At 70.9% G+C, this 55,914-nt stretch carries 52 protein-coding genes, 1 pseudogene and 1 riboswitch (1 of these 54 running past the window's edge); of the genes and pseudogenes, 36 read left to right on the top strand and 17 right to left on the bottom strand.

Going from position 1 to position 55,914, the window contains the following annotated elements:
• Both cobT and ACFV9O_RS19485 read right to left on the bottom strand, forming a co-directional pair.
• Positions 1-279, bottom strand: the 5' portion of a protein-coding gene (gene cobT / locus ACFV9O_RS19490) for a nicotinate-nucleotide--dimethylbenzimidazole phosphoribosyltransferase (protein WP_385419416.1). Its footprint begins 840 nt before the window's first position; only the first 279 of its 1,119 coding nucleotides appear in the window; the start codon lies at positions 277-279; its stop codon lies off the left edge, out of view.
• A 97-nt stretch (positions 280-376) separates the two neighbouring features.
• Positions 377-1,579: a bifunctional adenosylcobinamide kinase/adenosylcobinamide-phosphate guanylyltransferase gene (locus tag ACFV9O_RS19485; protein WP_385419413.1), complete on the bottom strand. Its 1,203-nt coding sequence runs from the start codon at positions 1,577-1,579 to the stop codon at positions 377-379.
• Positions 1,580-1,677: 98 nt separating this feature from the next.
• Here ACFV9O_RS19485 and ACFV9O_RS19480 point away from each other — a divergent pair, with 98 nt between their 5' ends.
• On the top strand, positions 1,678-1,887 hold the full coding sequence (locus ACFV9O_RS19480; protein ID WP_385419411.1) for a hypothetical protein: 210 nt from the start codon (positions 1,678-1,680) through the stop codon (positions 1,885-1,887).
• A gap of 149 nt (positions 1,888-2,036) precedes the next feature.
• On the opposite strand, the gene ACFV9O_RS19475 is transcribed toward ACFV9O_RS19480, so the two are convergent.
• Positions 2,037-2,780, bottom strand: coding sequence for a class I SAM-dependent methyltransferase (locus ACFV9O_RS19475; RefSeq protein ID WP_385419452.1), 744 nt, complete (start codon positions 2,778-2,780; stop codon positions 2,037-2,039).
• 50 nt (positions 2,781-2,830) lie between these two features.
• Entirely contained in the window at positions 2,831-3,427 is a 597-nt protein-coding gene (locus ACFV9O_RS19470) for a DUF3043 domain-containing protein (protein WP_385419408.1), read from the bottom strand.
• 402 nt (positions 3,428-3,829) lie between these two features.
• On the opposite strand from ACFV9O_RS19470, the gene ACFV9O_RS19465 reads away from it, so the two are divergent.
• The 5 genes from ACFV9O_RS19465 to ACFV9O_RS19445 all read left to right on the top strand — a co-directional run bounded on the left by ACFV9O_RS19465 (position 3,830) and on the right by ACFV9O_RS19445 (position 10,382).
• On the top strand, positions 3,830-4,615 hold the full coding sequence (locus tag ACFV9O_RS19465; RefSeq protein ID WP_385419405.1) for a PspA/IM30 family protein: 786 nt from the start codon (positions 3,830-3,832) through the stop codon (positions 4,613-4,615).
• Between the two features lie 12 nt (positions 4,616-4,627).
• Complete coding sequence (locus ACFV9O_RS19460) at positions 4,628-4,906, top strand: hypothetical protein (protein WP_385419403.1); 279 nt, start codon at positions 4,628-4,630, stop codon at positions 4,904-4,906.
• A 232-nt stretch (positions 4,907-5,138) separates the two neighbouring features.
• Complete coding sequence (locus tag ACFV9O_RS19455) at positions 5,139-6,392, top strand: sensor histidine kinase (RefSeq protein WP_385419400.1); 1,254 nt, start codon at positions 5,139-5,141, stop codon at positions 6,390-6,392.
• A complete protein-coding gene (locus ACFV9O_RS19450) occupies positions 6,389-7,075 on the top strand; it encodes a response regulator (protein WP_385419398.1) in 687 nt (228 codons plus the stop codon). The genes ACFV9O_RS19455 and ACFV9O_RS19450 overlap by 4 nt, the downstream gene beginning before the upstream one ends.
• A 148-nt stretch (positions 7,076-7,223) precedes the next feature.
• Positions 7,224-10,382 carry an efflux RND transporter permease subunit gene (locus ACFV9O_RS19445; RefSeq protein WP_385419395.1) on the top strand — a complete coding sequence of 1,053 codons (3,159 nt, stop codon included), beginning with the start codon at positions 7,224-7,226 and terminating at the stop codon, positions 10,380-10,382.
• 205 nt (positions 10,383-10,587) lie between these two features.
• Here ACFV9O_RS19445 and nadA read toward each other — a convergent pair whose 3' ends face one another.
• Positions 10,588-11,766, bottom strand: a complete 1,179-nt coding sequence (gene nadA / locus ACFV9O_RS19440; RefSeq protein ID WP_385419392.1) for a quinolinate synthase NadA — start codon at positions 11,764-11,766, stop codon at positions 10,588-10,590.
• Between the two features lie 320 nt (positions 11,767-12,086).
• Here nadA and ACFV9O_RS19435 point away from each other — a divergent pair, with 320 nt between their 5' ends.
• Positions 12,087-12,443 carry an iron-sulfur cluster assembly accessory protein gene (locus ACFV9O_RS19435; protein WP_005318559.1) on the top strand — a complete coding sequence of 119 codons (357 nt, stop codon included), beginning with the start codon at positions 12,087-12,089 and terminating at the stop codon, positions 12,441-12,443.
• Between the two features lie 69 nt (positions 12,444-12,512).
• On the opposite strand, the gene ACFV9O_RS19430 is transcribed toward ACFV9O_RS19435, so the two are convergent.
• Both ACFV9O_RS19430 and ACFV9O_RS19425 read right to left on the bottom strand, forming a co-directional pair.
• Positions 12,513-14,009 carry a hypothetical protein gene (locus tag ACFV9O_RS19430; RefSeq protein WP_385419389.1) on the bottom strand — a complete coding sequence of 499 codons (1,497 nt, stop codon included), beginning with the start codon at positions 14,007-14,009 and terminating at the stop codon, positions 12,513-12,515.
• Between the two features lie 77 nt (positions 14,010-14,086).
• A complete protein-coding gene (locus ACFV9O_RS19425) occupies positions 14,087-14,293 on the bottom strand; it encodes a hypothetical protein (RefSeq protein ID WP_385419388.1) in 207 nt (68 codons plus the stop codon).
• Between the two features lie 129 nt (positions 14,294-14,422).
• Here ACFV9O_RS19425 and ACFV9O_RS19420 point away from each other — a divergent pair, with 129 nt between their 5' ends.
• A complete protein-coding gene (locus ACFV9O_RS19420) occupies positions 14,423-15,397 on the top strand; it encodes a carbohydrate kinase family protein (protein WP_385419386.1) in 975 nt (324 codons plus the stop codon).
• A 198-nt stretch (positions 15,398-15,595) separates the two neighbouring features.
• On the opposite strand, the gene ACFV9O_RS19415 is transcribed toward ACFV9O_RS19420, so the two are convergent.
• Positions 15,596-16,960 (bottom strand): cysteine desulfurase/sulfurtransferase TusA family protein, encoded by a 1,365-nt coding sequence (locus ACFV9O_RS19415; protein WP_385419384.1) that lies wholly within the window; start codon positions 16,958-16,960, stop codon positions 15,596-15,598.
• 271 nt (positions 16,961-17,231) lie between these two features.
• Between ACFV9O_RS19415 and coxB the strand changes: the two genes are divergently transcribed.
• The 4 genes from coxB (at position 17,232) to ACFV9O_RS19395 (ending at position 21,696) form a co-directional block, all read left to right on the top strand.
• Positions 17,232-18,200 (top strand): cytochrome c oxidase subunit II, encoded by a 969-nt coding sequence (gene coxB / locus ACFV9O_RS19410; RefSeq protein WP_385419382.1) that lies wholly within the window; start codon positions 17,232-17,234, stop codon positions 18,198-18,200.
• Positions 18,197-19,930, top strand: coding sequence for a cytochrome c oxidase subunit I (ctaD, locus tag ACFV9O_RS19405; RefSeq protein ID WP_385419380.1), 1,734 nt, complete (start codon positions 18,197-18,199; stop codon positions 19,928-19,930). Before coxB ends, ctaD begins: the two co-directional genes overlap by 4 nt.
• Positions 19,927-20,325, top strand: a complete 399-nt coding sequence (locus tag ACFV9O_RS19400) for a cytochrome c oxidase subunit 4 (protein ID WP_385419378.1) — start codon at positions 19,927-19,929, stop codon at positions 20,323-20,325. The genes ctaD and ACFV9O_RS19400 overlap by 4 nt, the downstream gene beginning before the upstream one ends.
• A gap of 120 nt (positions 20,326-20,445) precedes the next feature.
• Entirely contained in the window at positions 20,446-21,696 is a 1,251-nt protein-coding gene (locus ACFV9O_RS19395) for an Ig-like domain-containing protein (RefSeq protein WP_385419375.1), read from the top strand.
• A 55-nt stretch (positions 21,697-21,751) separates the two neighbouring features.
• On the opposite strand, the gene ACFV9O_RS19390 is transcribed toward ACFV9O_RS19395, so the two are convergent.
• The gene (locus tag ACFV9O_RS19390; protein ID WP_385419372.1) at positions 21,752-22,153 is read right to left on the bottom strand and encodes a hypothetical protein; all 402 of its coding nucleotides are present in this window, start codon (positions 22,151-22,153) and stop codon (positions 21,752-21,754) included.
• 191 nt (positions 22,154-22,344) lie between these two features.
• Between ACFV9O_RS19390 and ACFV9O_RS19385 the strand changes: the two genes are divergently transcribed.
• The 6 genes from ACFV9O_RS19385 to ACFV9O_RS19360 all read left to right on the top strand — a co-directional run bounded on the left by ACFV9O_RS19385 (position 22,345) and on the right by ACFV9O_RS19360 (position 29,633).
• A complete protein-coding gene (locus tag ACFV9O_RS19385) occupies positions 22,345-22,965 on the top strand; it encodes a heme-copper oxidase subunit III (protein ID WP_385419370.1) in 621 nt (206 codons plus the stop codon).
• 65 nt (positions 22,966-23,030) lie between these two features.
• A complete protein-coding gene (locus ACFV9O_RS19380; RefSeq protein ID WP_385419368.1) occupies positions 23,031-23,840 on the top strand; it encodes a c-type cytochrome in 810 nt (269 codons plus the stop codon).
• On the top strand, positions 23,837-24,889 hold the full coding sequence (locus tag ACFV9O_RS19375; RefSeq protein WP_385419366.1) for a Rieske 2Fe-2S domain-containing protein: 1,053 nt from the start codon (positions 23,837-23,839) through the stop codon (positions 24,887-24,889). The genes ACFV9O_RS19380 and ACFV9O_RS19375 overlap by 4 nt, the downstream gene beginning before the upstream one ends.
• Positions 24,886-26,514 carry a cytochrome bc complex cytochrome b subunit gene (locus tag ACFV9O_RS19370; RefSeq protein ID WP_385419363.1) on the top strand — a complete coding sequence of 543 codons (1,629 nt, stop codon included), beginning with the start codon at positions 24,886-24,888 and terminating at the stop codon, positions 26,512-26,514. The genes ACFV9O_RS19375 and ACFV9O_RS19370 overlap by 4 nt, the downstream gene beginning before the upstream one ends.
• Before the next feature lie 127 nt (positions 26,515-26,641).
• Positions 26,642-27,733, top strand: a complete 1,092-nt coding sequence (trpD, locus tag ACFV9O_RS19365) for an anthranilate phosphoribosyltransferase (RefSeq protein WP_385419360.1) — start codon at positions 26,642-26,644, stop codon at positions 27,731-27,733.
• 97 nt (positions 27,734-27,830) lie between these two features.
• Positions 27,831-27,948, top strand: a riboswitch (SAM riboswitch).
• 221 nt (positions 27,949-28,169) lie between these two features.
• Positions 28,170-29,633, top strand: a complete 1,464-nt coding sequence (locus ACFV9O_RS19360) for an aminotransferase class V-fold PLP-dependent enzyme (protein WP_385419358.1) — start codon at positions 28,170-28,172, stop codon at positions 29,631-29,633.
• A gap of 115 nt (positions 29,634-29,748) precedes the next feature.
• Here ACFV9O_RS19360 and ACFV9O_RS19355 read toward each other — a convergent pair.
• From ACFV9O_RS19355 to ACFV9O_RS19345, 3 genes and pseudogenes are all read right to left on the bottom strand, one after another.
• Positions 29,749-29,805 (bottom strand): annotated as a pseudogene (locus ACFV9O_RS19355) (hypothetical protein); the annotation flags it as partial.
• Positions 29,806-29,885: 80 nt separating this feature from the next.
• A complete protein-coding gene (locus ACFV9O_RS19350; protein ID WP_351228275.1) occupies positions 29,886-30,167 on the bottom strand; it encodes an Lrp/AsnC ligand binding domain-containing protein in 282 nt (93 codons plus the stop codon).
• Positions 30,164-30,907 (bottom strand): rhomboid family intramembrane serine protease, encoded by a 744-nt coding sequence (locus tag ACFV9O_RS19345; protein WP_385419356.1) that lies wholly within the window; start codon positions 30,905-30,907, stop codon positions 30,164-30,166. The genes ACFV9O_RS19350 and ACFV9O_RS19345 overlap by 4 nt, the downstream gene beginning before the upstream one ends.
• Positions 30,908-31,021: 114 nt before the next feature.
• On the opposite strand from ACFV9O_RS19345, the gene ACFV9O_RS19340 reads away from it, so the two are divergent.
• The 5 genes from ACFV9O_RS19340 (at position 31,022) to ACFV9O_RS19320 (ending at position 36,544) form a co-directional block, all read left to right on the top strand.
• Complete coding sequence (locus ACFV9O_RS19340; RefSeq protein WP_351228480.1) at positions 31,022-31,264, top strand: hypothetical protein; 243 nt, start codon at positions 31,022-31,024, stop codon at positions 31,262-31,264.
• A gap of 43 nt (positions 31,265-31,307) precedes the next feature.
• Positions 31,308-32,669 carry an NYN domain-containing protein gene (locus ACFV9O_RS19335; RefSeq protein WP_385419353.1) on the top strand — a complete coding sequence of 454 codons (1,362 nt, stop codon included), beginning with the start codon at positions 31,308-31,310 and terminating at the stop codon, positions 32,667-32,669.
• Between the two features lie 338 nt (positions 32,670-33,007).
• Complete coding sequence (locus tag ACFV9O_RS19330; protein WP_385419350.1) at positions 33,008-34,036, top strand: NlpC/P60 family protein; 1,029 nt, start codon at positions 33,008-33,010, stop codon at positions 34,034-34,036.
• Positions 34,037-34,222: 186 nt separating this feature from the next.
• Positions 34,223-35,284, top strand: a complete 1,062-nt coding sequence (locus ACFV9O_RS19325) for an NlpC/P60 family protein (RefSeq protein WP_385419347.1) — start codon at positions 34,223-34,225, stop codon at positions 35,282-35,284.
• Positions 35,285-35,398: 114 nt separating this feature from the next.
• Entirely contained in the window at positions 35,399-36,544 is a 1,146-nt protein-coding gene (locus ACFV9O_RS19320; protein WP_385419346.1) for a hypothetical protein, read from the top strand.
• A gap of 88 nt (positions 36,545-36,632) precedes the next feature.
• Here the strand turns inward: ACFV9O_RS19320 and ACFV9O_RS19315 are convergent, their stop codons facing one another.
• Positions 36,633-37,163 carry a PadR family transcriptional regulator gene (locus ACFV9O_RS19315; RefSeq protein WP_385419343.1) on the bottom strand — a complete coding sequence of 177 codons (531 nt, stop codon included), beginning with the start codon at positions 37,161-37,163 and terminating at the stop codon, positions 36,633-36,635.
• 93 nt (positions 37,164-37,256) lie between these two features.
• On the opposite strand from ACFV9O_RS19315, the gene ACFV9O_RS19310 reads away from it, so the two are divergent.
• Positions 37,257-38,594, top strand: coding sequence for an MATE family efflux transporter (locus ACFV9O_RS19310; RefSeq protein WP_385419341.1), 1,338 nt, complete (start codon positions 37,257-37,259; stop codon positions 38,592-38,594).
• Here ACFV9O_RS19310 and ACFV9O_RS19305 read toward each other — a convergent pair.
• Entirely contained in the window at positions 38,558-39,802 is a 1,245-nt protein-coding gene (locus ACFV9O_RS19305; protein ID WP_385419338.1) for a glycosyltransferase 87 family protein, read from the bottom strand. The genes ACFV9O_RS19310 and ACFV9O_RS19305 overlap by 37 nt on opposite strands.
• Before the next feature lie 102 nt (positions 39,803-39,904).
• Between ACFV9O_RS19305 and ACFV9O_RS19300 the strand changes: the two genes are divergently transcribed.
• Positions 39,905-41,047: a glycosyltransferase family 4 protein gene (locus ACFV9O_RS19300; RefSeq protein WP_385419335.1), complete on the top strand. Its 1,143-nt coding sequence runs from the start codon at positions 39,905-39,907 to the stop codon at positions 41,045-41,047.
• 203 nt (positions 41,048-41,250) lie between these two features.
• Entirely contained in the window at positions 41,251-42,885 is a 1,635-nt protein-coding gene (locus ACFV9O_RS19295; RefSeq protein WP_385419332.1) for a GMC oxidoreductase, read from the top strand.
• On the opposite strand, the gene ACFV9O_RS19290 is transcribed toward ACFV9O_RS19295, so the two are convergent.
• Positions 42,873-44,669: an AMP-dependent synthetase/ligase gene (locus tag ACFV9O_RS19290; RefSeq protein ID WP_385419330.1), complete on the bottom strand. Its 1,797-nt coding sequence runs from the start codon at positions 44,667-44,669 to the stop codon at positions 42,873-42,875. The genes ACFV9O_RS19295 and ACFV9O_RS19290 overlap by 13 nt on opposite strands.
• Before the next feature lie 237 nt (positions 44,670-44,906).
• On the opposite strand from ACFV9O_RS19290, the gene ACFV9O_RS19285 reads away from it, so the two are divergent.
• From ACFV9O_RS19285 to ACFV9O_RS19260, 6 genes are all read left to right on the top strand, one after another.
• Positions 44,907-45,668, top strand: a complete 762-nt coding sequence (locus ACFV9O_RS19285; RefSeq protein WP_385419328.1) for a metallophosphoesterase — start codon at positions 44,907-44,909, stop codon at positions 45,666-45,668.
• Between the two features lie 63 nt (positions 45,669-45,731).
• Positions 45,732-46,187, top strand: a complete 456-nt coding sequence (locus ACFV9O_RS19280; protein ID WP_385419325.1) for an SRPBCC family protein — start codon at positions 45,732-45,734, stop codon at positions 46,185-46,187.
• 41 nt (positions 46,188-46,228) lie between these two features.
• Positions 46,229-47,407, top strand: a complete 1,179-nt coding sequence (locus ACFV9O_RS19275) for an ArsA family ATPase (protein WP_385419450.1) — start codon at positions 46,229-46,231, stop codon at positions 47,405-47,407.
• Between the two features lie 61 nt (positions 47,408-47,468).
• Positions 47,469-47,903: a DUF5304 domain-containing protein gene (locus tag ACFV9O_RS19270; RefSeq protein WP_385419322.1), complete on the top strand. Its 435-nt coding sequence runs from the start codon at positions 47,469-47,471 to the stop codon at positions 47,901-47,903.
• Positions 47,904-47,964: 61 nt separating this feature from the next.
• Positions 47,965-48,906, top strand: coding sequence for an ROK family glucokinase (locus ACFV9O_RS19265; protein ID WP_385419320.1), 942 nt, complete (start codon positions 47,965-47,967; stop codon positions 48,904-48,906).
• 374 nt (positions 48,907-49,280) lie between these two features.
• On the top strand, positions 49,281-50,054 hold the full coding sequence (locus ACFV9O_RS19260) for an endonuclease/exonuclease/phosphatase family protein (protein WP_385419317.1): 774 nt from the start codon (positions 49,281-49,283) through the stop codon (positions 50,052-50,054).
• Here ACFV9O_RS19260 and ACFV9O_RS19255 read toward each other — a convergent pair.
• Positions 50,051-50,704, bottom strand: a complete 654-nt coding sequence (locus ACFV9O_RS19255) for a hypothetical protein (protein ID WP_385419315.1) — start codon at positions 50,702-50,704, stop codon at positions 50,051-50,053. The two genes, ACFV9O_RS19260 and ACFV9O_RS19255, sit on opposite strands and share 4 nt — an antisense overlap.
• Complete coding sequence (locus ACFV9O_RS19250) at positions 50,697-51,476, bottom strand: alpha/beta hydrolase (RefSeq protein WP_385419312.1); 780 nt, start codon at positions 51,474-51,476, stop codon at positions 50,697-50,699. The genes ACFV9O_RS19255 and ACFV9O_RS19250 overlap by 8 nt, the downstream gene beginning before the upstream one ends.
• Before the next feature lie 197 nt (positions 51,477-51,673).
• On the opposite strand from ACFV9O_RS19250, the gene ACFV9O_RS19245 reads away from it, so the two are divergent.
• From ACFV9O_RS19245 to ACFV9O_RS19230, 4 genes are all read left to right on the top strand, one after another.
• Positions 51,674-52,441, top strand: a complete 768-nt coding sequence (locus ACFV9O_RS19245; RefSeq protein ID WP_385419310.1) for a lysophospholipid acyltransferase family protein — start codon at positions 51,674-51,676, stop codon at positions 52,439-52,441.
• Between the two features lie 78 nt (positions 52,442-52,519).
• Positions 52,520-53,737 (top strand): MacS family sensor histidine kinase, encoded by a 1,218-nt coding sequence (macS, locus tag ACFV9O_RS19240; protein ID WP_385419307.1) that lies wholly within the window; start codon positions 52,520-52,522, stop codon positions 53,735-53,737.
• Positions 53,738-54,409 carry a response regulator gene (locus ACFV9O_RS19235; RefSeq protein ID WP_385419304.1) on the top strand — a complete coding sequence of 224 codons (672 nt, stop codon included), beginning with the start codon at positions 53,738-53,740 and terminating at the stop codon, positions 54,407-54,409. It abuts the gene before it with no gap.
• A gap of 137 nt (positions 54,410-54,546) precedes the next feature.
• Positions 54,547-55,575: a 6-phosphofructokinase gene (locus ACFV9O_RS19230; protein ID WP_385419302.1), complete on the top strand. Its 1,029-nt coding sequence runs from the start codon at positions 54,547-54,549 to the stop codon at positions 55,573-55,575.
• Positions 55,576-55,914: the final 339 nt, after the last annotated feature.

Genomic DNA, 55,914 nt, shown 5'->3' with positions numbered 1-55,914 from the left:
GGCGCGCACCAGCTCGTACGCGCTGCCGGCCGGACGCCGCGACACACCGAGCTCCGCGACCCCGTGGTCACCGGCGAACAGCACCACCCGCGGCCGCTCCACCGGCCTCACCGGCACGGCTCCCTGCGCGGCCGACAGCCACTCCCCGAGCTCGTCCAGCCGCCCCAGCGATCCGGGCGGCACGACCAGCCGCTCCCGGCGTTCCTCGGCATCGCGCCGCATACCGCTGTCGGGGCGCTCGATCAGATCGGAGAAGTCGTCGAGAATCAGCGAGCTCATTCGCCGAACAGTACCGGCAGCTCCCGCCGCTGCGGGTCCCGGGCCGCCCTGCTGCGCGGGTGCCGGGCCGCCGTGCTGCGCGGGTGCCGGCGCACCGTCAGCCGCGCAGCGGCAGCGCCTGGCCCGAGACGACCAGGAGCAGATGCTCGCACTCGGTCCCGAACGCCGCGTTCAGACGACCCAGTTCGTCGCGGAAGCGGCGCCCGGACGCGGTCGCCGGCACGACCCCGGAGCCGACCTCGTTCGTGACGGCGACGACCGTGCGCCGCGTCGTCCGCAGGGCCGCGACGAGCTCCGCGGTGCGGCGGTGGAGGGCCTCGCGGCCCGTCGCCTCCCACAACTCGTCGTCCCACGCGCCCACCCGGTCCATCGCGTCCGTCAGCCACAGGGACAGACAGTCGATCAGCAGCGGTGGGCCGTCCTCCGCCAGGAGCGGTACGAGGTCGCAGGTCTCGACCGTCCGCCAGGAGCCCGGCCGGCGGTCACGGTGGGCCGCGACCCGGGCCGCCCAGTCGGGGTCGTCGGCGCGGGTGCCGCTCGTCGCCACGTACACCACGTCGGGGAAGGACTCCAGGCGCCTCTCCGCCTCCAGCGACTTCCCGGACCGCGCCCCGCCCGTGACCAGCGTGCGCCGCGGCACGTCCGGTACGGCGTGGTACTCGCCCACGTACAGCGTCGTGCCGTCCGGCACCGCCCGTGCACCCGCCGCCGCGAGACGCCGCTCCAGCTCAGCGCCCGGCGGCACCTCGTGGTCGATGTGGACGGCGACGACGTCCGTCGTCGGGCCGACCGCCCCCGTCGCGCGCAGCCGCGCCAGCCCGTCGGGACGCCCGACGACATCGGCGACGACCATGCCGTACGCCAGCGGCTCGTGCTGCGTCACCCCCGCCACGGCCCCGCCCGGCGGCAGATACAGCAGCCGTTCCCCGTCCGGCGAGGTCACCTCGTACCCCGTACCCGGCGAGTCCATCGCCACCGCCCGCACCCGGTGACCGCTGATCAGCGTCAACTCCTGGCCGTCCGGCACCCGGCCCGCCGTCGGCAGCCCGGCGGGCAGTTCCATCGCCGGCCCGTCGTGCGGATGCGTCAGCAGCACCTGCCGTACACCGACGAGCGAATGCCCGGCACGGGCGGCTGCCAGCGCGGCCCCGGGGGTCAGGTCGAGCAGCAGTGCCCCGTCCACCAGGAGTGCGGTCGCGGCGCGTGCCTCGGCACCGCGGGCGGCGGCGCAGACGGCGCAGGGGCAGTCGGGGCGGGGGAGCCCGCTGGGGGCACCCGTGCCGAGCAGAGTCAGTTCCACAGGAACGATCATCCCGCGTCGCCTCGGCCGGTGCGCGCCCGGCTACGCTGCGGGCAGCAACTGATCAGCTGGTGGGACCCGACATCCGGGAGGCGCACATGGCGTGGACGTGGCGGTTCGAGAAGTCCGACGGGACGGAGGTCCAGCCGGCCGTGGAGCCGGAGGAGTTCAGCACGCAGGGGGACGCCGAGTCCTGGATCGGTGAGGTCTGGAAGGACCTGCTCGAGGGCGGCGCCGACCAGGTCTTCCTCTTCGAGGACGGCAGTAAGATCTACGGACCCATGAGCCTGCACGCCGAAGAGGCCTGAGCAGCGGCCTGAGCACAGGCCCGGCAGTCCGAGGACGGGAGACCGTCGGGGACGGGTCCGTCGGACGGATCCGTCCCCGCACCGGCACCGGACCGGCCCCCCGATGCGGCGCCGGCCCGTACGCCCGTACACCAGGTCCGGACGCCGGATCAGCCCCGCACACCGCACAGATGCAGCAGTGCCGCCACCCCGCGGTACGGATCCGTCCGCCCGGCCCGGTCCTCCGCGGCGAGCAGGCGCTCGAGCTCGTCCGCGGTCGGCAGCTCCGCCTCGTTCGGGACGCCGTCCGTGAAGACCCGCACCCCGTACCAGGCGTGCAGCGGCGCCGCGATCCCCGCGAGGGTCGCCCTCAGCGAGGCCAGCCGGTCGGCGCGGACCTGCAGGCCGAGCCGGTTCGTGTACGTGTCCGTGTCGAAGGCGGTCAGCGCCGCTGACCAGTCACCGGCCAGCCCCGGCCGCATGGCCAGCGCGTCCCCGTTCCGTACGAGCAGGGACAGCAGACCACCGGGCGCCAGCATCCGGGCCAGGCCCGCGAGCATCGCGTCCCGGTCCTCGACGTACATCAGCACGCCGTGGCACAGCACCACGTCGAAGGATCCGGGCAGGAAGTGCACCCCGGTGTCCCGGCCGTCGCCCTCGAGCATCCGGAACCGCTCACGGATGCCCGCGGGCTCGGTCTCCAGCGCCTCGCGGGCGACCTTCAGCATCTCGGGGTCGGACTCCAGGCCCGTCACGGTGTGCCCGGCGCGTGCCAGGCGCAGCGCCTGGGTGCCCTGGCCCATGCCGACGTCGAGGATCCGCAGGCGCCGCCCCACCGGGAAACGCCCGGCTATCTGCTCGTCGAGCTGGCGTGCGACGAGCTCCTGCCGAACGGTGTTGCGCAGTCCGCCCAGGCCCTTCAGCCAGGCCGCCGCACCGCCACCGAAACCGCAGACCTCGGTGCTCAGGGCCGCTCCCCGCGCTTGACCTGGGGCTTCGGCAGCCGCAGTCGGCGCATCTGGAGCGTGCGCATCAGGCCGTACGCAAGGGCCCCGCGCTTCGGCTCGTTCGGGAAGCGCTCGTTCAGCTGCTTCCGCAGACGGAACCAGAGGCCGATCGAGTCGATCACGATCAAGACGATGACGCCGAGCCACAGCAGCAGCGCGATGTTCTGCAGCTGCGGCACGCGGATCATGGAGAGCACCAGGATCACCACGGCGAGCGGCAGGAAGAACTCCGCGATGCAGAAGCGCGAGTCGACGTAGTCCCGTACGAAACGGCGCACCGGACCCTTGTCACGCGCGGGCAGATAGCGCTCGTCGCCACCGGCCAGCGCCTCGCGCTGCTTGGCCAGGTCGGCGCGGCGGGCCTCGCGCTGACGGCGCATGGCCTCCTTGCGGTCGGCGGGTGCCGTCTGCGCACGGCGGCGCTGGGTCTGGGCCTCACTCCGCTTCGGGGTCGGGCGGCCCTTGGGGGCCTCGGGGTCGCGGGGCTGCTTGGAGAGGTCCGCCGTCACCTTGTCGGTGGGGGCCTTCTCTTCCTTGGAACGGCTACGGAACACAAAACCCAAGGGTACGGGGTGCCGCGCATGGACCCCAGCCCCCGGGGGAACGATCCGGCAACGGCGAGCGTCTGTACGAGTCAGAAGCAGGCAGCAACAGGCACCGAACCCCCGCGGAACGGACGCAGGCGAGATGCGGAAGGGAAGCGGACGAGGGGGCGGACGAGAGCGGGCGAGAAGGAGAAGGGGAGCCGACGGGCGACCGAGGGGGAGCCACCCCCGGTTGCCCCGACGATCACCTACTCCTTGCGCCGGATCGAAGCCGGCGGCACCTCGTTCTTGGGGAGGAGCGCATCCGCGCTCGAACAGTGCGGTAATGGATGCAGGGCCCGTACTGTGGGTTCTGGAGTAGCTGGAGCCACGTCCGTCAGAAGGGGGCGCGCGAAGCCCATGAGCGGTGTCATGAAGCGTATGGGGATGATCTTCCGCGCGAAGGCAAACAAGGCCCTTGACCGGGCCGAGGATCCGCGCGAGACCCTTGATTACTCGTACCAGAAGCAGCTGGAGCTGCTGCAGAAGGTGCGTCGCGGCGTCGCCGACGTCGCGACCTCCCGCAAGCGCCTCGAGCTGCAGCTGAACCAGCTCCAGGGCCAGTCAACGAAGCTGGAGGACCAGGGCCGCAAGGCGCTGGCGCTCGGCCGCGAGGACCTGGCGCGCGAGGCGCTGTCCCGCCGTGCCGCCCTCCAGCAGCAGGTCACGGACCTGGAGACGCAGCACCAGACACTGCAGGGCGAGGAGGAGAAGCTGACGCTCGCCGCCCAGCGGCTGCAGGCCAAGGTCGACGCCTTCCGTACGAAGAAGGAGACCATCAAGGCCACGTACACGGCGGCCCAGGCGCAGACCCGCATCGGCGAGGCCTTCTCCGGCATCTCGGAGGAGATGGGCGACGTCGGCCTGGCGATCCAGCGCGCCGAGGACAAGACCGCCCAGCTGCAGGCCCGCGCGGGCGCGATCGACGAGCTCCTGGCCTCCGGTGCCCTGGACGACCCGACCGGCATGGCGAAGGACGACATCGCGGCCGAGCTGGACCGGATCTCCGGCGGCACGGACGTCGAACTGGAGCTGCAGCGCATGAAGGCCGAGCTGGCGGGCGGCAGCAGCTCCCAGCAGCAGGCGATCGAGGGCGGCAGCGGCTCGGCACAGGGTCAGGCACAGGACCAGACCCCGCACAAGTTCGACAAGCAGTAGGGACGGCGCGTCATGATCGTACGGATCATGGGGGAGGGTCAGTGGAGGGTCGACGACTGCCACTTCGTCGAGCTGAACAAGCTGGACGACGAGCTGCTCGCCGAGATGGAGTCGGGTGACGGGACCGCCTTCCGGGGCACCCTCTGCGCCCTGCTCGACGCGGTCCGCCGCTTCGGCGCACCGCTTCCCGACGACTCGCTGGAACCGTCGGAGCTGATCCTGCCGTCACCGGATGCGACGCTCGAAGAGGTCCGGGACATGCTCAGCGACGACGGCCTCATCCCGGGCTGACGCCCTCCCCCCGCGGCCCGCGCCGGATCCTCCGGCCGCGGGCCGTTTCGCGTGCGCGACGCGGCCGGCACCGGCGGATGGGCGGGCCGGGGCGCCCTCAATCGCCGGACGGGCTTGGTGTGCCCGGTACCGGCGGGTGGGCCCGGGAATGGCGCCCCCGCCCCCGCCCCCGGTCCGGGGCCGGGGCCGGGGTGGAGTTGGGGGCGGGCGGGACCCCGTACCGTTGCTTGTCGTGACCGCACCTCTGACCGGCAGCACCAGGCTCGCGCAGATCCGCGCCTGGCTGCGCGCGCACCCGCTCGCGCTGGACGCAGCCCTCGCGTTCGCCGTGCTCGTCTGCATGGTCATCGGGTCGTTCGCCGATCCGAACGGACCGCACGGGCGGCCGACGTTCGGCACCCGTACCCCCGAGGCCCGCAGCGTGCTGCTGATGCTGCTCGCGGCGGGCGCCCTGGTGTTCCGCCGGCGCCGGCCGCTGGCCGTGATGGGTCTGACCGGCGCTTTCTCCGTCGTGGAGTTCGTCGCGGGCGATCCCCCCGCGCCCGTCGTGATGTCCGCGGTGATCGCCGTCTACACGGTCGCCTCCTGCACCGACCGCCCCACCACCTGGCGGGTCGGTCTGCTGACGATGACCGTGCTCACCGGCTCGGCGATGCTGTTCGGCTCGGCGCCCTGGTACATCCAGGAGAACGTCGGGGTGTTCGCCTGGACCGGGATGGCGGCCGCCGCCGGCGATGCCGTACGCAGCCGCCGTGCCTTCATCGACGCCATACGGGAGCGCGCCGAGCGCGCCGAGCGCACCCGGGAGGAGGAGGCCCGCCGGCGGGTCGCCGAGGAGCGGCTCCGGATCGCCCGCGATCTGCACGACGTCGTCGCCCATCACATCGCCCTGGTCAACGTGCAGGCCGGAGTCGCCGCGCACGTCATGGACAAGCGCCCCGACCAGGCCAAGGAGGCCCTCTCGCACGTACGGGAGGCGAGCCGCTCGGCACTGAACGAGCTGCGCGCCACCGTCGGCCTGCTCCGCCAGTCCGGCGACCCGGAGGCCCCGACCGAGCCCGCGCCCGGCCTCGGCGTCGTCGACGAGCTGCTGGACACCTTCCGCAACGCCGGGCTGCCGGTCGAGCTGGCCCGCACCGACCACGGCACGGACCTCCCGGCGGCCGTCGACCTCGCGGCGTACCGGATCATCCAGGAGTCGCTGACCAATGTGCAGAAGCACGCCGGCGCCGACGCCAAGGCCGAGGTGAGCGTCGTACGGGTGGGACGGACCGTCGAGGTCACGGTCCTCGACAACGGGGCACCCGACGGCACCCCGACCACAGCCGATGGCGCCGGAAGCGGCGGCGGCCACGGTCTCATCGGCATGCGCGAACGGGTCACCGCGCTCGGCGGCACCATCACCGCGGGCCCCCGCTACGGCGGCGGCTTCCGCGTGCAGGCGATACTGCCGATCAAGGCCCACGCGGAGGGGGACGACGCATGACGATCAGGGTGCTGCTCGCCGACGACCAGGCGCTGCTGCGCAGCGCGTTCAAGGTGCTCGTGGACTCCGAGCCCGACATGGAGGTCGTGGGGGAGGCCGCGGACGGTGCGGAGGCCGTCGCGCTGGCCCGCTCGGAGCAGGCCGACGTCGTCCTCATGGACATCCGTATGCCCGGTACGGACGGGCTCGCCGCCACCCGCATGATCAGCGCCGACCCGGCGCTCGCCGCGGTGCGCGTGGTGATGCTGACGACCTTCGAGGTGGACGAGTACGTCGTGCAGTCGCTGCGCGCCGGGGCCTCCGGCTTCCTGGGCAAGGGCGCGGAACCGGACGAGCTGCTCAACGCCATCCGGATCGCCGCGGCCGGCGAGGCGCTCCTGTCGCCCGCCGCGACCAAGGGACTCATCGCCAAGTTCCTCGCACAGGGGGGCAGTTGGGACGGTGGCCAGGACCCGGGGGCGTACTCGGACCGGCTCGACGCCCTGACCGGCCGCGAACGCGAGGTGCTCGTCCTCGTCGCGGGCGGGCACTCCAACGACGAGATCGCCGAGCGGCTGGAGGTCAGCCCGCTCACCGTCAAGACGCACGTCAACCGCGCGATGGCCAAGCTCGGCGCCCGCGACCGGGCCCAATTGGTGGTTATCGCGTATGAATCGGGCCTGGTACGTCCAAGGACGGAGTAGGCCACGCCATCGGCGTACTCCAGGCGCGGTATGCCCGGGATAAATATTCGGACCTGGGGCCTACGGATCGGCCCTCCCCCGTGGCCGATCGTATAAGCGGGCACCTGACCCTGCCCGCCTCCTGCGTAAGCCACAGAAGAGAGACCCCATGTCCTGGCTGTCCAGATTCAGCCTCGCGCAACGGGCCCTGATCGGGCTGATGTCGATCATCGCGATTCTCTTCGGAGCGATCGCCATCCCGCAGCTCAAGCAGCAGCTGCTGCCCTCCATCGAACTGCCGATGGTGTCGGTGCTGGCCCCCTACCAGGGCGCGTCCCCCGATGTGGTCGAGAAGCAGGTCGTCGAGCCGCTCGAGAACACCATCAAGGCCGTCGACGGCATCAAGGGCATCACCTCCACGGCGAGCGAGGGCAACGCCGTGATCATGGCCACGTTCGACTACGGGGACGAGGGCACCAAGCAGCTCGTCGCCGACGTCCAGCAGGCCGTCAACCGCGCCCGCGTCCAGCTCCCCGACGACGTCGACCCGCAGGTCGTCGCCGGCTCCACCGACGACATCCCCACCGTCGTCCTCGCCGTCAGCTCCGACAAGGACCAGCAGGCGCTCGCCGACCAGCTGGAGCGGACCGTCGTCCCGGCCCTGGAGGACATCGACGGGGTCGGCCAGGTCACCATCGACGGAGTCCAGGACCTCCAGGTCTCCGTCACCCCGGACGACAAGAAGCTGGCCGCGGCCGGGCTGAACACCATGGCCCTCGCCGAGGCGCTCAAGGCGGGCGGCGCGACGGTCCCGGCCGGTTCGTTCTCCGAGGCGGGCAACAGCCGTACGGTCCAGGTCGGCGGCGGTTTCACCTCGCTGAAGCAGATCGAGGACCTGCGGATCGCGCCCGCGTCCGCGAAGGGCGGCAAGCCCGGCAAGCCGGTCCGGCTGGGCGACATCGCCACGGTGAAGCAGGAGGAGTCGCAGCGCGTCTCCATCACCCGTACGAACGGCGAGCCGAGCCTCGCCGTCATGGCCACGATGGACAAGGACGGCAGCGCCGTCGCCATCTCGGACGCGGTCAAGGACAAGCTGCCCGAGCTCCGCAAGGACCTCGGCTCCGGCGCCGAGCTGTCCGTCGTCTCCGACCAGGGCCCGGCCGTCTCCAAGTCGATCTCCGGCCTGACGACCGAGGGCGCGCTCGGTCTGCTCTTCGCCGTCGTCATCATCCTGGTCTTCCTGGCCTCGATCCGCTCGACGCTCGTCACCGCGGTCTCCATCCCGCTGTCCGTCGTCCTCGCGCTGATCGTGCTGTGGACCCGCGACCTGTCGCTCAACATGCTGACGCTCGGCGCGCTGACCATCGCCATCGGACGGGTCGTCGACGACTCGATCGTGGTTCTGGAGAACATCAAGCGTCACCTCGGCTACGGCGAGGAGCGCGAGACCGCGATCCTCACCGCCGTACGTGAGGTGGCGGGCGCCGTCACCTCCTCGACCCTGACCACGGTCGCCGTCTTCCTGCCGATCGGCCTGGTCGGCGGCATGGTGGGCGAGCTGTTCGGCTCCTTCTCGCTGACGGTCACCGCGGCGCTGCTCGCCTCGCTGCTCGTCTCGCTGACGGTCGTCCCGGTCCTGTCGTACTGGTTCCTGCGCGCCCCCAAGGCCGTCCGGGGCATCGACCCGGACGAGGCGCGCCGCAAGGCCGAGGAGAAGGAGGCCCGCAGCCCGCTGCAGCGGATGTACGTCCCCGTGCTGCGGTTCGCGACGCGTCGCCGCATCACCAGCGTCGTCCTCGCGCTCCTCGTGCTCGTCGGCACCTTCGGCATGGCCCCGTTCCTGAAGACGAACTTCTTCGACCAGGGCGAGCAGGAGGTCATGTCGCTCAAGCAGGAGCTGAAGCCCGGCACCAGCCTGGAGGCCGCCGACGCCTCGGCGAAGAAGATCGAGCAGGTCCTGGACGGGATCGACGAGATCAAGGACTACCAGGTCACCGTCGGCTCGTCCGGTTTCATGGCGGCCTTCGGCGGCGGCACCGGCGCCAACCAGGCGTCGTACCAGATGACCCTCAAGGACTCGGCGTCCTACGAGAAGACCCGCGACCGCATCGACGAGGAGCTGGGCAAGCTCGACGGCATCGGCGACACGACGATCGCGGCGGGCGACGGCTTCGGCAACCAGGACCTCGGCGTCGTGGTGAAGGCGGCGGACGCGGACACCCTGCGTAAGGCGTCCGAGCAGGTACGGGACGAGGTCGCGAAGCTCGACGACGTCACCGACGTCCAGAGCGACCTGTCCCAGTCCGTGCCGCGGATCTCGGTCAAGGCCAACGAGAAGGCGGCCGCGGCCGGCTTCAACGACGCGACCCTCGGTGGCGCCGTCGCCCAGGCGGTGCGCGGCACTCCGGCGGCCAAGGCGATCCTCGACGACTCCGAGCGTGATGTCGTCATCACCTCGGCCAAGCCGGCGACGACGATGGCCGAGCTGAAGAAGCTGCCGCTGGGCCCGGTGAAGCTCGGCGACATCGCCGACGTGAAGCTGGTTCCCGGCCCGGTCTCGATGACCCGGATCGACGGCGCGCGCGCCGCGACGATCTCGGCGAAGCCGACCAGTGACAACACCGGCGCGGTGAGCGCGGAGCTCCAGACGAAGATCAACGCGCTGGACCTGCCCGAGGGCGCGACCGCGTCGATCGGCGGCGTCGGACAGGACCAGGAGGAGGCCTTCGGCTCGCTGGCCCTGGCGATGCTGGCGGCGATCGCGATCGTCTTCCTGCTGCTGGTGGCGACGTTCCGCTCGCTCGTGCAGCCGCTGATCCTGCTCGTCTCCATCCCGTTCGCGGCGACGGGGGCGATCGGTCTGCTGGTGGCGACCGGCACGCCGATGGGCGTCCCGGCGATGATCGGCATGCTGATGCTGATCGGCATCGTGGTCACCAACGCGATCGTGCTGATCGACCTCATCAACCAGTACCGGGCCCAGGGCCTGGGCGTGGTCGAGGCGGTCGTCGAGGGCGGCCGCCACCGCCTCCGCCCGATCCTGATGACGGCCCTCGCGACGATCTTCGCGCTGCTGCCGATGGCGCTGGGCGTCACGGGCGAGGGCGGTTTCATCGCCCAGCCGCTCGCGGTGGTCGTGATCGGCGGTCTGGTGACGTCGACGCTGCTGACGCTGCTGCTGGTGCCGACGCTGTACGCGATGGTCGAGCTCCGCAAGGAGCGGCGTCGCGCGAAGCGCGAGGCGAAGCGGGCGAGGAAGTCGGGGACTGCGGCTCCGAGTTCCCCGGCGCCGTCGGACGACCCCGACCCGCAGCCGGTCAACGTGTAACGCCTCCGGCGCACCTCCGCCGCCGCCCCCGGTCCCGGCTCACCCGGCACCGGGGGCGGCGCGTTTTCCGGGTGGGCTCGCCCGGTGCGCCCGGGCACACCGAACGCCCACCGGCACCACGCGCAGCGTCAAACGCACGTCGCCCCCGGCGCGCGGTCACAGCCGCGCGCCGGGGGCGACGGGGGTCGACGGGGCAGCGCCCCGGTTACGGAAGCGCCAGCATGCGCTCGAGGGCGAGCTTCGCGAAGCTCTCCGTCTCGCGGTCGACCTGGATCTGGTTGACCAGCTTCCCCTCTGCCAGCGACTCCAGCGCCCACACCAGGTGCGGCAGGTCGATCCGGTTCATCGTGGAGCAGAAGCAGACCGTCTTGTCGAGGAAGGCGATCTCCTTGCCCTCGTCCGCGAAACGATTCGCCAGTCGTCGCACCAGGTTCAGCTCGGTACCGATCGCCCACTTGGACCCGGCCGGCGCCGCCTCGAGCGTCTTGATGATGTGCTCCGTCGAGCCGACGTAGTCCGCCGCGGCCACGACCTCGTGCTTGCACTCGGGGTGGACGAGCACGTTCACGCCCGGGATGCGCTCACGCACGTCGTTCACGGAGTCCAGCGAGAAGCGGCCGTGCACGGAGCAGTGGCCCCGCCACAGGATCATCTTCGCGCCGCGCAGCTCCTCGGCGGTGAGTCCGCCGTTCGGCTTGTGCGGGTTGTAGACGACGCAGTCGTCCAGGGACATCCCCATGTCACGGACCGCGGTGTTGCGCCCGAGGTGCTGGTCCGGCAGGAAAAGGACCTTCTCGCCCTGCTCGAAGGCCCAGTCCAGCGCGCGCTTCGCGTTCGAGGACGTACAGATCGTGCCGCCGTGCTTGCCGGTGAAGGCCTTGATGTCGGCGGAGGAGTTCATGTAGGAGACCGGGACCGTCACATCGGCGATCCCGGCTTCGGTGAGCACGTCCCAGCATTCGGCGACCTGTTCCGCCGTCGCCATGTCGGCCATCGAGCAGCCGGCGGCGAGGTCGGGGAGGACGACCTTCTGGTCGTCGCTGGTCAGGATGTCCGCCGACTCGGCCATGAAGTGCACGCCGCAGAAGACGATGTACTCGGCGTCCGGACGGGCCGCCGCGTCCTTGGCGAGCTTGAAGGAGTCGCCGGTGACGTCCGCGAACTGGATGACCTCGTCGCGCTGGTAGTGGTGACCGAGTACGAAGACCTTGTTCCCGAGCTTCTCCTTGGCCGCGCGGGCGCGCTGCACCAGGTCCGGGTCGGACGGGGAGGGGAGATCACCGGGGCATTCGACGCCGCGCTCGCTCTTGGGGTCGGCCTCGCGGCCGAGCAGCAGCAGGGCGAGGGGCGTTGGCTGGACATCCAGGGGTTGGGCGGTGGTCACGTCACGCACCCTTTCTCTTCTCTGACCATGAGCGCGGCGTCAGCCGCTCCAGTGGAGCCGGTGCTTGCACCGGAGGCTTTTCGTCTATTTGACGCTATCTATCATAACTGCTTCACGTCACTTTGACGATGTCCATAGCGTCGATGTGACGCAATTCCCGGGTGCCGTGACGTACACCTGTAGTCCACAGGTCGGTGCCTCGACGGGAGCGCGTGTGCGAGCATGAAGAGGAAAGACTAGGGCTCGCCCGGAATGAATCCCGGGCCCCGCCGGTTGCAACCGTCGGCAAGCAGTCTCCGTACAACCCGGGAGAGAAGCAGATGTCCGTATCGGACGAGACCACCACCGTGAGCGACGGCATCCTCCTGTCCGACGCCGCCGCGGCCAAGGTCAAGGCCCTGCTGGACCAGGAAGGCCGGGACGACCTGGCGCTGCGCGTCGCGGTTCAGCCGGGCGGCTGCTCCGGCCTGCGGTACCAGCTCTTCTTCGACGAGCGCTCGCTCGACGGCGATGTCGTCAAGGACTTCGACGGCGTGAAGGTCGTCACGGACCGCATGAGCGCTCCGTACCTGGGCGGCGCATCGATCGACTTCGTGGACACGATCGAGAAGCAGGGCTTCACGATCGACAACCCGAACGCGACGGGCTCCTGCGCCTGCGGCGACTCCTTCAGCTAAGTCGCTTCCCCGCCGAGGGCGGCGGCCCCGACCATGTCGGGCCGCCGCCCTCGGCGTATCCGTGACCGCTCACGTACGGGGCACGCGGTCCCCGCTCTGCGCGTCGACGACCGGGCGGCCACCGAGCGGCGTGTCCAACGTCACTTTCTCCGTCAACTCCTTGGCGATCATGATGCAGACCCGCTCCGGATCGGGCCGTGACTCGATGATCCGGACCTTCACCTGGCTGGCGCTCTCCTCCGCCTCGGCCGAGTAGTCGCTGCACACCCCGCCCCAGAAGTGCAGGGCCAGCGTCCGCCCGCCGTCCTCGACGGTGTAGGACTCGACGCTCCGCACGGACGTCTCCGGCAGCTGGGTCGGGTCCGGTGACGGCAGCCGCTTCGCCGGCGGCATCGAAGGCGCCGGCGACAGATGCTCGGGAGCCACCGCGGGGTGCGTGACGGTGAACGGCAGGGCGTCGCCCTCCGGGTCCACCTCGAACAGCCAGGACGGTACGAGCGCGGGCCGGCCCTCCACGGAGTGCACCGCGAGTCCGAAGACCGCCTTGCTGATCGTCACCGGCTTCGCCGCGCCGGAGTGCGGCGTCCCGGGCTGCGGTTCGCATGGCGCGGCCGGCTGGTCCGCCGGCCGGTCGGCCGGTACGGGAGTCGCACAGCCGCCGATCCCGATCGGACCGCTGTCCCGCGCGGTCTCGTTCAGCTGCTTCAGCGCCTCGCCCGCGCCGATCACCGGATACTCGGCGCCCTTCACCGGCTTCGCCAACTGCCCGCTGCCGCCGACCACCTGCCCGTCGCTGCCGACCTGGATCCCGGTCGGCCAGCCGTACGTCGGCAGCCCGCCGACCACCGGATCGGCGTTCACCACCCGGACCGCGCCCATCGTCTGGGTCGCGTCCAGCCGGGCGTCGCTCTGGCCCACCGCCGCCAGCACGGGAGCGGCCGCCTTCTTGGCGGTCTCCTCGCTCACCGCCGGGAAGGCCGAGTCGCCGCCCGTGCCGGTGTTCGGATCGCCCCCGCCCGGACAGGGCTTGACCTGGGTGCAGTCGTCGCCCTTCGGTGACGGGCCGAACCTGGCGAACGACCAGGTGCCCGGAGCCTGCCGGTTCACCTGGAGCATCGGCCCGCCGGAGTCCTTCTCCGCGCCGATCTTCCATACGTCGCCGACGGCGCGCGGACTGCCCGCCACCCCGAGGGCCGCGGCCAGCCGGGTGACCTCGGCCGCGCCGACCGTCCCGCTCGCGCGGTACACAGGGGCGGAGTCGGGGCCGTCGGGGAGCTCGCCGTCGAACCGGTACTCCGGGCCGCCCGGGTCGGGCTCACCAGGGGCGATTCCGACGGGCGGGCCATGCTCCGTATAGCCGTCCAGGGCGAGCGGGGGAGGCGGCGTGGTCCGCCCGGCGCCCGGCGCCGCGGCACGGCCTGCGCCGCCGTCGGACGCCGTGGTGGCCCAGTACGCACCGCCACCGCCGGCGAGCAGAACCGCCGTGGCCACCGACGCGACGGCCAGCGGGAAACGCCGCCGGCGCGGGCCGTCGGCGGTCGTGGGGGGCCGCTCCGTGCTGTTCACCGCATCGCTCCTTCGGACCCGTAACGGGGGACACCCCTGTGACGGGGCGGGGGAGCGTGCGGTTCCCGCCTACGTCGTCAGCCGCCGTACGGGGACATGGCACCGACCAGCCGGGCGGATGCGGGGGACACGACCACGCCATGGATCAGCGACGGCGGCACGGGCACGGCTGCCGCGACGGGCGGGACCGTCCAGTGCGGGGCCATCCGTGCGCTCTCACCGCGCAACTCGGCGAGGCTGATCTCGGTCTCCCGCAGGTCACGCGGGGCGATGTGCTTCGGCATAGGGGCACCGTACGCAGGGTTGCACGGCGGAAAAAGACCTACTATCGGGTAGTTTCCGCACTTCAGCGGAGCTCGTGGAAACCGGTAGCGTTAACTGTCCTTCCCGCCTCCCTCCAGGAGCACCCCGCCGTGCGAATCGCAGTCACCGGCTCCATCGCAACCGACCACCTCATGACCTTCCCCGGCCGCTTCGCCGACCAGCTGGTCGCGGACCAGCTGCACACGGTCTCCCTCTCCTTCCTGGTCGACAACCTCGATGTACGCCGGGGAGGGGTCGGCGCAAACATCTGCTTCGGCATGGGTCAGCTCGGCACCCGCCCGATCCTGGTGGGAGCGGCCGGTGCCGACTTCGACGAGTACCGCGCGTGGCTGGACCGGCACGGCGTCGACACGTCGTCCGTACGGATCTCCGAGGTGCTGCACACCGCGCGCTTCGTCTGCACGACGGACGCGGACCACAACCAGATCGGCTCCTTCTACACCGGCGCGATGAGCGAGGCCCGGCAGATCGAGCTGAAGTCGGTCGCGGACCGTGTCGGCGGGCTCGACCTGGTGCTGATCGGCGCCGACGACCCCGAGGCGATGCTGCGGCACACCGAGGAGTGCCGCTCGCGCGGCATCCGGTTCGCGGCGGACTTCTCGCAGCAGATCGCGCGGATGAACGGTGACGAGATCCGGATACTGCTGGACGGGGCGACGTACCTCTTCTCCAACGAGTACGAGAAGGGCCTCATCGAGTCCAAGACGGGCTGGACGGACGAGGAGATCCTGGCCCGCGTCGGCCACCGGGTCACCACGCTCGGCTCGCGCGGTGTCCGCATCGAGCAGGCGGGCCAGGAGAGCATCGAGGTCGGCTGCCCGGAGGAGGACTCCAAGGTCGACCCGACGGGTGTCGGCGACGCCTTCCGCGCGGGCTTCCTCTCGGGTCTGTCGTGGGGTGTGAGCCTCGAGCGCGCCGCGCAGGTGGGCTGCATGCTCGCGACCCTGGTCATCGAGACGCTGGGCACCCAGGAGTACACGCTCCGCCGCGCCCACTTCATGGACCGCTTCACCAAGGCCTACGGCCACGACGCCGCCGCCGAGGTCCGGGCGCACCTGGCCTGACCCGGGGGCTCTACGCCTCCAGACCCTGCTCGCCTGCGCGCGACCGCACGGGCCGGCCCGGCACCGTCCGGCCGGCCCGCGTGTCCGTCCTCGAACGCCGGACGGGCTTGGATGCCCTCCCACCGCGGGTGCTCCGGTATGCAGGTCCCGAAGCGCCGGACGGGATTGACGGAGCCGGTACCGCGGGGCGCCCCCGGTTCAGGAGCGCCGCCGCACCACGTACGCCGTGCCCCGGTCCGCCGGGTGTTCGCCCTCGTAGTCCTGGCCCCGCATCTCGCACCACGCGGGGATGTCGAGCCGCGCCGCCTCGTCGTCGGAGAGAACGGTGACCGTGCCGCCCACCGGTACGTCCCCGATGACCTTGGCCAGCTCGATGACGGGGATGGGGCAGCGCTTGCCCAGCGCGTCCACGACGAGCGAGGTCTCCCCGGCGGACGGCGGGGGCGAGACCGGGGCGTCGAGCCGGCGGCGGACGTCGCCGACGACCCCCGGCAGGACCTCCAGGAAGCGGTCCACGTCCTGCTCCGCCGTGCCCACCGGCAGGGACACCCGCACATTGCCCTCGGTCAGGACCCCCATGGCGCGCAGGACATGGCTCGGCGTCAGCGTCGAGCTCGTGCACGACGAGCCCGACGAGACGGAGAACCCGGCCCGGTCCAGCTCGTGCAGCACGGTCTCTCCGTCGACATAGAGACAGGAGAAGGTGACCAGATGGGGCAGTCGGCGCACCGGATCGCCGACCACCTCGACGTCCGGGACCAGCTCCGGCACCCGCGCGCGGATCCGGTCGACCAGGGGCCGGAGCCGTGCCGACTCGGTCGCCGCCTCCTCCCGTACCGCCCGGAGGGACGCCGCGGCCGCCACGATGGCCGGGATGTTCTCGAAGCCGGGCGCGCGCCCCGACTCCCGTTCGTCCGCGGGGTCTTGGGAGGCGAACCGGACGCCCTTGCGCACCGCGAGGAGCCCGACGCCGGCCGGGCCGCCCCACTTGTGCGCGCTCGCGGTCAGCAGTGACCAGTCCCCGGCGACCGGTCCCCACGCCAGCGACTGTGCCGCGTCGACGAGCAGTGGCACACCCGCGGCCCGGCACACCGAGGCCACATCGGCGACGGGCTGCTCCGTACCCACCTCGTGGTTCGCGGACTGGAGGCAGGCCAGCGCCGTGTCCTCCCGCAGCGCGGCGGCGTACGCCTCCGGCGTCACCGCGCCCGTGCGCTCCACCGGCACCTCGGTGACGTCGAAGCCCTCCGCCGCATGCAGTACCGCCGAGTGCTCCACCGCCGACACCACGACATGGCTCCCGACACGCCGGCGTCCCGCCATCGCCCCCGCCATGCCCGAATGAATGGCGCGGGTCCCCGAAGAGGTGAAAACCAGCTCGTCCGGGCGGCACCCCACGGCCTCCGCCGCGGCCTCGCGCGCCGCGTCCAGGAGCAGCCGCGCCCGCCGCCCCTCGCGGTAGAGCCGGGCGGGATCCGCCCACCCCTCGTCGAGGGCGGCCTGCAGGGCCTGCCGGGCGACCGGGTGCAGCGGAGCGGATGAAGCGGCATCGAAGTAGGGCACACAGCCACGCTAGCGCGCACCACCGAAGAGGGCGTCAGAAGGCCGTCGAAGGCCGGTCGTCGGGGGCCCGGCGCAGGGCGCGGAACGGGACAGTCCACCCCTTCGGGTCGTCGGACGGCGCGTTGGGCACCCTCCCCGCGCGACCCCAAATAGCGTCCAGTAGGGTTTGGTCCGCATAAACATCCAAACCCCTGCCCGCGTCAGGGCCGGCGACCGACCAGCGAGACGGCCGCAGCCGGCCGCGCGGGCGAGACTCTCGGGAAGGCGCTACGTGAGTCCCAACGGCTCCGACCGCTCGTCGCGGCGCCCGATGCGGCGGAAGCTGCCGCAGGTGCTGACTGCGGGCTTGATCGTGGCAACCGCCACGGGTTGCTCCCCCACTTGGGAGGACTTCCCCCGCCTTGGAATGCCTACTCCGGTCACGGAGGAGGCTCCGCGGATCCTCTCCCTCTGGCAGGGATCCTGGGCGACCGCCCTCGCCGTGGGCGTCCTGGTGTGGGGTCTGATCCTGTGGAGCGTGATCTTCCACCGGCGCAGCCGCACCAAGATCGAGGTTCCCCCGCAGACCCGGTACAACATGCCCATCGAGGCGCTGTACACCGTGGTCCCGCTCATCATCGTTTCGGTGCTCTTCTACTTCACGGCCCGGGACGAGTCGAAGCTCCTCGCCCTCTCCAAGCCGGCCCACACCATCAACGTGGTCGGCTACCAGTGGAGCTGGGGCTTCAACTACGTCGAGGACGTGGACGGCAACGCCGCCACGGGCGACGCGAAGGCCGACAAGAACCTGAAGGCCGTTCCGGACCAGTACACGCAGGACTTCCCCAAGGGTGCCGACGGCGTCTACCAGGCCGGTATCCCCGGCGACCGGAACCCGCAGACCGGCAACCCGGGCCCCACGCTGGTGCTGCCGAAGGGGGAGAAGGTCCGCTTCATCCTGACCTCCCGTGACGTGATCCACTCCTTCTGGGTGGTCCCCTTCCTGTTCAAGCAGGACGTCATCCCCGGCCACACCAATGTCTTCGAGGTGACGCCGAACCGGGAGGGCACCTTCTTGGGCAAGTGCGCCGAGCTCTGCGGTGTCGACCACTCCCGGATGCTCTTCAACGTCAAGGTCGTCTCCCCGGAGCGCTACCAGGAGTACCTGAAGGAGCTGGCCGAGAAGGGTCAGACCGGCTTCATCCCGTCGGGCATTGAGCAGTCGGACCCGGCCCGGAATGCGGAGAAGAACCAACTGTGAGCATCCTCAACGAATCCCAGGGTGCCGTCGCGGCTGACGACTCGTACGAGAACGAGCTCCCGGTCCGGCGCAGGCAGCCCGGCAGTGTGGTGGTGAAGTGGCTGACCACCACCGACCACAAGACCATCGGTACGCTCTACCTGGTCACGTCGTTCGTCTTCTTCTGCATCGGCGGTGTCCTGGCGCTCTTCATGCGCGCCGAGCTGGCCCGTCCGGGTACGCAGCTCATGTCGAACGAGCAGTTCAACCAGGCGTTCACGATGCACGGCACGATCATGCTGCTGATGTTCGCGACGCCGCTGTTCGCCGGATTCGCGAACTGGATCATGCCGCTGCAGATCGGCGCGCCCGACGTGGCGTTCCCGCGGCTGAACATGTTCGCGTACTGGCTGTACCTCTTCGGCTCGATCATCGCGGTGGCCGGCTTCCTCACCCCCCAGGGTGCGGCCGACTTCGGCTGGTTCGCCTACTCCCCGCTGTCGGACGCGGTCCGCTCGCCGGGTGTCGGCGCCGACATGTGGATCATGGGTCTGGCCTTCTCCGGCTTCGGCACGATCCTCGGTTCGGTCAACTTCATCACCACGATCATCTGCATGCGCGCACCCGGCATGACGATGTTCCGGATGCCGATCTTCACCTGGAACGTGCTGCTGACCGGTGTGCTGGTCCTGCTCGCCTTCCCGGTGCTGGCCGCGGCCCTGTTCGCCCTGGAGGCGGACCGTAAGTTCGGCGCCCATGTCTTCGACTCCGCCAACGGCGGCGCGTTGCTGTGGCAGCACCTCTTCTGGTTCTTCGGGCACCCAGAGGTGTACATCATCGCCCTGCCGTTCTTCGGCATCGTCTCGGAGGTCATCCCGGTCTTCAGCCGCAAGCCGATGTTCGGTTACATCGGCCTGGTTGCCGCGACCATCGCGATCGCCGGTCTGTCCGTGACCGTGTGGGCCCACCACATGTACGTCACCGGCGGAGTGTTGCTGCCGTTCTTCTCCTTCATGACCTTCCTGATCGCGGTACCGACCGGTGTGAAGTTCTTCAACTGGATCGGCACCATGTGGAAGGGCTCGCTGTCCTTCGAGACCCCGATGCTCTGGACGATCGGCTTCCTGATCACCTTCACCTTCGGTGGTCTGACCGGCGTCATCCTGGCCTCGCCCCCGATGGACTTCCACGTCTCCGACTCGTACTTCGTCGTCGCGCACTTCCACTACGTCGTCTTCGGCACCGTGGTCTTCGCGATGTTCGCCGGATTCCACTTCTGGTGGCCGAAGATGACGGGCAAGATGCTGGACGAGCGGCTCGGCAAGATCACCTTCTGGACGCTGTTCATCGGCTTCCACGGCACGTTCCTCGTCCAGCACTGGCTGGGTGCCGAGGGCATGCCGCGCCGTTACGCGGACTACCTCGCCGCCGACGGCTTCACCATGCTGAACACGATCTCGACCATCAGCTCGTTCCTGCTGGGCCTGTCGATGCTGCCGTTCCTCTACAACGTCTGGAAGACGGCCAAGTACGGCAAGAAGGTCGAGGTCGACGACCCGTGGGGCTACGGCCGTTCGCTCGAATGGGCGACGTCCTGCCCGCCGCCGCGGCACAACTTCCTCACCCTGCCGCGGATCCGTTCCGAATCCCCGGCGTTCGACCTGCACCACCCGGAGATCGCTGCACTCGAGCTCGAGCACGCCGGTCACGGCACCAGCGCCATCGCCGCTGACAAGGAGGCCGGCAAGTGAAGATCCAAGGCAGGATGTTCATCTGGCTGAGCGTCTTCGTCCTGGCCATGGCCATCCTCTACGGCGTGTGGTCGAAGGAGCCGGCCGGTACGACGGCCCTGTTCCTGGCGTTCGGTCTCTGCATCATGGTCGGCTACTACCTGGCCTTCACGGCCCGGCGCGTCGACGCGATGGCCCAGGACAACAAGGAGGCCGATGTCGCGGACGAGGCCGGTGAGGTCGGCTTCTTCTCGCCGCACAGCTGGCAGCCGCTGTCGCTGGCGATCGGCGGTGCCCTCGCCTTCCTCGCGATCGCGATCGGCTGGTGGCTGCTCTACTTCTCGGCTCCGCTGGTCCTGATCGGCGTCTGGGGCTGGGTCTTCGAGTACTACCACGGCGAGAACCAGAACCAGTAGCTCCCGAGCTGCTCCGCACTGCGCAGGGGCCCGGACACTCACCCGTTGGGGTGGTGTCCGGGCCCCTCGTTTGCAGTCCTCCGGCGCGCCGCCGCCGGGTGTTCTTCATAGCGTGTGCTCATGAACGTCATACCGCGCAAGCGCGCCATAGCCGGCTGCACCGTGCTGGTCATGTCACTCGCGGCGGCAGCCGCGTGCGGTGGTCACGAGCGCCACCCGCTGTCGGCGAGGCCGTACGACGCCGCCAAGCAGGTCACCCTCAACGCCCCTACCGGAAGCCGCAAGGCCGACCCCGAGAAGGCCCTGGAGGTCAGGGCGAAGGGGAAGGACGGCCGAATAACGGACGTGACGGCCGTCGACGCCGCAGGCCGCTACCTCGCGGGTGAACTCGCCGCAGACGGCAGCAGATGGCGCTCCACGGGCCCCCTGGCCGCCGGTACGCGCTACACCGTCAAGGTCGCCACGGAGGACAAGGGCGGCGCCCCCGGTGCCCGTGTCCAGACCTTCGAGACGGCTCCCGCCAAGCACACGCTGAAGATAGAGCTGGGTCCGAAGGCGGGCACGTACGGCGTCGGCCAGCCCATCACCGCCGAGTTCAGCGAGCCGGTGAGGACCAAGGAGGCCAGGGCCGCCGTCGAGCGTGCGCTGACCGTCCGCTCCAGCCCCGCGATGGCCGGGGCCTGGCACTGGGTGGACGACAAGAAGGCGCACTACCGCCCCAAGGAGTACTGGCCCGCGGGCGCCACCGTCCAGGTGCACAGCAACCTCCAGGGCGTCAGGCTCGGCGACAAGCTCTACGGCGGTGCCGTCGAACCCCTCAGGCTGTCCATAGGCGACCGCATAGAGGCGATAACGGACGCCGGCGCGCACCAGATGACGGTCCTGCGCAACGGGGAAGTGATCAACACCATTCCCGTGACCACCGGCAAGCCGGGCTTCTCCACCCGTAACGGCGTCAAGGTCGTGCTCGGCAAGGAGTACTTCGTCCGCATGCGCGGTACCAGCATCGGCATACCCGACGGCAGCTCCGAGTCCTACGACCTGCCCGTCTACTACGCGACCAGGGTCACCTGGAGCGGTGAATACGTCCACGCCGCGCCCTGGTCCGTCGGCTCCCAGGGATGGGCCAACGTCAGCCACGGCTGCACCGGGATGTCCACGGGCAACGCGGCCTGGTTCTTCAACACCGTCCGCGAGGGAGACATCGTCAAGGTCGTCAACAGCCTCGGCAGCACGATGGATCCGTTCGGGAACGGCTTCGGCGACTGGAACCTGTCATGGGACAAGTGGCAGGGCGGCAGCGCCCTGCTGGAAGGCGCCAGGGAGGGCAGCAGCCCCGCGGACGTGGCACGGCTCCAGCCCCAGGTGTGAGCGCGCCAGGGCCCGGAGTCCCCGGAATTCCGGGCCGCGCGGGGGGCGGACCGCCTCAGTGGTTCGCGCCCAGCCTCGTACGCAACAGGGCGGCCAGCGCCTCCGCGAACTCCACCGGCTCGACCGGAAGCGTCACGGCCGCGTCCGCACGGCTCCAGGTGGCCAGCCAGGCGTCCTGCGGGCGTCCCATGAGCACCAGCACCGGAGGGCAGCGGAAGATCTCGTCCTTGATCTGCCGGCACACGCCCATACCGCCCGCGGGGACGGCCTCGCCGTCCAGGACACAGGCGTCGATACCGCCCTTGTCCAGTTCCGAGAGGACCGCGGGCAGCGTGGCGCACTCGATGAACTCGACCGGGGGAACATCGGCGGCCGGGCGGCGGCCCGTGGCGAGCCGTACCTGTTCGCGGGTGCCGGCGTTGTCGCTGTACACCAGCACGGTGGCGGTCGACTGCATTGTTCCTCCGGTTCGTCAGCAAGAACTGCGGGGTGCACCGATGCGCGGGATGCTACCCCTCCCGACGCGCTGTCAGCACCGGTTCGACAGGGCAAAGGACGGCCTTTCGATGGGCCGTTCGGGCTGGACACGGGGTACGGACACACCGAACGGCACCCCCCGGAGTGAGGGCTGGATAAGCGACCGACATAATGTCGGTCGTGGCGACAGCAACGACAGTAGAAACCGGGCACGCGCACCCGTCGGTCAATCGGCCGAACCTCACCAGCGTCGGAACCATCATCTGGCTGAGTTCCGAGCTGATGTTCTTCGCGGCCCTCTTCGCGATGTACTTCACCCTGCGATCGGTGATGGGTGCCGAGTACTGGACAGAACAGGCTTCGTTCCTGAACTTCCCGTTCTCGGCGACCAACACCACGATCCTGGTGCTCTCCTCCCTCACCTGCCAGCTCGGCGTCTTCGCCGCCGAGCGCGGTGACGTGAAGAAGCTGCGCACCTGGTTCGTGATCACGTTCGTGATGGGTGCGATCTTCATCGGCGGCCAGGTGTTCGAGTACACCGAGCTGGTCAAGCACGAGGGCCTGTCGCTCTCGTCCGGCCCGTACGGCTCGGTCTTCTACCTGACCACCGGCTTCCATGGTCTGCACGTGACGGGCGGTCTCATCGCCTTCCTGCTGGTTCTCGGCAGGACGTACGCGGCCAAGAGGTTCACCCACGAGCAGGCAACCGCCGCCATCGTCGTGTCCTACTACTGGCACTTCGTCGATGTCGTCTGGATCGGCCTCTTCGCCACGATCTACATGATCAAGTAGCCGGGCTCGCTCCCGCACCCATTCCAGAAGCATCGACGCAGAAGATCCTGACACCGGGGTAATCCGTGAAAAAGCTCTCCGCACGACGACGCCATCCGCTGGCGGCGGTCGTCGTCCTACTCCTCGCGCTGGCGGCCACTGGGGGGCTGTACGCCGCGTTCGCACCCGCGGACAAGGCGCAGGCCGATGAAACCGCCCAGTCCCTCGCCATCGAGGAGGGCAAGAAGCTCTACTCCGTCGGCTGCGCCAGCTGCCACGGAACCGGCGGTCAGGGCACCTCAGACGGCCCGTCCCTGGTAGGCGTCGGCTCCGCCGCAGTGGACTTCCAGGTCGGCACCGGCCGTATGCCCGCGCAGCAGCCGGGCGCTCAGGTGCCGAAGAAGAAGGTCATCTACAAGCAGGCCGAGATCGACCTGCTCTCGGCGTACATCGCCTCCCTCGGAGCCGGCCCGGTCACGCCGACCGAGAAGCAGTACAGCCCGGAAGGGGCCAACATCGCCAACGGCGGTGACCTGTTCCGCACCAACTGCGCCCAGTGCCACAACTTCACCGGTGAGGGCGGCGCCCTGACCCACGGCAAGTACGCGCCGAACCTCGCGGGCTCGAGCCCGAAGCACATCTACGAGGCCATGCAGACCGGCCCGCAGAACATGCCCTCCTTCCCCGACACCACCATGCCGGAGCAGGAGAAGAGGGACATCATCGCGTACCTCCAGACCGTGAACAGTGGTGAGTCCGAGAACCCCGGTGGCCTGAAGCTGGGTGGACTCGGCCCGGTCACCGAGGGTCTGTTCGCCTGGATCTTCGGTCTGGGTGCCTTGATCGCAGTCGCCATCTGGGTCGCGGCCCACACCGCTAAGGCCAAGAAGTCATGAGTAGCCAAGACATTCCAGAAGAGACCCTGCCCTCGGAGCAGGAGCACGCGCGCGGAGCGGTGGCCGTCAAGGAGGATCCGTTCGCGGATCCCGGCCTGCCGCCGCACAAGCCGCGCATCCAGGACATCGACGAGCGGGCCGCCAAGCGGTCCGAGCGCACGGTCGCCCTCCTGTTCACGCTGTCGATGCTCGCCACGATCGGCTTCATCGCGTCGTACGTGATCTTCCCGGTCGACGAGATCGTCTACATCTGGCCGATCGGTCACATCAGCGCGCTGAACTTCGCGCTCGGTATGACGCTCGGCATCGCGCTGTTCTGCATCGGCGCGGGCGCCGTCCACTGGGCGCGCACCCTGATGTCCGACGTGGAGATCACGGACGAGCGGCACCCGATCGCCGCCGAGCCGGAGGTCCGGGCCAAGGTCCACGCCGACTTCGCGGCCGGTGCCGAGGAGTCCGGCTTCGGCCGGCGCAAGCTGATCCGCAACACGATGTTCGGTGCGCTGGCCATGGTGCCGCTCTCCGGCGTGATGCTGCTGCGCGACCTGGGTCCGCTGCCCGAGGAGAAGCTGTTCCACACGCTGTGGGCCAAGGGCAAGCAGCTCATCAACATGAACACGCACGAGCCGCTGCGCCCGGAGGACATCCCGGTCGGTTCGCTGACCTTCGCGATGCCCGAGGGCCTGAGCGAGCACGACCACAACTTCCAGACGCAGATCGCCAAGGCCGCCCTGATGATCGTCCGGATCCAGCCGGACGAGATCAAGGACAAGCGCGAGCTCGAGTGGTCGCACGACGGCATCGTGGCGTACTCGAAGATCTGCACCCACGTCGGCTGCCCGATCTCCCTGTACGAGCAGCAGACGCACCACGTGCTCTGCCCGTGCCACCAGTCCACCTTCGACCTCTCCGACGGCGCCCGCGTCATCTTCGGCCCGGCCGGTCACGCCCTTCCGCAGCTGCGGATCGGTGTGAATGACGAAGGCTTCCTCGAGGCGCTCGGCGACTTCGAAGAGCCCGTCGGTCCTGCCTTCTGGGAGCGCGGATGAGTACTACGGCAACTGACGCGAAGCGCAAGGCACCCGCCGGCGAGCGGGTGGCCGACTGGGCCGACGGCCGCCTGGGGATCTACTCCCTGGCCAAGGCCAACATGCGCAAGATCTTCCCGGACCACTGGTCCTTCATGCTGGGTGAGGTCGCGCTCTACAGCTTCATCATCATCATCCTCACGGGTGTGTACCTGACGCTGTTCTTCCACCCGTCGATGAACGAGGTGGAGTACCACGGCTCGTACGTGCCGATGCAGGGTGTCCTGATGTCGGAGGCGTACGCCTCGACGCTGGACATCAGCTTCGACGTGCGTGGCGGTCTGCTCATCCGGCAGATCCACCACTGGGCCGCCCTGATCTTCCTCGCGGCGATGTTCGTGCACATGATGCGCGTCTTCTTCACGGGCGCCTTCCGCAAGCCGCGTGAGGTCAACTGGCTGTTCGGCTTCCTGCTGTTCGTCCTGGGTATGTTCACCGGTTTCACCGGCTACTCGCTCCCGGACGACCTGCTCTCCGGCACCGGTGTCCGCTTCACGCAGGGCGCGATCCTGTCCATGCCGGTCGTCGGCACGTACATCTCGATGTTCATGTTCGGCGGAGAGTTCCCCGGCGGCGACTTCGTCGCCCGGTTCTACTCGATCCACATCCTGCTGCTGCCGGGCATCATGCTCGGCCTGCTGGCGGCGCACCTGATCCTGGTCTTCTACCACAAGCACACGCAGTTCGCGGGCCCGGGCCGGACGAACAAGAACGTCGTGGGCATGCCGCTGCTGCCGATCTACACGGCCAAGGCCGGAGGCTTCTTCTTCCTGGTCTTCGGTGTGATCGCGGTGATCGCGGCGGTCGCCCAGATCAACCCGATCTGGGTCATCGGCCCCTACCGTCCGGACCAGGTGTCCACCGGCGCCCAGCCCGACTGGTACATGGGCTTCGCCGAGGGTCTGATCCGCTTCATGCCGGGCTGGGAGATCAACCTCTGGGGCCACACGCTGGTCCTGGGCGTGTTCATCCCGCTGATGCTCTTCGGAGTCGCGCTTGCGGCGATCGCGGTGTACCCGTTCTTCGAGTCCTGGCTCACCGGGGACAAGCGCGAGCACCACATCGCGGACCGGCCGCGCAACGCGCCGACCCGTACCGGGTTCGGTGTGGCCTGGGTCACCATGTACATGATCATGCTGGTCGGTGGTGGAAACGACCTCTGGGCGACCCACTTCAACCTGTCGATCAACGCGATCACCTGGTTCGTCCGGATCTTCTTCATCGTCGGCCCGGTCATCGCGTTCATCGTGACCAAGCGGATCTGCCTGGGTCTGCAGCGGCGCGACCACGACAAGGTGCTGCACGGACGTGAGTCCGGCATCATCAAGCGGCTGCCGCACGGTGAGTTCGTCGAGATCCACGAGCCGCTCAGCCAGGGCGACCGCTACAAGCTCACCGCGCACGAGCAGTACGAGCCGGTCGAGATCGGCCCGACGGTCGACAAGAACGGCGTCGAGCGCAAGGTCAAGAGCGGCGAGAAGCTCCGGGCGAAGCTCAGCAAGGGCTATTTCGGCGAGGGGAACCAGATCTCCAAGCCGACCGCCGAGGAGTACCAGGAGATCACGAGCGGCCACGGCCACCACTGATTCCCACCCACTGATCCGAGCGATCGCCACGGCAGGAGCCCCGTCCATTCACCGGACGGGGCTCTTTGCCGTCCCCCGGGATGGATAGGGTGGTGGCATTCCTGTACGAACGGACCCAGGAGCGACCATGAGCGCTGTGACCCCCGCTGGTGGGGGTACCCCCAGCGGAGCGAGGGGGAGCACTACCGCGGCGGGCCTCTCCTGGCCCTCCGTCCTGGACTCGCTGCTGTACGGGCGCGACCAGAGCGCCGACGCCACCGCATGGGCCATGGACCGGATCCTGCGGGGCGAGGCCACCGACGCGCAGATCGCCGGGTTCGCCGTCGCGCTCCGGGCCAAGGGCGAGACCGTCGAGGAGATCACCGGGCTCGTGCGGACGATGTACGACCACGCCCGGACCATCGACGTCCCCGGGCCGAGCGTCGACATCGTGGGCACGGGCGGCGACGGCGCCAAGACCGTCAACATCTCGACCATGTCCGCGATCGTGGTCGCCGGCACCGGAGCGAAGGTCGTCAAGCACGGTAACCGGGCCGCGTCCAGCGCGAGCGGTGCGTCCGACGTGCTCGAGAAGCTCGGCGTCAATCTGGAGCTGACGCCGGAGCGGGTCGCCGAGGTCGCGGAGGAAGCGGGCATCACCTTCTGCTTCGCCGTGAAGTTCCATCCCGCGCTGCGGCACGTGGCGGCGGCGCGCAAGGAACTCGGTATTCGTACGACGTTCAATTTCCTGGGGCCGCTGACCAACCCCGCCCGGGTGATGGCCCAGGCAACGGGCGTCGCCGACGCACGGATGGCGCCGATCATGGCCGGGGTGCTGGCCGAGCGCGGCTCCAGTGCGCTGGTCTTCCGCGGCGACGACGGCCTGGACGAGCTCACGACGACCGCGACCTCCCGGGTGTGGGTGGTCCGGGACGGCGCAGTGCGCGAAGAGGCCTTCGACCCCCGGGACGCCGGCATCGAACTGGTGCCGGTCGAGGCGCTGCGGGGCGCGGACGCCTCGTACAACGCGGATGTCGCGCGCCGGCTGCTGGCCGGCGAGACCGGTCCGGTGCGGGACGCGGTCCTGCTGAACTCGGCGGCCGCGCTCGCCGCCCTGGAGCCCGGCGAGGGCACTCTGGTGGACCAACTGCGGGCCGGGATCGCGAAGGCCGCGGAGTCCATCGACTCGGGCGAGGCACGCCGGGCGCTGGACCGGTGGGTGACGGCCAGCAACCGCTGAACCCGCCGCGCACGCCGACGGGATGTGGCGCAAGGCGCAGTCCACAGTGCGGACTGCGCCTTGCGCGTCCCCCGGCGTGTGGCAGGATGCTTTCCAAGGTCATGAGTGACAGCGATTACGGCCCCGGCCCGCTGTCCGGCAACCCTCCGTCCGTGGCGGGGTGCCCCGGGTGAAGACCAGGCCGTGGGCAACGAGGTCCACGGCAAGCGCGGACCCCTTGGACATCGGTGAATGTCACAGCCCTGGGGTCCTGGTCCTCAAGGGAGCAGTCTCGTGAGCAAGCGAATGCGCTAGGGCCCGCCGGCCCCCTTTTTCCACACCTCCGTACGAGCCGTTTCGCCGTACGTCGAGGCAACACCCGTATGCGGAGCGGCAGTTCCGCCGCTGTGCGGGTTCTTCACAGCCATTTCGCCTTTTCCTGCCGGGAGATACCGCCATGTCCGTGCGCCCTGACACCGTCGAAACCGTCGCCGCCGACGCGGCCGCCGACTCCGCTGCCGACCCCTGCTGTGCCGCTCCGCTGCCGGTGCTCGGCCGGGACGTCACCGTCCCGCTCGTCACCGGTGGCGAGGTCACCTACGCCGCCCTCGACTACGCGGCGAGCGCACCCGCCCTGCAGCGGGTCTGGGACGACGTGGCCGCGTACGCCCCGTACTACGGCAGCGTGCACCGCGGCGCCGGGTACCTGTCGCAGCTGTCCACGGACCTGTTCGAGAACAGCCGGGCAACGGTCCACGAGTTCCTCGACTGCCGCGAAGGCGACCAGGTCGTCTTCACCCGCTCGACGACGGACTCGCTGAACCTGCTGGCCCAGGCGCTCCCCGCCGACTGCCAGGTCTTCGTCTTCGAGACCGAGCACCACGCCTCCCTGCTGCCGTGGCGGGACGCGCGGGTGACCTACCTGAACGCGCCCCGCACACCCGGACAGGCCGTGCGGACCCTGGAACTGGCGCTCGCTGCCCGTGACCCGTACGGCCCCGCGCTGGTGTGCGTGACCGGCGCGTCGAACGTCACCGGTGAGCTGTGGCCCGTACGTGAACTCGCCGCCGCCGCACACGCCCACGGCGCCCGTATCGTCCTCGACGCCGCGCAACTCGCGCCGCACCACCCCGTCTCCGTACGGGACCTGGACGTCGACTGGGTCGCCTTCTCCGGGCACAAGCTGTACGCGCCCTTCGGCTCCGGTGTGCTCGCCGGGCGGGCGGACTGGCTGCAGGAGGCGGAGCCGTACCTCGCGGGCGGTGGCGCCTCGCGCAAGGTCGCGCGGCGCACGGACGGCGGTGTGGACGTCGACTGGCACACCACCGCCGCTCGCCACGAGGCCGGTTCGCCGAACGTCATCGGCGTCTACGCCATCGCGTCGGCGTGCAAGGCCCTGACTGCAGCCGGGTTCGAGTCGCTGGTCGCGCGCGAGCAGCACCTCGTCGCCACCGTCCGCGCGGGCCTCGCGGAGGTGCCCGAGGTCAAGGTCCTGTCGCTGTTCGGCGACGACACTTCCCCCGGCTCCGCCGGGGGGACCCCCAGGGTCGGCGTCATCTCCTTCGTGGTGGAGGGCTGGAACAGTTCGCACTTCGCCGCCGCGCTGTCCGCCGAGTACGGCATCGGCGTCCGTGACGGACTCTTCTGCGCCCACCCCCTGGTCCGCACCCTGCTGGGCAGCGACCCGCAGGAGGTCGGCGAGTGCGGGGCGCCGGAGGCCGAGCCGGGCGAGCGAAGCGAGGTGGGGGTCCTCCCGGCCGAAGGCTCGGGGAGGTCGCTGAACGCGATCCGGGTGAGCTTCGGGGCCGGTACGCCGGACGAGCACGTCGAGCGGTTCGTCCGGGCCGTGAAGGAGCTCGTCCGCGACGGCGCCAAGTGGGACTACCGCACCGAGGACGGGCGCTGCGTGCCCGCGGTCTGAGACACGGGCGAGCGCTCGGCCGCGCCGGCGAGGAATTCGCCTGCGCGGCCGAGCACTTCGCGCAGCGGGACGGGGCGGGGACGATCCAGGTGTACGCGTCCACGCCGACGGCACGCACTGTGCCCGCGAGCGCCGGCACCGGCCGCCCCGAACGCTGTGCGCGGTGGGCCACTTCGGCCGGGATCTTCCCGTGCGGGATCTGCCCGTCCAGGGTGCCTCAGAGGCCGGACGGGCCGGAAGGCGCCGCCGGCCCTACGCGTCGAGGCCGATCGCGAACGCCGCCTCCAGGTCGTGCTGCGAGTACGTACGGAACGCCACGTGCGTGTCCGTCGCCTCGACGCCCGGGATCTTGCTGATGCGGCCGGGGATGATGTCCGCCAGGTCCTCGTGCCGGGTGACCCGCACCATCGCGATCAGGTCGTACGTACCGGTGACGGAGTAGACCTCGCTGACGTTCTCCACCGACTTGATCGACTCGGCGATCTCGGGGATGCGGTCCACGCTGGTCTTGATGAGCACGATCGCGGTGATCACGGCTTGCTGTCTCCCTCGGTGGCCCTGGCTCGGGCTTCAAGCCTACTGCCGGGGGTTCGGGGGTCGTCCCCCGAGCGACGCAGCGTCCCCTGCCGGAAGCGCCCCCACGCGTAGAGGAAGCCGATCCCGAAGCCCACCAGATGTGCCAGATAGGCCACCCCCGGCCCCGACGACGTGCTCTGCGCCTCCGCGAGCCACTGCAGGGCGAACCAGAAGACCAGCACGATCCACGCGGGGAACCGCAGCGGCAGGAAGAACAGGAAGGGGAAGAGGCTCGTCACCCGCGCCCTCGGGAAGAGGCACAGGAACGCGCCCAGCACCCCCGAGATCGCCCCCGAAGCTCCCACCAGCGTATGCGTGGACTCCGCGTTCGCCGCGGCGTAGGCGAGGAGTGCCAGATACCCGCAACCGACGTAGAAGAGCGCGAACTGGACGTGGCCCATGCGCTCCTCGGCCATGGCGCCGAAGACGAAGAGGAAGAGCATGTTGCCCAGCAGGTGCAGCCAGCTGCCGTGCACGAACAGCGCGGTCAGCGGGGTGAGGAGGGCCCGTGGGGAGCTGCGCATCAGCTCGCTCGGGATGACGCCCCACCGTTCGAAGTAGGACATCGTCGCGGCGAGCAGCGTGTCCCCGGTGCCGTATGCCGGGTTGAGCCCGGAAGCCGGACCGATGAGGAACAGCAGACAGCACAGACCGATCACTCCGTAGGTCACCACGGGTCCCGTCCGCCAGTCGATCATGCCCAGAGCATGGCGTACCGGGACCGAAGGGGACGGACCGCCTCGCCGTGTTCCGGCGTACGCCGGAGGTCGTAGGGTTACGGGCAGTAGGCACGACGAGACGAGGACGGCATGATGACGACGGTTCCCACACCGACCGCCACCACCCGGTGGCGGTGCACGCTCTGTGGCAATCTCACCCGCTTCGATGTGACCCGCTCGTCCAAGGTCGTCGAGTACGTCCATCTGGACCTGGCAGGAGAGCCCACGGTGGAGGAGCGCGAGGTGGTCAGTGAGACCATCGAGTCGGTCCGCTGCCGCTGGTGCAACGCGGTGGATCAGATCGAACTGGTGGACAGGCCGGGTACCGGTTCCTGACGGGAGCCGTGGGGTACGGCGGAGACAGTAGGGGTGACGGATTGTGGAGCAGCCTGACAGCGGCGCAGGACCGGCCGGTGCGGCCGGTGGCGCCGCCGAGGCGCTCGACCGCCCGCTGCCCGAAGGCGTACGGCGACGGGTCGTCGCCCTGGTGTCGGAGGCGTTCGGCGGGCTGACCGTCAGCGACCTTCCCGCCCAGTTGCGACAGTACGCCCGGTTCACCCCTTCCAGGCGGGCGAAGTTCGCGGGCAACGCCATGGCCGCGGCCCTGGAGTCCGACCCGGTGTTCCGGCAGCGCATCGGCGAGCGGCTGCGCGAGTCGCAGCCGGAGCTGGCCGGGGCGCTGGAGTCCGGGGCGCCGCCCGCGGCCGCCGATCCCCTCGACGTGGCCGCGGCGGCCTATGTGCTGCGCCCGGCCGGCTGGGTGAAGCTGGTGGCCGCGGCGGGCGAGGAGGCCCAGCGCGCGGACGCCGAGCGCGTCGACGAGGAGACCCGGCGCGAGCTGGAGCGGCTCCGCGAGGAGGTCGACCGGCTCAGGGTGCAGACCAGGTCCGAGACCGAGCGGCTGCGCGCGGAACTGGACGCCGCCCGCAAGGAAGCCGAATCGCTTCAGCGCAAGCTGCGCAGCGCCCAGAGCGATGTGAAGCGCGGCGAGGCGGCGCTGCGTCGCACGACGGCCGAGAGCGAGGCGGCCAGGGCCGACGCGCAGGCCCAGCTGTCCGCGGCCGTGAGCGAGTCCCGGCGGCTGAAGGCCCGGCTCGGTGAGGCGGAGTCGGCGCTCGAGGCGAGCCGCAGGGCGGCCCGTGAGGGCCGCTCGATCGAGGACATGCGGGTACGCCTGCTGCTGGACACCGTGCTCGACGCGGCCCAGGGTCTGCGCCGCGAACTGGCCCTGCCGCCCGCGCTGCTGCACCCCGCCGACACCGTCGACGCGGTCGAGCCGGGCCGTATGACTCCCAAGGACATCGCGGCGCGGGCGCTCTCGGAGACCGACCCGGCGCTGCTCGACCAGTTGCTCGCCCTGCCGCAGGTGCATCTCGTGGTGGACGGCTACAACGTCACCAAGACCGGCTATCCGACGATGCCGCTGGAGAAGCAGCGGCTGCGGCTGCTCGGTGGTCTGGCGATGCTCGCCGCGCAGTCGGGCGCCGAGATCACCTGCGTCTTCGACGGCGCGGAGCTGGCCGCGCCCGTGCTGCTCGCGCCTCCGCGCGGGGTGCGGGTGCTGTTCTCCAAGCCGGGTGTGACCGCGGACGAGCTCATCCGTCAGCTCGTACGCGCCGAGCCGCCCGGCCGGCCCGTCGTCGTGGTCTCCACCGACCGCGAGGTCGCCGACGGCGTCGCGAAGGCGGGCGCCAGGCCCGTCGCCTCCGCCATGCTGCTCAAGCGCCTTTCGCGCGTTTAGTACCTATTGGCATGACTGGCCTGTCTCATAACTCCTGGGCCTAATGTCCGATTTAACGGAACGTACGGTCAAGTGGCCATCACTACGCGTGTGGTGTCTGTAAAGAATGCGCTTCGTGCGACAGTTTTTTCTCATGAGGATTTGAACTGATCACAAGAAGGTCACTAGGGTCAGGCCTCGAACCTTCGCGCGGTTGATCGTCCATCCGGGATGACAGCGAAGGAACCGCCGAATTCGCCCAGTTCAGCCCAATTTCGCGGGGGAGCTGAGAGGTGCGGAGCCGGGGCATCGACCCCCATTGCCCGGTAGGCGGCTCGAGGAAGAAGGAGCTCGCCTTCGTGGCGTCCCACCGTCGTCCCAAGCAGCCGAGCCGCACCCGTGTGACCGTGCTCACCGCGACCGCAGCCGCGGCCGTCGCCCTTTCCGCCCAGGCCGCCCAGGCCGCCCCGGCCAAGCCCAGCAAGGACGAGGTCAAGGCGAAGGTCGACGCGCTCTACCACGAGGCGGAGAAGGCCACCGAGGAGTACAACGGGGCCAAGGAGCAGCAGACCGAGCTGCAGAAGCAGGTCGACGCGATCCAGGACAAGGTCGCCCGCGGCCAGGACGAGGTCAACGCCCTGCGCGACAGCCTGGGTTCGGTGGCCAGCGCCCAGTACCGCTCCGGCGGGATCGACCCCTCCCTCCAGCTCTTCCTCTCCTCCGACCCGGACACCTACCTCGACAAGGCGTCCGCGATCGACCAGCTCAGCGCCAAGCAGACCGACGCCCTCCAGGACATCCAGGCGAAGCAGCGCACCCTCGCGCAGCAGCGTGCCGAGGCGGCGAAGAAGCTCGCCGACCTCGACGACGTGCGCAAGACGCTCGGCGAGAAGAAGAAGGCCTTCCAGGGCAAGCTGGCCGAGGCGCAGAAGCTCCTCAACACCCTGACCGCCGAAGAGCGCGCGAAGATGCAGGAGGAGGAGCTCCGCGCCAGCCGTGCCGCCGGCGACCGCGTGAACCTCGGCAACGAGGTGCCGGCCTCCCAGCGCGGCGCCGCGGCCCTCAGCGCCGCCAAGACGCAGATAGGCAAGCCGTACGTCTCCGGCGCCGAGGGCCCCAACTCGTACGACTGCTCCGGTCTGACGCAGTGGGCGTACCGCCAGGCGGGCGTGAGCATCTCGCGCACCACCTACACCCAGCAGAACGACGGCGTGAAGATCGGCCGCAGCCAGCTCAAGCCGGGCGACCTGGTCTTCTTCAACAGCCTGTCCCACGTCGGCCTGTACGCCGGCAACAACCAGATCCTGCACGCGCCGAAGCCGGGTGCGTCGGTCCGGTACGAGTCGATGGACTGGATGGGCACCTTCCAGTTCGGTGTCCGGATCTGACGCCCAATCGGGCGAATTACGGCACCATCCACTGACGGTACGCCCCGCCGGTGACCTTGAGGTCTCCGGCGGGGCGTCAGTGTTCGTGCCCCGTACGGCTTTTGGCCGCCCCGTGGTCACACAGCTACTCTCTGCCGCGCAATGGCTGACAGGCCGTTGTGTCCAGCGGAAGGGAGTACGTCTCCTGTGGCGTCCCATCGCCGATCCACCCCGTCGTCCGGGTTCTCCGGCCTCTCCGGATTCTCCGGTTTCCACCGCGGTGCCCGGGCCACCCTCCTGTCGGCCGCGGCGGCCACCACGGCCGCCGCGCTCGGAACGGCACCGGCCGGAGCCGAACCGCGTGACACCCCGGACACCGCACGGGCCAGGGTCGACCGGCTGTACGAAGAGGCCGAGAAGGCCACGGAGCAGTACAACAAGGCCGACGAGCGCGCGGACCGGCTGCGCGAGGAGGTGGCCGCGGCACGCGACAGCGCGGCACGCGGGCAGGAGGTCATCAACCGCAAGCGCGGGGCGCTCGGTTCGGTGGCAGGGGCCCAGTACCGCTCCGGCGGCATGGACCCCGCCCTGGCGCTGCTGCTCTCGGAGAACCCGGACACGTACCTCGAGAAGGCCGAGCTCCTCGACCGGCTCAGCGAGCGCCAGACCAACGACCTGCGCGACCTCCGGCGCGCCCGGCGCAGCCTCGCCCAGCAGCATGCGGAGGCCACCCGCAAGCTGGCCGAGCTGGAGCGCACCCGGTCCGCCGTCGCCCGGCACAAGCGGACCGTCGAGGGGAAGCTGGCCGCGGCGCAGCTCCTGCTGAACCTGCTCCCCGCCGAGGAGCGCGAGGCCTACACCCGGGCGTCCCGCTCCGGCCGCGACGCACTGCCGGACCTGGCCGGTGGCCTCGGCCCCGCGTCGTCGCGGGCCGCCGCCGCGGTCATGGCCGCGAAGGGCGTGGTCGGCAAGCCCTACATCTGGGGCGCCAACGGGCCGCACGGCTTCGACTGCTCCGGGCTCACCCAGTGGGCCTACGCGCAGGCGGGCGTCGGGCTGCCGCGCACCTCCCAGGCACAGCGGTACGCCGGCCGGCAGATGCCCCTCTCCGAGGCCAGACCGGGCGACCTCGTGACGTACCGCTCCGACGCCAGCCACGTCGGGATGTACGTCGGGAACGGGCAGGTCGTGCACGCGCCCTACCCCGGGGCCTCGGTGCGCTACGACCCCGTGGGGATGATGCCGATCGCTTCCGTGACCCGGCCCTGACCATGCGGCCGCACTGCTCGGCTCGCCTCGGGGGCGCCTTCCGCCCCTGTCGGATCGCATACGATCGGCAGGGTGGCTGGTCGGGGAAGAGTCCGGAAGACGGCCTGTGGTTTCGTGGCCGCGGGACTGTTCGTGCTGTCCGGCTGCGTCGCCGGACAGGCCTCGCCCGACACCACGCGCCAGGACATCCAGCGCACGCTCGACGCCAGGGCGGCGGCGGTGCTGGATCACGATGCCGAGGCGTTCGGGGCGGCCGGTCGTGAGGAGTTCGCCAACCTCGCGGACGTGCCGCTGCGGTCGTGGGAGTACCGGCTCACCGATGTGCGCCGCTCCGGCGACCGGGCCACCGCCGACGCCCAGCTGAGGTACCGGCTCGACGGCTACGACAGCGCGCCCGTGACCGCCGCCCGCACCCTGGAGCTGGCCGAGCGCGACGGCCGCTGGTACGTCACCGCCGACCGCCCGGGCCGCGGCGGCGCGCAGCAGTTGTGGCAGCAGGGCGACGTCGATGTCGTACGCGGCGAACGCAGCCTGGTCCTCGGCGTCGGCCAGGACCGCGCACGGCTGCGGCAGATCGCCTCCGACGCCGACCGTGCCGTGCCCGCGGTCGCGGCCGCCTGGCCGGGGGAGTGGGCGGACCGGGTGGTCGTGCTCGTGCCGGACTCGCTGGCCGCGATGGGCGGGCTGCTGGGCGCGCCGGCCGCGGGGTACCGGGGGATCGCGGCGGTCACCACGGGCGAGACCGGGCGGAACGGGGCGGCGCCGGCGGACCGGGTGATCGTGAACCCCGAAGCGTACGGAGAGCTGGGCGAGTTCGGCCGCAGGATCGTGCTCACCCATGAGACGACCCACGTCGCGACCCGCGCCCACACCTCGCAGGCGACCCCGATGTGGCTCTCCGAGGGCTACGCCGACTGGGTCGCCTACCGCGGCACCGGCCGCACCGCCGCCCAGGCCGCCCCCGAGCTCCGCCGAGCCGTCCGCGCGGGCGATGCGCCGCGCACGCTCCCGGCCGACGAGGACTTCCGCTTCGGCACGGGGGCGGATGCGCTCGGGCGCGCGTACGAGGGGGGCTGGCTGGCCTGCGAACTGATCGCGGACCGCTGGGGAGCCGGGGCCCTGTCGGACTTCTACCGCGCGGTGGGCGCGCAGCCGCGCCGCGAGGGCGCGCTGGAGCAGGCCCTGCGCGAGGTCCTGGACACGAACCCGGAGGCGTTCACGGCGGCTTGGCGGGACTACGTGCGGCTGCGGTTGGGGTGACGGGCCCCTGGGATGTGACCGGTACCGTCCGGTCGGCCCGCGTGTCCGTCCTCGAACGCCGGACGGGCTGAAAATCGGCCGCGCAGGGTCACTCGCGTCGCTCCAGCTCCGCGATCGTCTCCGTCAGCCACCGCTTCTCCTCCGTGCCCGTCGCGCGCGCGATCCGCAGCATGCCCTGCCGGAAGACGTCGCCCGCTTCCTCCGCCCGCACCGGCTCGCCGTCGCGGTAGAAGAAGCTCGCGGGGGTGTCCAGGAAGGCCTGGCGGCGGCGGAGGACCGCCGCCTGCTCCCGGCGGTCGGGGAGCAGGCGGAGGAAGGCGAGCAGGGTGAAGAAGCGCTGGCCGTCCGTGATTTCGGCCTCCTTGGGGCCGCGGAGGCGTTCCAGGAGATCCGCGCGGCCCGCGGCGGTGAGGGAGAGGATGCGGCGGGGGGCGGCGCCGGCGCCCGGTTCGGTGCGCTCCGTCAGCTTGCCCGCCTTCAGGAGACGGGTGATCGCGGGGTAGAGCGCGCCGTCGCTGACCGGGCGGACATGGCCGCTCAGGGCGCGGATCCGCTCCTTCAACTCGTAGCCGTGCAGCGGCTGTTCGGCCAGGAATCCGAGGATCGTCAGCTCCAGCACGGTCAGCTCCCCAGTGGTTGTCGAAGACCAGCGTCCATGATACCTCTATCCGCGGTACCTCGAATCGAGGTGCCACGGATGGAGGGGGCCGCCATGGGGCACATGAGGCATCGGCAACGGATCGTCGCGCTCGCGCACCCCGTCTATTTCGAACTGCTCGCCGGCGTCGCCGCAGGGATCATCAACATGGTCTGGGTCGCCCGCCTCGGAGGCGCGGCCGTCGCCGCCGTCGCCGTCGCGACCAACGTGGAGAACCTGCTTCTCGGCGTGATCCTCATGGCCGGCTCCGGCACCACCGTGCTCGTCGCCCGCGCCCGTGGCGCCGATGACCCGGGGGCCGTGCGGGCCGCTGTGCGTGGCGGATGGGCGCTCTGCGCGCTGGTCGTGCCGCCCGTCGCGATCGGCGGGTACGTCCTGCGCGAGCCCCTCGCCCGGCTGGTGCTCGACGGCGACGGCACCCCCGCCGCCCTCGCCGCCGGCTACTTCGCGATCTCCCTCCCCGGCATGGCCGTCTATTTCGCGACGAACCTCCTCGACGGCGTCCTCAAGGGCGCGGGCGACACCCGCACCCCCATGCGGCTGGCCTTCCTCGCCAACGGGCTGATCCTGTTCCTCGACCCGCTGCTCATCGACCGGTACGGCGTCCGCGGCGCCGCCCTGGCCACCGTCATCGGCCGCTCCGCCGCCCTCGCCGCGGGGCTCGTCGCCCTGCGCCGCGACCCGATCCTGCGCGCGGCACGCGGAGCGCCCGCCTCCCGGCCGCTGCCCGCCGCCCTGCGCGACACCGCCCGCACCGGACTGCCCATGTCCGCCGACTTCGTCGTCCGCATGCTGGGCGCGCTCGCCCTCGTCGCGGTCGTCGCCCGGCTCGGCGTCACCGCCGTCGCGGCGTACGGCATCGCCACCAAGGCCATGTACGTGGCGACGATGGCCTTCTACGCCGTACGCCAGGCGGCAGCCATCCACACCGCCCACCTGCTCGGCGCGGGCCTGGACGAGCGGCGGGCCGTCGGACGCCACGCCGTCCTCGTCTCCGGGGCCGTGGGGGCCGGCGCCGCCGTGCTCCTGCTCGGCACCGCCCCCTGGATCATGCGGGCGTTCGGCGCGGGCCCCGGGGTGGCCGACGCCGGAGCGCTGTTCCTCCGCTGCCTCGGCCCGTATCTCGTCCTGCTCGCCTGCTTCATCGCGCTCGGCGGGGTCTTCGAGGGCAGCGGCGGCAGCCCCCAGGTAGCACGCATCACCGTCGCCGGATCCCTCCTCCAGCTCCCCCTCGCGTACGGGCTCTCCGCCCTCGGACTGCCCGGCGTCTGCCTCGCGATGGGCCTGGCCATGGCGGTGCAGTGCGCGGCGCTGGCCCTGCTGTTCCGGCGGACCGTACCCGCCCGGCGGCATGCTCAGGACCCGAGCAGCTCCTTGTCGTGGGCCGGCTGAGCCGACGGGGCGCGCCCCGCCCGGCGCCCGCGCCCCGGCACCGTACTCGTCCACAGCCGCCGGCCGGCCAGCAGCGTCGCCGCGACGAGCAGCCCGTTGCGCACGAAGAGCAGCGTGGTGCCGAGCGGATCGCTCGCCACCACGTGCGCGAAATAGATGGGGAACTCGAGGTAGGTGACCCCGGTGGCGACCACCACGAGACACGCGGGCAGCGTCATCCGGCTCGACCGGAACGCGAGACACACGGCGGCCAGACCGACCAGCCAGATCATGTACTGCGGGCTGATCACCCGGCTCGTGGTGGTGAAGAGCAGCACGGCCGTGAACGCCGCGTCCGCGGGCGTGCTCGCCGTGAACTCCCGGGCCCGCAGCCGCCACACCAGCAGCCAGGCCAGCGCCGACACCGACAGCGCCAGCGCCAGCCTGCTGACCAGCGGCACGTACGGGCCGAGGAACTCGACCGAGCCGTAGTTCAGCAGCACCTGTCCGTCCCACCCGTGGTGCCGGGCCACATGGAAGACCAGCGCACCCAGGGACTCGATCTCGGTGCCCCGGTCCCGCTGGAAGGTGAGGAACGCCAGCGCCCCGGGCATCGCCGCGGCGAACACCACCAGCAGACCGGCGGCCGTCCCGGCAGCGGCCGCCCACGACGTGCGGGTGGCGTGGCCGCGCCGCACCCCGGCCAGCAGCAGCACCGGCCACACCTTCAGCATCGCCCCGAAGCCGGCCAGTGCCCCGGCGAGCCCCGGTCGGCGGGCGAGCGCGAACAGGGCGGCCACCGCGACGGCCGTCACCATCAGGTCGTAGCGGGCGTACGCGGTGGGGCCGAGCAGCGGCACCCCGGCGACCCAGACCCAGACCCCGCGCAGGGACTTGCCGGGCCGCATCCCCGCGTACAGGAGCAGCCCGAGCACCGCGGCGTCGCAGACCAGGGCGAGGACGAAGAAGGCCGTGACGTAGCCGAGGAAGGGCAGCAGAGCGGGGGAGAGGATCGCGAGCGCGGCGGCGGGCGGATACTGCCAGGTGACGTCGTCCTTCGGGTACGTGCCGGTCCTCAGCACCTCGTACCAGCCCTGGTAGATCCCGCTGACGTCGCTGGTCACATCGGGTCCGGCGACGTAGAGGACCTTCAGGACCCAGAGCAGCAGCACGATCCTCGTGAGAATCCACACCGCGACGGGGAGAGCGGAGCGGGCTGTGCCCTTCATGACCACCTCATGCCGATTCGTACCCTTTCAGAGCTGTCATGGTGCCCAGCACGACCGCACACCGGCGATGAGGCATGCCCGCCATTGGTACTGTCGGCGGCGATGGACAAGACCCTGATCGTGACCAACGACTTCCCGCCGCGGCCCGGCGGCATCCAGGCGTTCCTCCACAACATAGCGTTGCGCCTGGACCCCGAGCAGCTCGTGGTCTACGCCTCCACGTGGAAGCACGGCCGCGAGGGCGTCGAGGCGACGGCCGAGTTCGACGCCGATCAGCCCTTCACGGTCGTCAGGGACCGTACGACCATGCTGCTGCCGACGCCGCGGGTCACCCGGCGTGCGGTGGGCCTGCTGCGGGAGCACGGCTGCACGTCGGTGTGGTTCGGCGCCGCCGCGCCGCTAGGGCTGATGGCGCCGGCGCTGCGCAGGGCGGGGGCGCGGCGGCTCGTCGCCACGACGCACGGGCACGAGGCCGGGTGGGCGCAGCTGCCCGTGTCCCGGCAGCTGCTGCGCCGGATCGGCGAGGGCATGGACACGATCACGTATCTCGGTGAGTACACGCGCTCGCGGATCGCCGCGGCGCTGACGCCCGAGGCGGCGGCGCGGATGGTGCAGCTGCCGCCCGGCGTCGACGAGAAGGCCTTCCACCCGGACTCGGGCGGCGACGCCGTGCGCGAGCGGCTCGGGCTCGCCGACCGGCCCGTGGTCGTCTGCGTCTCGCGGCTCGTGCCCCGCAAGGGCCAGGACACGCTGATCCGCGCGATGCCGTCGATCCTGGAGAAGGTGCCGGACGCGGTGCTGCTGATCGTCGGCGGCGGCCCGTACGAGAACGACCTCCACAAGCTCGCGCGCGCGACGGGCGTGGCCTCGTCCGTGCGCTTCACGGGCGCCGTCCCCTGGGAGGAGTTGCCCGCGCACTACGGCGCCGGTGACGTCTTCGCCATGCCGTGCCGTACGCGGCGGGGCGGCCTCGACGTCGAAGGGCTGGGCATCGTCTACCTGGAGGCCTCGGCGACCGGCCTTCCGGTCGTCGCGGGCGACTCGGGCGGCGCGCCGGACGCCGTCCTCGACGGCGAGACGGGCTGGGTGGTCCGCGGCGACGCCCCCGAGGAGTCGGCGGACCGCATCGTGACCCTGCTCCAGGACCCTGAACTGCGCCGTCGCATGGGCGAGCGCGGCCGGGAGTGGGTCGAGGACAAGTGGCGCTGGGACCTCTTGGCCGACCGCCTGAAGACGCTGCTGTAGCGCGGGGAACCCACCCGGCCGGTCCGGCGCTTGAGGACGGACACGCGGGCCCGCTGGGCCGGTGCGGGCACCTGCCCAGCCCGTCCGGCGTTCGAGGACGGACACACCGGCCGCGCCTGGCGGAAACGGCACCCTTGCGCCCGCCCGAAAAAAGCTCTGCGCGGCACATAGGCGGAACCCCAAAATCCGCCCATGCTGCGCACATGACACGAAAACTGACGCGCCGTCACCTTCTTGGTCTCGGCGCCCTCCAGACCGCCGCCGCGCTCGGGCTGACCAGAATCGGCCCCGCCGCCGCCTCCACGGCCCGGGCGGCCGGCGCCGAGGCCACCGACCACACCCCCGCCCTCGTCATCGGTTCGGGCTACGGCGCCGCCGTCGCCGCACTCCGGCTCGGCGAGGCCGGCATCCCCACCCTCGTCCTCGAAATGGGCCGCCTCTGGGGCACCGACACCCCCGGCCCCGACGGCAAGGTCTTCTGTACCACCGGCGCCCCCGACCAGCGCTCCATGTGGTTCCGTACCCGCACCGAGGCCCCGCTCGCCCAGTTCCTGTGGCTCGACGTCGTCAACAAGGACATCGGCCCGTACCCCGGGGTCCTCGACCGCGTCCGCTTCGCCGACATGTCCGTGTACGTGGGCCGCGGCGTCGGCGGCGGATCGCTCGTCAACGGCGGCATGGCGGTCACCCCGCAGCCCGCGTACTTCTCCGAGGTGCTCCCGTCCGTCGACGCCACCGCCATGTACGGCACGTACTTCCCGCGCGCCCGCCAGATGCTGGGCGTCAACACCGTCGACCCCGCTTGGTTCGAGGCGACCGAGTGGTACCGCTTCACCCGGATCTCCCGTAAGCACGCGGCCAACACGGGCCTGAGGACGACTTTCGTACCCAGCGTGTACGACTTCGGGTACATGGAGCGCGAAGCGGCCGGACAGGTCGTCAGGTCCGCCCTCGCCGGCGAGGTCATCTACGGCAACAACCACGGCAAGCGCAGCCTCGACAAGACCTACCTCGCCGCCGCACTCGGCACCGGGAACGTCACCATCGAGACCCTGCACCGGGCCCGCGCCGTGCGCAGACAGCCCGACGGGACGTACGTCGTCACCGCCGACCGGATCGACCTGTCCGGCAAAGTCGTCGCCACCCGCGAAATCGGCTGCGACCGCCTCTTCCTCGGCGCGGGCAGCCTCGGCACCACCGAACTGCTGCTGCGCGCCCGGGAGACGGGGGCGCTGCCCGATCTCAGCGACCACGTCGGCACCGGCTGGGGCACCAACGGCAACGTCATGACGGCCCGCGCCAACCATGTGTGGGACACCGTCGGCGCGAACCAGGCGACCATGCCCGTCATGGGCATCGACGACCGGTCCAACACCGCTAACCCGGTCTTCGCGGAGATCGCCCCGCTGCCGATGGGCTTCGAGCACTGGATCAGCCTCTACCTGGCGATCACGAGAAACCCCGAGCGCGGCACCTTCTCGTACGACGCCGCCACCGACTCCGCGCGGCTCAACTGGACGCGGGCACAGAGCCAGGTCTCGGTCGACGCGGCGAAGAAGCTCTTCGACCGCATCAACCTGAAGAACGCCACGATCTACCGGTACGACCTCTTCGGCGGCAACAAGACCTTCGCCGACGACTTCACGTACCACCCGCTCGGCGGCTGTGTGCTGGGCCGGGCCACCGACGACTACGGCCGCGTCAGAGGCGCGCCCGGCGTGTACGTCACCGACGGAGCCCTCGTTCCGGGCTCCATCGGCGTCAATCCGTTCGTCACCATCACCGCGCTCGCCGAGCGCAACATCGAGCGAGTCCTGGCCGAGGACTACGCCCGGTAGATCGCCTCGATCTCGTCGGCGAAGTCCTTCGCCACCACATTCCGCTTCAGCTTCAGCGACGGCGTGATGTGGCCGGCCTCCTCCGTGAACTGGGAGGTGAGGATGCGGAATTTCCGCACCGATTCCGCCTTGGAAACCGCGGCATTGCCCTCGTCCACCGCCCGCTGGACCTCCGCCAGCAGGTCCGCGTCCTCGCGCAGCGACGCCGCCGTCGAACCGGCCGGCTTGCCGTGGTCGGCGGCCCAGCGGGCCAGGAACTCCTCGTCGATCGTGACCAGCGCGCCCACGAACGGCCGCCCGTCACCCACGACCATGCACTCGGCGACCAGCGCATGCGCCCGGATCCGGTCCTCGATGACCGCGGGCGCGACGTTCTTGCCGCCCGCCGTCACCAGGATCTCCTTCTTGCGGCCCGTGATCGCGAGGTAGCCGTCCTCGTCGAGGGTGCCGATGTCACCGGTGTGGAACCAGCCGTCGGCCAGCGCCTCGGCCGTCGCGGCCTCGTTGTTCCAGTAGCCCGTGAAGATGTGCTCGCCGTGCAGCAGCACCTCGCCGTCGTCGGCGATCCGTACCACCGAGCCGGGCAGCGGCTGACCGACCGTGCCGATCTTCTGCCGGTCCCACGGGTTGAACGCGGTGGCCGCGCAGGACTCCGTCAGGCCGTAGCCCTCCAGCACCGTGAAGCCGATGCCGCGGAAGAAGTGGCCGAGCCGCTCGCCCAGCGGCGCACCGCCGGACACCGCGAACTCACCGCGGCCGCCCAGCACCGCACGCAGCTTGCTGTAGACGAGCTTGTCGAAGACCTTGTGCTTGAGCTTCAGCCCGAGCGGCGCGCCCTCCGGGGTGCCGATGGCGCGGCTGTACGCGATCGCCGTGCCGGCGGCCTTGTCGAAGATCTTGCCCTTGCCGTCCGCCTGGGCCTTCGCCCGCGCCGAGTTGTAGACCTTCTCGAAGACGCGCGGCACACCGAGGATCAGGGCGGGCCGGAAGGAGGCCAGCTCGTCGGTGAGGTTCTTGATGTCCGGCACGCAGCCGAGCTTGATCGGCGCCATCACGGACGCGATCTCGACCATGCGCCCGAAGACGTGCGCGGCCGGGAGGAAGAGCAGCACCGAACTCTCGCCGGTGCGGAACAGCGGCTTGAGACGCTCGACCAGGTTGCCGCACTCCGCGAAGAACGCGCGGTGCGTGAGCACACAGCCCTTGGGGCGGCCGGTCGTGCCCGAGGTGTAGACGATCGTCGCCGGGTCGTCGGCCTTGGCCACCGCGCTGCGCTCGTCGACCGTTCCGTCGGAGACCTCGGCACCGGCGGCGGTCAGCTGTTCGACCGCGCCCTTCTCGATCTGCCAGACCTGCTGGAGGGCAGGCAACTCCTCCCGTGCGGACGCGACGGCCGCGGCGTGCGCGTCCCCCTCGACGATCACGGCGACCGCGCCGGAGTCGCCGAGGATCCACTGCACCTGCTCGGCGGAGCTGGTCTCGTACACCGGCACGGTCACCGCGCCGGCGCTCCAGATCGCGAAGTCCAGCAGCACCCACTCGTAGCGGGTGCGGGACATCAGGCCGACCCGGTCACCGGGCTGCACGCCGGATGCGATCAGACCCTTGGCGGCGGCCCGCACCTCGGCCAGGAACTGGGTGGCGGTCACGTCCGTCCAGACGCCCGCGACCTTTCTGCCCATGACGGCCACGTCCGGATGCTGCGTGGCATTGCGGCGGATGAGATCCGTCAGATTGCCGTCCGTGGGGACCTCGTACAGGGCCGGAAGGCTGAACTCGCGCAAGACTGCTGCTCCTCATCGGGCGCCGGCGCCACGGCTCTGTGTGAACGCACCGGGGACTGCCCGGACGTTACCCATCAGTACATGGTTCCGGATAGGGGGTCCCGGCCAGATGTTCTCTGCGTCACACCTGTGTGGCGCTGCATCGCGCACCCTATTCCACCGGCCGGACGACGCGGAAGTAACCGCAGGTCCGGACCCCTCTACCCACCGCCCGCCGACGACCCTAGGGTGATCGACATGCGAGTTCATGTGGTCAGTGACGTGCACGGGAACACCAGGGATCTGGCCAGGGCGGGCGACGGCGCCGACGCCCTGATCTGCCTCGGTGACCTGGTGCTCTTCCTCGACTACGCCGACCACTCGCGAGGCATCTTCCCCGATCTCTTCGGCGTCGAGAACGCCGACCGCATCGTGGAACTGCGCACCGAGCGCCGCTACGAAGAGGCCCGCGCCTTCGGGCAGCGGCTGTGGGCGGGGCTGGACCGGGACGCCGCCATCCTCTCCGCCGTGCGCAAGCAGTACGCCGAGATGTTCGCCGCCTTCCCGACCCCGACATACGCCACCTACGGCAATGTCGACATCCCGTCCCTCTGGCCGGAGTACGCGCGCCCCGGCACCACCGTCCTCGACGGTGAGCGCATCGAGCTGGACGGACGCGTCTTCGGCTTCGTCGGCGGCGGACTGCGCACACCGATGCGCACGCCCTACGAGATCTCCGACGAGGAGTACGCCGCCAAGGTCGAGGCGCTCGGCGACGTCGACGTGCTGTGCTCGCACATCCCGCCCGACGTACCGGAACTGACGTACGACACCGTCCCCCGCCGCTTCGAGCGCGGCAGCCGGGCCCTGCTCGACGCCATCCGCCGGACCCGCCCGCGGTACGCCCTCTTCGGGCACGTCCACCAGCCCCTGGCCCGGCGCATGCGGATCGGTTCGACCGAGTGCGTGAACGTCGGGCACTTCGCGGCGACGGGCAGGCCGTGGGCCCTGGAATGGTGAGCGGTCCGGTCGCGATAGATTGCACCCCGCAAGCCTCCGAAGCGCAGAAGAGGAGCCACGGCGATGGCGGAACACACCAGCTCGAGCATCACCATCGACGCGGCGCCCGCCGACGTGATGGGGGTGATCTCCGACTTCGCGCGCTACCCGGAGTGGACGGGCGAGGTGCAGGAGACCGAGGTCCTGGAGAAGGACGACCAGGGGCGTGCGGTGCAGGTCCGGCTGGTGCTGGACGCCGGCGCGATCAAGGACGACCACACGCTCGCGTACACCTGGACCGGTGAGAACCAGGTCTCCTGGACGCTGGTGAAGTCGCAGATGCTGCGCGCCCTGGACGGCTCCTACACGCTGGCGCCGCTCGGCGGCGGCGAGCGCACCGAGGTCACGTACCAGCTGACCGTCGACGTCAAGATCCCCATGCTCGGGATGATCAAGCGCAAGGCGGAGAAGGTCATCATCGACCGCGCCCTCGCGGGTCTGAAGAAGCGCGTCGAGTCCGGCGCGGGACCGAAGGCCTGATCTCCTCCTTGGACCCCACCGGCGCCGCCCGCGCCCTTCCCCTGCGCACGATCCTCGTCACCGGGCCCGGCGGCTCGGGCCGTACGACGGTCGCGGCGGCGACCGCACTCGCCTCGGCCCGGCGGGGCAAGCGGACCCTGCTGCTCTCGGGCGAGGCCGACGGCGCGCTGGGCGCCGCGGCGGGCACCGAGCCCGGCGAGGTGACCGACCGCCTGTGGGTCGCGCGGACCGACTCCGGTGTGCACTTCCGCGCCGAACTCCTCGCCTTCCAGGAACGCAGCACCGCCGCCCTCGACCTGCTGGGCGCACACCGGCTGGAGGACGAGGAGCTGACCGAGCTGCCCGGCAGCGAGCAGTCCGCGCTGCTGCGCGCGCTGCGCGACGCCGCGGCCGGTGACTGGGACGTGCTCGTCGTCGACATGCCGCCCGTTCTCGACACCATCGCCCTGCTCGGCCTGCCCGAGCAGCTGCGCCGCTATCTGCGCCGCCTCCTGCCGCCCGAGCGGCAGGCCGCCCGCGCCCTGCGGCCCGTGCTGGCCCAGCTCGCGGGCGTACCGATGCCCGCGCAGTGGCTGTACGAGCTGACCGCGCGCTGGGAGCGGGAGCTCTCCGCCGTACAGGAGCTGTTCGAGAACCCGGACACGACGGTCCGTCTCGTTGCCGAGCCGGGACCCGCCGGCGAGGACGCGCTGCACACCGCCCGGCTCGGCCTCGCGCTGTACGGGGCGGCCGTCGACGCGCTCGTACCGAACCGGGTCCTGCCGACGGCATCGCCCGACCCCTGGCTCGCAGGGCTCCAGGCCCAGCAGGACAAGGTGCTCCGGCACTGGTCCGGCGAGTGGGGGCCGGTGTGCCCGGTCCGCGAGGTGCCGCACCTGGGGAGGGACCCGCGGGGGCTCGACGACCTGGCGCTGCTGGACCCGCATGTCGAGCCCGTGGAGCCGACGGAGTCCCGACGGGAGCCGTGGGGCACCCTTGAGGGACCGGCCGGCGACGACGGCGTCCTCACCTGGCGGCTGCCGCTGCCCGGGGCCGTCAAGGAGGAACTGGACCTGGTCCGCCGTGGTGACGAACTCCTCCTCACCGTGGGCCCGTTCCGGCGTATCGTTCCGCTCCCCTCCGTCCTGCGTCGCTGCACGGTCTCCGGTGCGGGGCTCCAGGAGGGCGTGCTGGGGATCCGGTTCACACCGGACCCCGCTCTGTGGCCGCGGAGACGCTGAACGGCAACGCCCCGTTCGGGTACCGTCGACAGTACGAAGTCACGTTCTCCAGGAGTACGCCATGAGCGATGCCACCGAGCGCCCCGCCGTCGATGCCGACGCCTGGGCCGATGCGTGTGCCGAGGACCTGGAGGCCGAGCGGGCCCGCCGCCGGGAGCGGTACGGGCCGCAGCCCGGCTCCGCGGCCGAGGAGCTGCGCAAGCTCATGGACGCGGTCGCAGACAAGATGTCCTCGCTGCAGAATCCCCTGCTCGGCATGGCCGCACAGGGCGCCGTGCAGCAGCTGATCAGTCAGGCCAAGGCGGTCGTCGAGCCGGTCGTCGAGCGCAACCCGCAGGTCTTCGACCATCTCGCGGCCGCGGGCAACGAGCTGCTGGCCGCGTACCGCTCGGCCGTCGAGGGCCAGGAACGGCGCTGGACCCGCGACGAGCCGGCGAGCCGTGAGGGACGCGACGGCCGCGACGACGGCCCGAGCGAGAAGATCGACCTGGACTGAGGCCGGGACTCCCTCGGGTACGGTTGGCCTTAGCGGGGCTCGACCGAAAACTGAGGGACACATGGGACTCACCATCGGCGTCGACATCGGCGGCACCAAGATCGCAGCCGGCGTGGTGGACGAAGCGGGCACCATTCTCGAGACACACACGGTGCCCACTCCGCCGACCGCCGAAGCCATCGTGGATGCGATCTGCGCGGCCGTCACCGGAGCCGGTAAGGGGCACGACATCGAGGCGGTCGGCATCGGCGCCGCCGGCTACGTCGACGAGAAGCGCTCCACCGTCCTCTTCGCGCCGAACATCGACTGGCGGCACGAACCGCTGAAGGACAAGGTCGAACAGCGCATCGGCCTCCCCGTCGTGGTGGAGAACGACGCGAACGCGGCGGCGTGGGGGGAGTACCGCTTCGGCGCGGGGCAGGGCCACGAGGACGTCATCTGCATCACGCTGGGCACCGGCCTGGGCGGCGGCATCATCATCGGCAACAAGCTGCGGCGCGGACGCTTCGGCGTGGCCGCCGAGTTCGGGCACATCCGGGTCGTCCCCGACGGTCTGCTGTGCGGCTGCGGCAGCCAGGGCTGCTGGGAGCAGTACGCGTCCGGCCGTGCCCTCGTCCGGTACGCACGCCAGCGCGCGATGGCGACCCCCGAGAACGCGGAGATCCTGCTCGGCCTCGGCGACGGTACCCCCGCGGGGATCGAGGGCAAGCACGTCAGCGCCGCGGCCCGGCAGGGTGACAAGGTCGCCGTCGACTCCTTCCGGGAGCTGGCCCGCTGGGCGGGCGCGGGGCTGGCCGACCTCGCGTCGCTGTTCGACCCGTCCGCGTTCATCGTCGGCGGTGGCGTCTCGGACGAGGGCGAGCTCGTCCTCGACCCCATCCGCAAATCCTTCCGCCGCTGGCTGATCGGCGCTCAGTGGCGCCCCCACGCCCAGGTCCTCGCCGCCCAGCTCGGTAACAAGGCGGGCCTCGTCGGCGCGGCGGACCTGGCACGGCAGGGCTGATGCCCTCCCTCACCTGAAGGCTGCAGCCGGGGCGGGCGGCACCTGCCCGGGCTGCGCCCTGCGCCCGGCCCGGGGCGGGCGCCCCCTGTCCTGGCGGGCCGGGGCGTCCGTGCGCAACCGGCGGACGGCTCGGTGTGCGGCCCGGCACTGGTGGGCGGGCCGGGGTGTCCGTGCGCAACGCCGTACGGCTCGGTGTGCGGCCCGGCACCGGTGGGCGGGTCCGGGTCCGACTTCAGTCGCCGCACGGGCTCGAATGAGCCCCGCTGGCGATTGAGGCCGGAAGTTCGGGGGTGGAGCCCCCGGAAACACAGGCGCACCGACGCGCGCGGGCGGCGGGCGGGGCAATGGGCCCGCGGCCCGTTATCTTGTGCCGCATGGCGACGCCCGCGACGCACCCGCTGCCCAACTCCCGCACCGAACCCGACGGTTCAGCCGTCATTCGCGTGCTCAGCTACAACATCCGCTCCATGCGCGACGACGAGGACGCCCTCGCCCGCGTCATCCGCGCCTGCCGCCCCGACCTCGTCTTCGTCCAGGAAGCCCCCCGCTTCTTCCGGTGGCGCAAGCACGCGGCGCGGCTCGCCGCACAGAGCGAGCTGGTCGTGCTCAGCGGGGGCGCGACCGCCGCGGGGCCGCTGCTGCTGTGCTCGCTGCGCGCGACCGTGGAGCGCACCGAGGACGTGCTGCTGCCGCTCACCCCCGGCCTGCACCGCCGCGGCTTCGCGACCGCCGTCGTACGGATCGGGGGCGCCAGGATCGGACTGCTCAGCTGTCATCTGAGCCTGCAGAGCGACGAGCGCTACGCGCAGGCCGGGATGCTCCTCGACCGTCTCGCGGCGATGGGTGTGCCGCACGCGATCGCCGCGGGCGACATCAACGAACGGCCCACGGGCCGTAGCTTCCGGCGCCTCGCGGCCGAACTGCAGGACTGCTGGGCGGTGGGCCCCTGGGGCGGCGAGTACACCTCGACGCCAAGCGAGCCGCACCAGCGCATCGACGCGATCTTCGCGACCGAGGGCGTCGAGGTCCTCGGCTGCGGCGTACCGCTGGACCTGCCGGGCATCAGGGAGGAAGACCTGAGGGCGGCCACGGACCATCTCCCGGTCCTCGCCGCCCTCAGAATTCCCGCCGCCCGATCAGGGTCCTAGACCACCGCGCCCCGGCCGGGATCGTCGTCGTCCTCGTCGTCGCCCTGTGACATACGGGCCACCAGCGTGGCGAATCCGCCGAGGAAGCCGCCGACGCCGAGCGTGGTGAGCCACCACGTCATGTCCCACTGCAGGAGCACGGCGAGCAGCAGCAGCACCGGACCGCCGATCACCGCGAGCCAGGCGAACTTCGCGGTCGTGTCGGCCTCCGGCAGCGGCGGCGGCTCCGGCGGTACGAAATGGCCCTCGTCGCGCTCGTCGAGGTCGTCGTCGCCCGCCTCGGCGACTTCGTAGTCCCGCGGACCGCCCCCGCCCCCGCCCACGCCGGGGCCGGCCCCGACGCCGGGAGCGAAGACGATCGAGCCGCCGAGCGGTCGCTGTGGCTCGGAGCCGTCGGACCGGTCATCGCCCGGGGCGGCGCCGTCGTCGTCGTCCTCGTCGTCGCCGGCCTTCGCCGCCCGGGACGCGTCGTCCTTCAGCGGCTTGTCCAGGCCGGCCAGGTCCTCGACCGACTTGAACGGCCTGGCGCCCGGCGGGTCGGCCGGCTCCTCGCCGTAGCCCGCGACGATGGCGGCCCAGGCGGCCTCCTCGTCGATCGGCTGTGGGTCCCGGTCCCTGTCGTCCCGGTCCGCGTCGTGCTGCTCAGCCACCGGTGGTGCTTCCCTTCTTCCCGACGCTCGGAGCGAGGCGGCCGATGAACGCGTAACTCTCCTCGAAAATCCGCTCCGCGTCGTGGTCCAACGTCGCCACGTGGTAGCTCTGTTCCAGCAGGATCTCCTGGACGTCCGTCGACGAGACCCGGCTGAGGATCCGGGCCGAGTCGGCGGGCGGCACGACATGGTCCTGCGGGCTGTGCAGCAGCAGGAGCGGCTGGGTCACCTGCGGCAGCTCGCCGTCGACGAGCCGGAAGAAGTTCCGCAGGGAGTTCGCGGCGTGCAGCGGCACCCGGTCGTAGCCGAGCTCGACGGCCCCTGGCTTCGCGATGTCGTTGGCGACCCCCTTCGTCGTACGGACGAAGTGGCGGGCCACCGGAAGGGCGTGCGCGGTGAGGCCGTGCACCTTGTTCCCCGGGTTGACCAGGACGATGCCCTGCACGGCGTCGCCGTGCTTGGCGGCGAGCCGCAGCGTGAGCGCGCCGCCCATGGAGAGCCCGAAGACGAAAATCTGGCTGCACCGCTCCTGCAGCGTCCGCAGCTCCCTGTCCACCTCCGCGTACCAGTCCTGCCAGCCGGTCAGCTGCATGTCCTGCCAGCGGGTGCCATGGCCGGGCAGCAGCGGCAGCGACACGGTCAGACCGCGCTCGGCCAGGTACTCCGCCCAGGGGCGCAGCGACTGCGGGGAACCGGTGAATCCATGACAGAGAAGGACGCCGACCTCGCCGCCCTCGTGGCGGTACGGCTCGGCTCCAGGCATGACCGGCACCGGGGTCTCCTGTTCGTGAGGATCGGAAGTACGGGAAGGAAGTGCTCGGAAGGTGCCTTCACCGTACGCGACCGGGCTGACACCGACCAGGGCCGACGATGCACCGGTACGGCACCGGGGGAGAGAGCGCAGACCCCGCGCGGGTTAAGGTCTTGTCGACGGACAGAGGGAAGGCACTCGAGTTGATCTACGGCGCTATGAAGTTCTCCATCGGAGGGTCACTGAAGCTCGCCTTCAGGCCCTGGGTGGAGGGCCTCGAGTACATTCCCGCCGAGGGGCCCGCGATACTAGCGAGCAACCACCTGTCGTTCTCCGACTCCTTCTTCCTGCCCGCGGTCCTGGACCGCAAGGTCACCTTCATCGCCAAGGCCGAGTACTTCACCTCGCCCGGGGTGAAGGGCAAGCTCACGGCCGCCTTCTTCAAGGGCGTGGGGCAGCTTCCGGTTGACCGCTCGGGCGCCCGCGGCGCGGGCGAGGCGGCCATCAAGAGCGGTATCGAGGTCATCGAGCGCGGTGAGCTGTTCGGCATCTACCCGGAGGGCACCCGGTCGCCCGACGGCCGGCTCTACCGCGGCAAGCCGGGCGGACTCGCGCGCGTGGCGCTCGCGACGGGCGCGCCCGTGATCCCGGTGGCGATGATCGACACCGAGAAGATCCAGCCGCCCGGCAAGGTCATCCCCAAGCTGATGCGCCCGGGGATCCGGATCGGCAAGCCGCTCGACTTCAGCCGCTACCGCGGCATGGAGCACGACCGCTTCATCCTGCGCTCGGTGACCGACGAGGTCATGTACGAGATCATGAAGCTCTCCGGCCAGGAGTACGTGGACATCTACGCGACGGCGGCCAAGCGCCAGATCGCCGACGCGGAGAAGGCGTCCAAGGAGGCCGCCAGGGAAGCGTCCATGGAGGCCGCCAAGCAAGCGGCCAAGGAAGCGGAGAAGAGCGCGGGCAGGAACGCGGAGTAGAACGCGGAGAACAACCGGAGCGGAACGGCGCCCAGTGGCGCCGGCCGTAGCCGTCCGGGGCGGGGACATGGGGGGAACATGGCGAAGCGCGAGCGTGTCGTGCGCATGTCGGTCGAGCTGCCGCTCTGGCGTGCGCTGACCGCCTACCGCGTACTGACGATGGGCTACGCGGTACTGCTCTTCGTCTTCGGGCGCGACAGGTTCGAGCGCCCCTGGGTGGCCGTCGGCTTCCTCGCCTTCCTGGCCGTCTGGACCCTGGCCACCCTCCCGAAAGTGGCCAACGCGGCCCGGTGCACCAAGCGCTTCCTCGTCGCCGACCTCACCATCGCGCTCGTGGGCATCCTCCTCACGCCCGTCGCCGACGCCCACGCCCAGCAGATCGACGGCACGACCCTTCCGTCGATATGGACCGCGGGCGCGGTCCTCGCGTACGCCATCAAGGGCGGCTGGCGCTGGGCGGGCTTCGCGTCGTCCCTGGTCGCCGTCGCCAACATCATCGAGCGCGGCGAGCCCAGCCGGGACACCTTCCACAACGTCCTGCTGGTCTGGGTCGCCTCCATCGGCATCGGTTACGTCGTCGAGGTCGCCCGCGCCTCCGAGCGCACCCTGGCCCGCGCCCTGGAGATCGAGGCGGCCACCCGGGAGCGGGAGCGGCTGGCCCGCGACATCCACGACGGCGTGCTGCAGGTGCTGGCGATGGTGCAGCGCCGCGGCACCGCGCTCGGCGGTGAGGCCGCGGAGCTGGGCAGGATGGCGGGCGAACAGGAGGTCGCCCTGCGCACCCTGGTCGCCGGCGGCCTCGCGCCGGCTTCGCGCGTCTCCGAGGACGAGACCCAGGGTGCGGTCGTACGACTCATCGACGAACCGGACGAGCCCGAGGAGCCGGACGACGCCGGCCCGTGCGATCTGCGCACGCTCCTCGCCCCGTACGCCGGATCGCGGGTCACCCTGTCCGAGCCGGGCGCCCCGGTGCCGCTGCCGCGGCCCGCGGCGAAGGAGCTCGCGGCCGCTGTCGGTGCCGCCCTGGACAATGTGCGCAGGCATGCCGGCGACGAGGCGCAGGCATGGATCCTGGTCGAGGACTGGCCGGACGAGGTGATCGTGACGGTGCGGGACGACGGGCCCGGTATCCCGGAGGGGCGGCTCGCCCAGGCCGAGGGGGAGGGGCGGCTCGGCGTCGCGCTCTCGATCCGCGGCCGGCTGCGGGACATCGGGGGCACGGCCGAGCTGATCTCGGTCCCCGGCCAGGGCACGGAAGTCGAGTTGAAGGTTCCACGGGGGAAGGCGGGCAGGTAGATGAGCGAGCAGCCGATCAAGGTGATGGTGGTCGACGACCATCCGATGTGGCGGGACGCCGTCGCACGCGATCTGGCCGAGTCCGGCTTCGACGTGGTCGCCACGGCGGGCGACGGCGAGCAGGCGGTGCGCCGCGCCCGGGCCGCCGCCCCGGACGTGCTCGTCCTCGACCTCAACCTGCCCGCCAAGCCCGGCGTCCAGGTGTGCAAGGAGCTCGTGGGGTCGAACCCCGCCCTGCGGGTCCTGGTGCTCTCCGCGAGCGGTGAGCACGCCGACGTACTGGAGGCGGTGAAGTCGGGTGCGACCGGCTATCTGCTGAAATCGGCCAGCACGGCGGAGCTCATCGACGCCGTGCGCAGGACCGCTGTCGGCGACCCGGTGTTCACCCCCGGCCTGGCGGGCCTGGTCCTCGGGGAGTACCGGCGGCTGGCCACCGACCCCGCGCCGTCCGCCGGACCCGACGAGCCGAAGGCGCCTCAGCTCACCGAGCGGGAGACGGAGGTGCTGCGGCTCGTCGCCAAGGGGCTCTCGTACAAGCAGATCGCCGAGCGTCTCGTCATCTCGCACCGCACCGTGCAGAACCACGTGCAGAACACGCTGGGCAAACTCCAGCTGCACAACCGCGTGGAGCTCGTGCGGTACGCGATAGAGCGTGGCCTCGACGACGCCTGACCACTCGTTGGAGTGAACCGCCGGGCGCCAACAGACGCCCGCCGTACCGGAATTCACCTTTCGTACCGTCCCGGAGTGACCTGGGTCACGACTAGCGTGGCTCCCATATGTCACCACCGACGGCGAAGGGAACTTCCATGCGGGTCGGAGTACTGACCGGGGGCGGCGACTGCCCCGGCCTCAACGCGGTCATCCGCGGCATCGTTCGCAAGGGTGTCCAGGAGTACGGATACGAGTTCACGGGCTTCCGGGACGGCTGGCGCGGCCCGCTCGAGGGCGACATCGTGCGCCTGGACATCCCCGCCGTGCGCGGCATCCTGCCGCGCGGCGGCACCATCCTCGGCTCCTCGCGCACCAACCCCCTCAAGCAGGAGGACGGTATCCGCCGCATCAAGGAGAACCTCGCCAAGCACGACGTGGAGGCGCTGATCGCGATCGGCGGCGAGGACACCCTCGGCGTCGCGGCCCGACTCGCCGACGAGTACGGCGTCAACTGCGTGGGCGTGCCGAAGACCATCGACAACGACCTGTCCGCCACGGACTACACCTTCGGCTTCGACACCGCCGTCGGCATCGCGACCGAGGCCATCGACCGGCTGCACACCACCGCCGAGTCGCACATGCGCGTCCTCGTCGTCGAGGTGATGGGCCGTCACGCCGGCTGGATCGCCCTGCACTCGGGGCTGGCCGGCGGGGCGAACGTCATCCTCATTCCGGAGCAGCGCTTCGACGTCGACCAGGTGTGCGCCTGGGTCACCTCGCGCTTCCGTGCCTCGTACGCGCCGATCGTCGTCGTCGCGGAGGGCGCGATGCCCAAGGACGGCGACATGGTGCTGAAGGACGGGACGCTCGACTCGTTCGGGCATGTGCGGCTGTCGGGCGTCGGCGAGTGGCTGGCCAAGGAGATCGAGCGGCGCACCGGCAAGGAGGCCAGGACGACGGTCCTGGGCCACGTCCAGCGCGGCGGCACCCCCAGCGCCTTCGACCGCTGGCTTGCGACGCGCTTCGGGCTCCACGCGATCGAGGCGGTGCGGGACGGCGACTACGGGAAGATGGTGGCGCTGCGGGGCACGGACATCGTCCGTGTGCCGATCGCCGAGGCGACGGCGAAGCTGAAGACGGTCGACCCGTCGCTGTACGAGGAGGTCGGCGTCTTCTTCGGCTGACGGCGGATGGGTGCCTGCGGGGCCCCACCCCGCCCCTTCCCGAACCGGGGGTGGAGCCCCAGCCCCCCGGCGGGGCTGCGGCCCCGGCCCTTTCCCGACACCCTGCGGGCGTGGGACCCACGGCGGGGCCGGGTTCCGGGGCTCCGCCTCAATCGCCGACGTGGCTCCTTCGGAGCCCGTCCGGTGTTGGGGGACGGGCTCCCCGGGCCTGCCCGCGGGTCCGGGACAGGTTCCGGCCTGTGCGGTGTTGGGGGACGGGCTCCCCGGGCCTGCCCGCGGGTCCGGGACAGGTTCCGGCCTGTGCGGTGTTGGGGGACGGGCTCCCCGGGCCTGCCCGCG

Source organism: Streptomyces sp. NPDC059909, from assembly GCF_042730885.1.
In the GTDB taxonomy this organism is placed as follows: Bacteria; Actinomycetota; Actinomycetes; order Streptomycetales; family Streptomycetaceae; genus Streptomyces.
The sequence above is the reverse complement of the archived record's forward strand: the minus strand, read 5'-3'. Positions and strand labels throughout refer to the sequence as shown.

Excerpts from the sequence above, each read along its gene's own strand:
- ACFV9O_RS19480 (WP_385419411.1), top strand. The coding sequence starts at position 1,678 with ATGGCGTGGACGTGGCGGTTCGAGAAGTCCGACGGGACGGAGGTCCAG.
- ACFV9O_RS19465 (WP_385419405.1), top strand. The coding sequence starts at position 3,830 with ATGAAGCGTATGGGGATGATCTTCCGCGCGAAGGCAAACAAGGCCCTT.
- ACFV9O_RS19460 (WP_385419403.1), top strand. The coding sequence starts at position 4,628 with ATGATCGTACGGATCATGGGGGAGGGTCAGTGGAGGGTCGACGACTGC.
- ACFV9O_RS19450 (WP_385419398.1), top strand. The coding sequence starts at position 6,389 with ATGACGATCAGGGTGCTGCTCGCCGACGACCAGGCGCTGCTGCGCAGC.
- ACFV9O_RS19445 (WP_385419395.1), top strand. The coding sequence starts at position 7,224 with ATGTCCTGGCTGTCCAGATTCAGCCTCGCGCAACGGGCCCTGATCGGG.
- ACFV9O_RS19435 (WP_005318559.1), top strand. The coding sequence starts at position 12,087 with ATGTCCGTATCGGACGAGACCACCACCGTGAGCGACGGCATCCTCCTG.
- ACFV9O_RS19425 (WP_385419388.1), bottom strand. The coding sequence starts at position 14,293 with ATGCCGAAGCACATCGCCCCGCGTGACCTGCGGGAGACCGAGATCAGC.
- ACFV9O_RS19395 (WP_385419375.1), top strand. The coding sequence starts at position 20,446 with ATGAACGTCATACCGCGCAAGCGCGCCATAGCCGGCTGCACCGTGCTG.
- ACFV9O_RS19390 (WP_385419372.1), bottom strand. The coding sequence starts at position 22,153 with ATGCAGTCGACCGCCACCGTGCTGGTGTACAGCGACAACGCCGGCACC.
- ACFV9O_RS19385 (WP_385419370.1), top strand. The coding sequence starts at position 22,345 with ATGTCGGTCGTGGCGACAGCAACGACAGTAGAAACCGGGCACGCGCAC.
- ACFV9O_RS19375 (WP_385419366.1), top strand. The coding sequence starts at position 23,837 with ATGAGTAGCCAAGACATTCCAGAAGAGACCCTGCCCTCGGAGCAGGAG.
- ACFV9O_RS19370 (WP_385419363.1), top strand. The coding sequence starts at position 24,886 with ATGAGTACTACGGCAACTGACGCGAAGCGCAAGGCACCCGCCGGCGAG.
- trpD (WP_385419360.1), top strand. The coding sequence starts at position 26,642 with ATGAGCGCTGTGACCCCCGCTGGTGGGGGTACCCCCAGCGGAGCGAGG.
- ACFV9O_RS19360 (WP_385419358.1), top strand. The coding sequence starts at position 28,170 with ATGTCCGTGCGCCCTGACACCGTCGAAACCGTCGCCGCCGACGCGGCC.
- ACFV9O_RS19345 (WP_385419356.1), bottom strand. The coding sequence starts at position 30,907 with ATGATCGACTGGCGGACGGGACCCGTGGTGACCTACGGAGTGATCGGT.
- ACFV9O_RS19340 (WP_351228480.1), top strand. The coding sequence starts at position 31,022 with ATGACGACGGTTCCCACACCGACCGCCACCACCCGGTGGCGGTGCACG.
- ACFV9O_RS19310 (WP_385419341.1), top strand. The coding sequence starts at position 37,257 with ATGGGGCACATGAGGCATCGGCAACGGATCGTCGCGCTCGCGCACCCC.
- ACFV9O_RS19305 (WP_385419338.1), bottom strand. The coding sequence starts at position 39,802 with ATGAAGGGCACAGCCCGCTCCGCTCTCCCCGTCGCGGTGTGGATTCTC.
- ACFV9O_RS19300 (WP_385419335.1), top strand. The coding sequence starts at position 39,905 with ATGGACAAGACCCTGATCGTGACCAACGACTTCCCGCCGCGGCCCGGC.
- ACFV9O_RS19295 (WP_385419332.1), top strand. The coding sequence starts at position 41,251 with ATGACACGAAAACTGACGCGCCGTCACCTTCTTGGTCTCGGCGCCCTC.
- ACFV9O_RS19285 (WP_385419328.1), top strand. The coding sequence starts at position 44,907 with ATGCGAGTTCATGTGGTCAGTGACGTGCACGGGAACACCAGGGATCTG.
- ACFV9O_RS19280 (WP_385419325.1), top strand. The coding sequence starts at position 45,732 with ATGGCGGAACACACCAGCTCGAGCATCACCATCGACGCGGCGCCCGCC.
- ACFV9O_RS19270 (WP_385419322.1), top strand. The coding sequence starts at position 47,469 with ATGAGCGATGCCACCGAGCGCCCCGCCGTCGATGCCGACGCCTGGGCC.
- ACFV9O_RS19265 (WP_385419320.1), top strand. The coding sequence starts at position 47,965 with ATGGGACTCACCATCGGCGTCGACATCGGCGGCACCAAGATCGCAGCC.
- ACFV9O_RS19260 (WP_385419317.1), top strand. The coding sequence starts at position 49,281 with ATGGCGACGCCCGCGACGCACCCGCTGCCCAACTCCCGCACCGAACCC.
- ACFV9O_RS19245 (WP_385419310.1), top strand. The coding sequence starts at position 51,674 with ATGAAGTTCTCCATCGGAGGGTCACTGAAGCTCGCCTTCAGGCCCTGG.
- macS (WP_385419307.1), top strand. The coding sequence starts at position 52,520 with ATGGCGAAGCGCGAGCGTGTCGTGCGCATGTCGGTCGAGCTGCCGCTC.
- ACFV9O_RS19235 (WP_385419304.1), top strand. The coding sequence starts at position 53,738 with ATGAGCGAGCAGCCGATCAAGGTGATGGTGGTCGACGACCATCCGATG.
- ACFV9O_RS19230 (WP_385419302.1), top strand. The coding sequence starts at position 54,547 with ATGCGGGTCGGAGTACTGACCGGGGGCGGCGACTGCCCCGGCCTCAAC.